The sequence below is a fragment of the Erwinia sp. B116 genome, from assembly GCF_002865965.1.
In the GTDB taxonomy this organism is placed as follows: domain Bacteria; phylum Pseudomonadota; class Gammaproteobacteria; order Enterobacterales; family Enterobacteriaceae; genus Erwinia.
Window position 1 is genome coordinate 1 of record NZ_JRZZ01000031.1, and the last position, 50,369, is coordinate 50,369.

The 50,369-nt window shown below is 60.4% G+C and carries 39 protein-coding genes and 1 pseudogene; 8 read left to right on the top strand and 32 right to left on the bottom strand.

The annotated features are described in order from the left end of the window. A partial coding sequence (locus NV64_RS17485; RefSeq protein WP_101506430.1) for an alpha-2-macroglobulin occupies positions 1–5,598 on the bottom strand: 5,598 nt, incomplete at its 3' end. A gap of 212 nt (positions 5,599–5,810) precedes the next feature. Between NV64_RS17485 and sseA the strand changes: the two genes are divergently transcribed. Continuing rightward, positions 5,811–6,683 (top strand): 3-mercaptopyruvate sulfurtransferase, encoded by an 873-nt coding sequence (sseA, locus tag NV64_RS17490; protein ID WP_056238903.1) that lies wholly within the window; start codon positions 5,811–5,813, stop codon positions 6,681–6,683. A 39-nt stretch (positions 6,684–6,722) separates the two neighbouring features. Here the strand turns inward: sseA and NV64_RS17495 are convergent, their stop codons facing one another. The 9 genes from NV64_RS17495 to trmJ all read right to left on the bottom strand — a co-directional run bounded on the left by NV64_RS17495 (position 6,723) and on the right by trmJ (position 17,347). Then, on the bottom strand, positions 6,723–7,553 hold the full coding sequence (locus NV64_RS17495) for an energy transducer TonB (RefSeq protein ID WP_101506431.1): 831 nt from the start codon (positions 7,551–7,553) through the stop codon (positions 6,723–6,725). 343 nt (positions 7,554–7,896) lie between these two features. Next, complete coding sequence (locus NV64_RS17500) at positions 7,897–8,835, bottom strand: FecR domain-containing protein (protein ID WP_056238898.1); 939 nt, start codon at positions 8,833–8,835, stop codon at positions 7,897–7,899. Next, positions 8,832–9,344, bottom strand: a complete 513-nt coding sequence (locus tag NV64_RS17505; protein ID WP_056238896.1) for a sigma-70 family RNA polymerase sigma factor — start codon at positions 9,342–9,344, stop codon at positions 8,832–8,834. Before NV64_RS17505 ends, NV64_RS17500 begins: the two co-directional genes overlap by 4 nt. Before the next feature lie 249 nt (positions 9,345–9,593). Beyond that, positions 9,594–12,161: a TonB-dependent receptor gene (locus NV64_RS17510; RefSeq protein ID WP_101506432.1), complete on the bottom strand. Its 2,568-nt coding sequence runs from the start codon at positions 12,159–12,161 to the stop codon at positions 9,594–9,596. Positions 12,162–12,293: 132 nt separating this feature from the next. After that, on the bottom strand, positions 12,294–13,070 hold the full coding sequence (gene sseB, locus NV64_RS17515; protein WP_101506447.1) for an enhanced serine sensitivity protein SseB: 777 nt from the start codon (positions 13,068–13,070) through the stop codon (positions 12,294–12,296). A gap of 12 nt (positions 13,071–13,082) precedes the next feature. Next, positions 13,083–14,375: an aminopeptidase PepB gene (gene pepB, locus NV64_RS17520; RefSeq protein WP_101506433.1), complete on the bottom strand. Its 1,293-nt coding sequence runs from the start codon at positions 14,373–14,375 to the stop codon at positions 13,083–13,085. Between the two features lie 188 nt (positions 14,376–14,563). Further along, the gene (locus tag NV64_RS17525) at positions 14,564–15,766 is read right to left on the bottom strand and encodes an IscS subfamily cysteine desulfurase (RefSeq protein WP_101506434.1); all 1,203 of its coding nucleotides are present in this window, start codon (positions 15,764–15,766) and stop codon (positions 14,564–14,566) included. Positions 15,767–15,957: 191 nt separating this feature from the next. Then, positions 15,958–16,455 carry a Fe-S cluster assembly transcriptional regulator IscR gene (gene iscR, locus NV64_RS17530; RefSeq protein WP_056238886.1) on the bottom strand — a complete coding sequence of 166 codons (498 nt, stop codon included), beginning with the start codon at positions 16,453–16,455 and terminating at the stop codon, positions 15,958–15,960. A 163-nt stretch (positions 16,456–16,618) separates the two neighbouring features. Next, the gene (gene trmJ / locus NV64_RS17535) at positions 16,619–17,347 is read right to left on the bottom strand and encodes a tRNA (cytosine(32)/uridine(32)-2'-O)-methyltransferase TrmJ (protein ID WP_101506435.1); all 729 of its coding nucleotides are present in this window, start codon (positions 17,345–17,347) and stop codon (positions 16,619–16,621) included. A 260-nt stretch (positions 17,348–17,607) separates the two neighbouring features. Here trmJ and suhB point away from each other — a divergent pair, with 260 nt between their 5' ends. Beyond that, positions 17,608–18,411 (top strand): inositol-1-monophosphatase, encoded by an 804-nt coding sequence (gene suhB / locus NV64_RS17540; RefSeq protein ID WP_056238881.1) that lies wholly within the window; start codon positions 17,608–17,610, stop codon positions 18,409–18,411. 138 nt (positions 18,412–18,549) lie between these two features. Here the strand turns inward: suhB and NV64_RS17545 are convergent, their stop codons facing one another. Further along, entirely contained in the window at positions 18,550–19,797 is a 1,248-nt protein-coding gene (locus NV64_RS17545) for a nickel/cobalt transporter (protein ID WP_101506436.1), read from the bottom strand. Then, positions 19,788–20,408, bottom strand: a complete 621-nt coding sequence (locus NV64_RS17550; protein ID WP_056239698.1) for a DUF1007 family protein — start codon at positions 20,406–20,408, stop codon at positions 19,788–19,790. Before NV64_RS17550 ends, NV64_RS17545 begins: the two co-directional genes overlap by 10 nt. 154 nt (positions 20,409–20,562) lie before the next feature. On the opposite strand from NV64_RS17550, the gene csiE reads away from it, so the two are divergent. Continuing rightward, positions 20,563–21,834, top strand: a complete 1,272-nt coding sequence (gene csiE / locus NV64_RS17555) for a stationary phase inducible protein CsiE (protein ID WP_072166415.1) — start codon at positions 20,563–20,565, stop codon at positions 21,832–21,834. A gap of 5 nt (positions 21,835–21,839) precedes the next feature. On the opposite strand, the gene NV64_RS17560 is transcribed toward csiE, so the two are convergent. The 7 genes from NV64_RS17560 to purL form a co-directional block, all read right to left on the bottom strand. After that, entirely contained in the window at positions 21,840–22,976 is a 1,137-nt protein-coding gene (locus tag NV64_RS17560; protein ID WP_056238878.1) for a 3-phenylpropionate MFS transporter, read from the bottom strand. A 155-nt stretch (positions 22,977–23,131) separates the two neighbouring features. Next, positions 23,132–24,385, bottom strand: coding sequence for a serine hydroxymethyltransferase (gene glyA / locus NV64_RS17565; protein ID WP_056238875.1), 1,254 nt, complete (start codon positions 24,383–24,385; stop codon positions 23,132–23,134). A 423-nt stretch (positions 24,386–24,808) separates the two neighbouring features. Then, positions 24,809–25,147 (bottom strand): nitrogen regulatory protein P-II, encoded by a 339-nt coding sequence (gene glnB / locus NV64_RS17570; RefSeq protein ID WP_056238873.1) that lies wholly within the window; start codon positions 25,145–25,147, stop codon positions 24,809–24,811. Positions 25,148–25,283: 136 nt separating this feature from the next. Further along, complete coding sequence (gene glrR / locus NV64_RS17575) at positions 25,284–26,618, bottom strand: two-component system response regulator GlrR (RefSeq protein WP_056238869.1); 1,335 nt, start codon at positions 26,616–26,618, stop codon at positions 25,284–25,286. Next, positions 26,615–27,352: a two-component system QseEF-associated lipoprotein QseG gene (gene qseG / locus NV64_RS17580; RefSeq protein ID WP_101506438.1), complete on the bottom strand. Its 738-nt coding sequence runs from the start codon at positions 27,350–27,352 to the stop codon at positions 26,615–26,617. Before qseG ends, glrR begins: the two co-directional genes overlap by 4 nt. Next, positions 27,352–28,782 carry a HAMP domain-containing sensor histidine kinase gene (locus tag NV64_RS17585; protein ID WP_082502372.1) on the bottom strand — a complete coding sequence of 477 codons (1,431 nt, stop codon included), beginning with the start codon at positions 28,780–28,782 and terminating at the stop codon, positions 27,352–27,354. The genes qseG and NV64_RS17585 overlap by 1 nt, the downstream gene beginning before the upstream one ends. 1,614 nt (positions 28,783–30,396) lie before the next feature. Further along, positions 30,397–34,278: a phosphoribosylformylglycinamidine synthase gene (purL, locus tag NV64_RS17595; RefSeq protein ID WP_056238859.1), complete on the bottom strand. Its 3,882-nt coding sequence runs from the start codon at positions 34,276–34,278 to the stop codon at positions 30,397–30,399. Between the two features lie 268 nt (positions 34,279–34,546). On the opposite strand from purL, the gene mltF reads away from it, so the two are divergent. Further along, complete coding sequence (mltF, locus tag NV64_RS17600; protein WP_101506440.1) at positions 34,547–36,004, top strand: membrane-bound lytic murein transglycosylase MltF; 1,458 nt, start codon at positions 34,547–34,549, stop codon at positions 36,002–36,004. Here mltF and tadA read toward each other — a convergent pair whose 3' ends face one another. From tadA to murQ, 3 genes are all read right to left on the bottom strand, one after another. Further along, entirely contained in the window at positions 36,005–36,514 is a 510-nt protein-coding gene (tadA, locus tag NV64_RS17605; RefSeq protein ID WP_101506441.1) for a tRNA adenosine(34) deaminase TadA, read from the bottom strand. It abuts the gene before it with no gap. A gap of 176 nt (positions 36,515–36,690) precedes the next feature. After that, complete coding sequence (gene yfhb / locus NV64_RS17610) at positions 36,691–37,329, bottom strand: phosphatidylglycerophosphatase C (RefSeq protein WP_056238848.1); 639 nt, start codon at positions 37,327–37,329, stop codon at positions 36,691–36,693. 132 nt (positions 37,330–37,461) lie between these two features. Then, a complete protein-coding gene (gene murQ, locus NV64_RS17615; protein WP_056238846.1) occupies positions 37,462–38,355 on the bottom strand; it encodes an N-acetylmuramic acid 6-phosphate etherase in 894 nt (297 codons plus the stop codon). 292 nt (positions 38,356–38,647) lie between these two features. Here murQ and NV64_RS17620 point away from each other — a divergent pair, with 292 nt between their 5' ends. From NV64_RS17620 to NV64_RS17630, 3 genes are all read left to right on the top strand, one after another. Continuing rightward, positions 38,648–39,388, top strand: coding sequence for a pentapeptide repeat-containing protein (locus tag NV64_RS17620; RefSeq protein WP_101506442.1), 741 nt, complete (start codon positions 38,648–38,650; stop codon positions 39,386–39,388). Between the two features lie 151 nt (positions 39,389–39,539). After that, positions 39,540–40,379 carry a MurR/RpiR family transcriptional regulator gene (locus NV64_RS17625; RefSeq protein WP_056238839.1) on the top strand — a complete coding sequence of 280 codons (840 nt, stop codon included), beginning with the start codon at positions 39,540–39,542 and terminating at the stop codon, positions 40,377–40,379. 392 nt (positions 40,380–40,771) lie between these two features. Beyond that, entirely contained in the window at positions 40,772–41,344 is a 573-nt protein-coding gene (locus tag NV64_RS17630; RefSeq protein ID WP_101506443.1) for a colicin-like pore-forming protein, read from the top strand. Positions 41,345–41,356: 12 nt separating this feature from the next. On the opposite strand, the gene cui is transcribed toward NV64_RS17630, so the two are convergent. Continuing rightward, positions 41,357–41,893 (bottom strand): colicin immunity protein Cui, encoded by a 537-nt coding sequence (cui, locus tag NV64_RS17635; protein WP_158239904.1) that lies wholly within the window; start codon positions 41,891–41,893, stop codon positions 41,357–41,359. Between the two features lie 488 nt (positions 41,894–42,381). On the opposite strand from cui, the gene NV64_RS17640 reads away from it, so the two are divergent. After that, complete coding sequence (locus NV64_RS17640) at positions 42,382–42,648, top strand: YfhL family 4Fe-4S dicluster ferredoxin (protein ID WP_056238831.1); 267 nt, start codon at positions 42,382–42,384, stop codon at positions 42,646–42,648. Positions 42,649–42,782: 134 nt separating this feature from the next. Here the strand turns inward: NV64_RS17640 and acpS are convergent, their stop codons facing one another. The 9 genes and pseudogenes from acpS to NV64_RS24170 form a co-directional block, all read right to left on the bottom strand. Beyond that, on the bottom strand, positions 42,783–43,163 hold the full coding sequence (gene acpS / locus NV64_RS17645; protein ID WP_056238828.1) for a holo-ACP synthase: 381 nt from the start codon (positions 43,161–43,163) through the stop codon (positions 42,783–42,785). Then, positions 43,163–43,894: a pyridoxine 5'-phosphate synthase gene (gene pdxJ / locus NV64_RS17650; RefSeq protein WP_056238827.1), complete on the bottom strand. Its 732-nt coding sequence runs from the start codon at positions 43,892–43,894 to the stop codon at positions 43,163–43,165. Before pdxJ ends, acpS begins: the two co-directional genes overlap by 1 nt. 82 nt (positions 43,895–43,976) lie before the next feature. Next, entirely contained in the window at positions 43,977–44,714 is a 738-nt protein-coding gene (gene recO, locus NV64_RS17655; protein ID WP_056238824.1) for a DNA repair protein RecO, read from the bottom strand. A 5-nt stretch (positions 44,715–44,719) separates the two neighbouring features. Continuing rightward, positions 44,720–45,625: a GTPase Era gene (gene era / locus NV64_RS17660; protein ID WP_056238822.1), complete on the bottom strand. Its 906-nt coding sequence runs from the start codon at positions 45,623–45,625 to the stop codon at positions 44,720–44,722. Beyond that, positions 45,622–46,302 (bottom strand): ribonuclease III, encoded by a 681-nt coding sequence (rnc, locus tag NV64_RS17665; protein ID WP_056238818.1) that lies wholly within the window; start codon positions 46,300–46,302, stop codon positions 45,622–45,624. Before rnc ends, era begins: the two co-directional genes overlap by 4 nt. A 147-nt stretch (positions 46,303–46,449) precedes the next feature. Next, on the bottom strand, positions 46,450–47,406 hold the full coding sequence (lepB, locus tag NV64_RS17670) for a signal peptidase I (RefSeq protein WP_056238814.1): 957 nt from the start codon (positions 47,404–47,406) through the stop codon (positions 46,450–46,452). Positions 47,407–47,435: 29 nt separating this feature from the next. Next, on the bottom strand, positions 47,436–49,235 hold the full coding sequence (gene lepA / locus NV64_RS17675) for a translation elongation factor 4 (protein WP_056238811.1): 1,800 nt from the start codon (positions 49,233–49,235) through the stop codon (positions 47,436–47,438). Positions 49,236–49,561: 326 nt separating this feature from the next. Next, positions 49,562–50,026, bottom strand: a complete 465-nt coding sequence (gene rseC, locus NV64_RS17680) for a SoxR-reducing system protein RseC (protein ID WP_056238808.1) — start codon at positions 50,024–50,026, stop codon at positions 49,562–49,564. Beyond that, positions 50,023–50,369: pseudogene (locus tag NV64_RS24170) on the bottom strand (MucB/RseB C-terminal domain-containing protein); the annotation flags it as partial. The pseudogene NV64_RS24170 and the gene rseC, both read right to left, overlap by 4 nt.

Consider the following 50,369-nt stretch of genomic DNA (forward strand, 5'->3'; position numbering starts at 1 on the left):
CAGGTTGCTCAGCGCCGCCTGCGAGTTGGCGCGGATTTTCAGGTGCACGTTCAGCGTCTGGCCGACCGCGACCTGGCTCACCGGCTTGCCGTCCGCGTCGGTGTAGTCACGGGCGATCTCCAGCCCTTTGGCGATCGCCTGCTGTGGCGCGTGCAGGTCATAACCCGCCTGCGTCACCACGTACCAGGCCGGGGCCTTGTCAGGGTTGCTGAACTGCAGCGAGGTGGCCGCTGAAGTGAACGTTCCCTGGGCAAACTGGCCGTTAAGCGAGGAGATCAGCGCTGCCGCCTGGCCGTTGCCCGCCTGCTGGGTAATGGTCAGCCGCTCGGCGCCGCCCGCCTGCTGCGCGTAGCTCTCCAGCGCCAGCACGCTCATCGCCGCCGAGAAGGTGGTGTAACGCTCTTCGCGCAGCGCCTGCAGCATATTCTCCAGCACCTGTGGCGGGATCTCCGCCACTTTTTCCGGGAAGGCGCGGGTAATCAGGTACAGTCGGGTGGCGTCCTGCACCAGTGGATCGTAATAGTTGTTGTTCCACCAGCCCTTATCCCACGCCCTGCTTAATGCCTGCCAGCTCGGCTGCAGCAGGCGATTCGCCTCGTCATCGGACTTCAGCAGCTTCCACGACGCCGCCAGGTAGAGCGCGCTGAGGTCGGTCTGCCACTGCTCAGGATAACGCTGCTGCAGCGCCTGCTGCACCGCCGCCAGCGCGTTAGTGGTCACCTCGCCCTGGCGGGTCAGCAGCCACACCGCCCAGCTGCGCAGGCGCAGCTGATAGAGATCTTCACCGCCGCCGGCCGCCATCACCCGCAGCGCGGCGTTGGCATCGTCGAGCATGCCGGCTGGCAGCGCGTAACCGGCCGCTTTCGCCTCCAGCAGGTACTGCACCACGTATGGCGTAACGAACGGGTCGGCCTGCGGCGAGGCCATCCACAGGCCGATCGCGCCGTCGGCGTTCTGCCGCGCGCGCAGCACGTCCATCACGCTTTTCACCTGCTGACGCACCTTATCGGCCTGCGGCCCGCCGCGCAGCTCCGGGTGCAGGCTCTGCAGCAGCAGCGGGATCGACTGGCTGACGATCTGCTCGGAACAGTAATACGGGTAGTTTGCCAGCCAGCCGGCCAGCCCGCGGGTCAGCACCAGCGGCGAATGTGACACCGCCGCGTCGCGCTGTGCATAAGCGCTGAACATCTGCCGCAGGTTGCCGACCTGCTGCTCGCTGCCGTTCATGCGCCCCATCACCGTCTGGGTGCGGAACGGCATCGCCGGGCGCACCGAGGTGCTGATGGTGCGCTGGCTGCTGCTGCCGTCAGCGTACGTCGCGGTAAAGCGCAACGGCGCATCCCCCGGCTCGCCGCTGACCTTCAGGCGGAAGTTCACCACCCCTTCCCGCTTAGCCGCCAGGCTGAGCGTCTGCGCGGCCGCACCGACCACCGTCAGCTGCGCCGGTGGCGTCAGTTGCACGTTAATCGGCAGCGGCTGGTCGCCCTGGCCCTCAAGGTTGTTGCTGACGCCGACGCTGACGTCGAACTCGTCGCCCGGTGCCACCATCGCCGGCACGTTCGGCGTCAGGATCACGTCATCACGCACCGTGGTGGCGCTCTGCGCTTTGCCAATTTTGTCCGCGGTCACCGCGATCGCCATCACGCGGATTTTGCCGTTAAAGTAGTCCGGCACCGGATAGCTAAACTGCTGCTGCCCGTTAACCTCGGTAATGCCCGACCAGTACGCCACCGGTTTATCGCGTTTGCGCTTGAACGGGTTGAGGTGCAGGTCCATCCCCTCGCCGCCGTCGCCGCCCGGTGCCGAGGTCAGCGCCATCAGCTTGCTGAACGACGGCAGGATCAGATCGAGGATTTGCGAGCTCTCCACGCTCAGCTCGCGCTTGCGGAAGAAGTAGTCCAGCGGATCGGTCAGCCGGTAGCGCGCCACCTGCAGGATCCCCTCGTCCACCGCGAATACCGCCACCTGCTGCGGCCCCTCGGTGGTAACGTCGATCTTCAGGTCCTGACCCGGCTTCATCACCGCCGGGCTGCTGAGGGTAAAGCGGTTCTGCCGGTGCGCGTTGCTGATTTTAAACGGCATCACCCCGTAGCTCAGCGGGCTCATAAAGATCTCGTCGGAGTTGATGTCCCGCACGAACTGCACGTTGATATAGGCGTTGCCCTCCAGTCCGGCGGGGATGCGGATCTTCTGCACCGAGGCGGTGGTTTCAGAATGGAACCACTGCCAGCTGTACACGCGATCCTTCTCGATGGTGATCAAGCCGCTGCCGGTATAAGGCGCGTTGATCGCCACCTCAATCTCACCGCCCGGCGCATACTCCGCCTGGTCCAGCTTCAGCTTCAGTTCGGCGTTACGGTCCAGCGAACGGCTGATATTGCCCTGCCCGGCCACGCTGTAAGCGATGCGGTTCAGCACCTCACCCTTTGCGTTCTCCACCGCCAGCACGAAGTCGCCCGGCTGGTCGGTGGCCAGCGCCAGCGAATGGCCGGCGGCGCTGAGGTCGAGTGGCGCAGAAGAGAGCGGGATCTCCTTCAGCTTCGACTGATACTTATAGACGCCGGACTCCTGACGCGTCAGCACCGACAGGTATTTCTGCTGCAGCAGACGCAGCGTCAGCCCGTTGACCGCGATCTTCTCCAGCGACGGATTAATGGCGATCAGCTCAAGGTTGCGCTGCGCATTCTGATGAATATAGCCGAGGTCGCCGTCGGCCTTCGCGCCGATCAGGTAATCATACGGCGACACCAGGGTACGGGCGGTCGCCGCCACCGAGCGCCCGCCGCCGGCGACAAACGCCTCTGACAGCAGCTGCAGCTGGTACGTTGACTGGCCGAAGCCGCTGAGATCCAGCACGATCGCCGCACGGCCGTCATCGCCGGTGGTACTCTCTTCCAGTTCGGTGTCGTAGCCGTCGCTGGCGGAACGGGCTTCGTAGAAGGCGAAATCCGGGTAGCGGTCAAAGGCCGGCCACACCGGGCGCAGCGTCAGTTTTGAGGTCACCCGCCGCCCCTGCGCCGGGGTGCCAAACAGGTTCTGCACGTCGATGCTGGCCTGCAACTGATCCGGCTTCACCCAGCCCTGCTGGTGATCCGGGGTCAGCGTCAGCTTCACCTTCAGCTGATCAGGCTCAAACTCTTTCACGTTTACCGCCACGCTGCCGAGCAGCCGGGTGCCGTCTTCATCTTTGCCCGGCAGGTAGAGGTACACCGTCCACTCGCCGGTCGGCGAGCTCTCTTCGGTGGTAAAGCTCAGCTCGTTAAAGCCGCTGGCGCTGAGCGTCAGCGGCACGGTGCGCATCAGTTTATCGCGCGGGTCGTGGATCTCGGCCCGCACCGGAATACCGGTGACCGGCACCGCCCAGTCGGCGGCGCGGGTGATCAACCCGATATTAAAGGTGTCGCCGGGGCGATAGACGCCGCGATCGGAGAACAGGTAGCTGCTGAGCGTGCGGGTGTCCTGCGGCGTGGCGTCGCCCCAGACGTCAAAGCGCGAGAAGTCGAGGCCGCGATCGCTGTTGCTGCTGGTCGGCAGGAAGGAGACGTCACCGGCTTTTTCCACGAGGAACATCACCGGCTGGCGCTCGTTGTTATAGACCTCCAGCGACGGGAAGCTGACGTGGCCGTCGCTGCCGGTCTGCCGTTTCAGCAGCGGCTCGCCGTTTTTCGCGATCACCGTCACCGTCGCCCCGTCCACCGGCTGCCCGCTGGCGATTGACTGCACAAACAGGTCGCGCGTCTGGTCCTGGGAGCGTTTAGCGATAATCCCCAGGTCGGTGACCACCACAAAGCGCGAGTCCCCCGCCGGCGGCGCGTCGCTCTGCTCGTCCTGATACTCGTCGCTCTGCGGCGCGTCCTCTTTCTGCCCCGGGGTCCACGGCGACAGGGTCAGCAGGAAGATGCCGCGATGGGAGTCGGCGTTGGTGGAGAGGTAACGCCCGAGATCGACGCCCTGATAGCTCACCTGGCCCGGCCGGGCATTGGCGATCGCCGTCTGATAACGGAAACGCTCGGTAAAGTACTCGTCGTTAAGGCGGTTAAACTCAGTGGAGGCAAACTCACCGCTTTTGAAAGAGACGATATGCTGCAGCTGGCTCGGGATCACCCGGCGAATATCCACCCGCAGCCCCGGCACGTTTCGCGCCGCCACGCTGATGCGCTTATCACCGTTGACCGACAGCAGCGCCCCCTCGGCGGCAAACTGCAGCAGCTGCGGATAGTCCGGCACCTGCACCACCCGCCAGACCTTCTCGGCCATTTTATAACCGCCGGAGGAGGTCAGCGCCGGGTTAATTTCCACCAGCATATAGCGCTGCACCGGAGCGCTGAATTTGAAGCTGAACTGCGGCTGCCAGCTCTCTTCGGCTTCGTTCTGCGTCAGCGCCAGCGGCTCGGCGCGGTCCAGCACCGCCTGGTCGAGGTTATCGAGATCCCAGGCAGCCGGTTCCTGTTCCGCCTGCTTCGGCTGGCGCGGATCGTACTGCGGCAGCAGCCACGCCTGCACCGACCGGCCCAGCTCTTTATCGCGCACGGCATCGCTGAAGCCGATCACCAGCGCGTGCTCGCTCTGGCTGCCGGGCTTATCCACCACTTCGGCGGCCACGTCGCTGACGCCCAGGCTGTAGAGATTCGGTACCGTCACCCAGGCTTCCGCCTTACGATCCGCCACGTTGCCGGGGTGGGATGATTTCAGCCCCTTGCCGACCTGCAGATGCACCACGCCGCCGTGATCCATCGGCTGCAGCGGTTCTGAACGCACCCAGGCATTCAGCTTTTTCTCATCCCAGTTCAGGGTAAATTTAAGCGGCTTTTCGGCCTGGCCTTTGGCGCTGGCCAGCCCGAGCGTCAGCTGCTTCTCCACGCCCTGCACGTCGGCCGGGGCGCTGAAGCGCAGGTTAAAGATGGCGCTGTGCTGGCTGCTCTGCTCGGGGTTCTGATAGTACTCGCCGGAGGCGATCTGCCAGTCAAAGGCCGGTACCCGGAAGGTGTATTTCGTCTGCTGCAGGCGGATCTGGGGTGCCAGCAATACCTCCGGCTGCAGGGTAACCGCATACTCCGCTCCCAGCGGCAGCGGCTGCTTTGGCGTAAACAGCAGCGTGTTGGCGCTCTGCCACTGCCACTCGCCCGCAAGCGCAGGCTTCAGGCTGATGCCCTGCTGTACGGTTTTGCCCACCTGGGTGACCGGCGCGACCGAGCGGTTAAAGCGCAGCGTTAAGGTCTGCAGCGCCGGTTTCGCCTCGCTGTAATCGACCGGCGGCGGATTAATGACGTCCGCGCGGCTGTTCTCAACCGCCAGCGGTGCAACCTCGATCGGTTGCGGCCGGTTCTGCCACGCGTGCCAGCCGTAAACGCCAGCCACCGCCGCCACGCAGAGTAACAGCAGGCCACCCGCCACCTTTTTCGGATGCCGGGCTGTTCCGCGCTCCATGCGCCGTAGCCCTGCCCCCAGCGCGCTGCCCCAGCGCGGCGCACGCCAGTTAACTTCACCGAACAGCGGCCGCAGCAGCCAGGCAAGACCGCGCAGCAGTCCGCTCAGCAGGCGCCACAGCGCAAAAATCAGCATAAAAGGCAGGCGCAGAAACAGTTTAAGCACATCCATCGGCAGGTTCCTTTTGTCCATCAGGGGGCGTGGCGAAACACGCTGTTACAAACGTCTTAAAATAGTAAACGCTCGGCGGCTGTTTATCTATCACTTGCAGGGGGCAATTTGCCAGCGGTTTCGCAACCGGTGCAGCAAACGGCGCATTTAGTCTTGTACCCGCTCACAAAATCGCTGACACTCAGCCCTACTATGCGAATGACGAGGCTGCTATGACCCCTTCTGCCCTTTTTGTTACCGCCGACTGGCTGGCGGAGCATCTTACCGATGACAACCTGCAGGTGATTGACGCGCGAATGCTGCCGCCCGGCCAGGAAAAGACCCGGGATATCCAGGCAGAATACCTGGCCGCTCACCTGCCGGGTGCACCCTTCTTTGATATTGAAGCGCTCAGCGACCATACCAGCCCTTACCCGCATATGATGCCGCGCGCGGAAACCTTCGCGGTGGCAATGCGCGAGCTGGGCGTCAGCGCCGACAAACACCTGGTGGTGTATGACGAAGGCAACCTGTTCTCCGCGCCGCGCGCGTGGTGGATGCTGAGCAACTTTGGTGCCGGGCAGGTATCGATCCTGGCCGGTGGCCTGGCGGGCTGGAAAGCCGCAGGTAAACCGCTGGCCAGCGGTGCGGTCAGCCTGGCCGACGGCGAGTTCGAAGCGCGTCAGCCGGACCCGGCGGTGATCAGCCGCGTTACCGAGGTGCTGCTGGTCAGCCATGAGGGCGGCGCGCAGATCGTTGACGCCCGCGCCGCTAACCGCTTCCACGGCGAGGTGGACGAGCCGCGACCTGGCCTGCACCGTGGCCGCATTCCGGGCAGCCTTAACGTGCCGTGGAATACGCTGGTTGCCGACGGCGCGCTGAAACCGGCCGACGAACTGAAAACGATTTTCAGCCAGCAGGGCGTCGATCTCTCCCGGCCGGTGATCGCCAGCTGCGGTTCCGGCGTGACCGGCGTGGTGGTGGTCCTCGCGCTGACCAGCCTCGGCGTAAGCAACGTTACCCTGTATGACGGCTCCTGGGGCGAATGGGGCAGCCGCAATGATTTGCCGATTGTGAATGACAGCGTGGGTGAGGCAAAGGCGTAGAAAATGCTGTAAACGGCATCGGGATAACTTCTCACCTTTTCACCTCCGCACCTCGCGTAAATCAAACCTCACCGGCAGCGTGATGCTGAACGTCTCCTGCCCTGTCGCCATCTCTGCGGGTGGCGCGGGCACCGGTGAGGCGCGCAGCGGCAGTTCGCTGGCTTCTTTATCCAGCGCGCTTACGCCGCTGGAATTCAGCAGCTTTACCTTCAGCACGCTGCCCTGGCGGTTGAGGGTGATACTTATCTGCGCCACGCCTTCTCGTTTCTGACGTAATGCGATACCCGGATAGCGCTTAAAGCGGCTGAGGTGTGCCAGCAGCGCGCCGCTCCATGCGAAGGTATTACGGCTCGGCTGCGGCGCGGCCTGATTATGCGGTGCAGCGACCCTTTTGCCCGCCACCGGCGGCGGCGCGCTGGTATCCGGCGCAGCGCTGGCCTGAGAAGGCGCGCTATCTGACTGGCCCGGCTGCCGCACCGGCTTTAGCTCTGGCTTCGGCCTGGGTTTTACCCGAGGCCGGTTATCGGGCCGGGGTGAAGCTGCGGCAAGCCGTTCGGTGCCCTGTTCAGCCTCGGGCAGCTCTGGCGCGGCCTGCGGCGGCGGCGTGGCCTGAGTCTGCGCCACCGCCTGCCGTTGACGCACGCCGACCGGCATCTTTTCACTGTCCGGTAGGGATTCAGCCTGCTCTGCCACCGCCAGCATCACCATCGGCTGAGCGGCAGGCAGCGGCGGCGGCACCGCCGCCCGGTAGCAGAGCCAGGCCAGCAGCGCGCCGTGCAACGCCAGCGTCAGCAGGCTGGCGGTGACCAGACGGCATCTTTGCCGGGGTGCAGGGAAGAGGACGGCAGGCAGGACGAGGTGGTTTGACATAAACAGCGTTACCCGGAATAGCGATAAGAGGTGCCCGATAAGCCTGATAAATATCGGGGAATTACTGAGAGGTCACCCACCGGCGCGGAATCGGGTAGTCGGAAGGCAGATTACAGAAGAATACGTGTCATAAACTCATTGGTCCGGAATTAATCGCCAGGCTAAAACCCGTCGAACCCTCTGTGCAGAGTTTCATACCAGACTGAGAGAAAGGTACTGAACCGGAGCGGATGCCATCGCGGCCATCATTTCCGCAGGCCGGCATCAGGCGGTTACGAAACGCTGATCAAGTATGTCGACAGGATATCGATCTGCACCGGTAAAGTGCCGGGCAGCGAAGCGACTATGAAATCATGATCAGGTACGGCGATACGGAGGCGATCCGCACCGGCAGGGTTCCCGGCAGCGAGGCGATAATCGCCCCGGTATCGTTTAGCGGAAACGCCCCCGACAGGCGCAGCCCGGCGACCCGCGAATCACAACGAATAATGCCGTGCCGGTAGCGCCCCACTTCGGCGAGAAAATCATCCAGCCGCATATTGTCCGCCAGAATCATTCCCTGCTGCCAGCCCGGCTCCGCGCTCACCCGGTGCTCGCCGCCGTAACCCGCCGCGCCAAGCCGTCCGCCATAGCCCGCCCGGATCAAAATGCTCTGCGCACTGGCCGGTGAGTGAACGTTTACCTTACCGTGGTATACCGCGATATCGCTGAAGGCATCCCATAACCGCACGCTGAACCGCCCCTGCGCCACCAGTTCACCCTGCGGCAGCACCAGCCCTGGCGGCGGGCTCTCCGGCGCGGTGGTTACCATCATCTCTCCGCTCAGCAGGGTCAGCCGTTGCGGCATAACGCTGACCGCCGTTTGTGTATTGAGCAGCAGCCGCGTGCCGTCATCCAGCATTATCTGACGCTGTTCACCGGTCGCCGTGCGGTAATCGGCCAGCCACGGTCGCCAGGGGAGCGCCCCGGCACCGATGCCGCAGGCACCCACCACGCCCAAACCAGCCAGGCTGCGCAGCAACCGCCGCCGCCCGCGATCGGGCAGATGTGACAGGCTGCGCTGCGCCGCGCTGCCGTTCAGCAGTGAAAAACGCGATGAGAAGGTGGCGATGTGCTGCCAGGCACGCTGGTTTTGTTCGCTGGCCTGCAGCCAGCTCTGCCAGTGGACGTTGTCTTCGGCAGTCGCATCCTCAGACATCAGTTGGGTCAGCCAGCCGACGGCTTCGCGGGCGCTTTGCGGATCGATATCCGCAGCGGCTGACGGCGTTCGGGAACCGATCATGCTGACAGCGCAAAGAAGCAGTGCAGGTTGGCTCGCTGCAGATACTGTTTTACCGAGCTGGCTGATACCCGCAGGCGCTCGGCAATATCGCCGTAACGCATCCCCTGCAGGTGCGCCAGCAGGAAGGCTTCGCGGACATGGGCAGGCAGGCCGTCCAGCGCCTGGTCCAGCTGTTCCAGCATCTCAATCGTCTGCTGGCGCACTTCCGGCGAGGGTACGCTGGCCTCCGGCAGCTCGCTGAGCGCCTGCAGGTAACTCTCCTCGATTTTTTTACGCCGGTAGAAGTTGGCCACCAGCCGCCGCGCCACGGTGGCTAAAAACGGTCGGGGTTCCCGAATCGCCAGCAGCTGCGGGCTGACCAGAATGCTGATAAAGGTGTCCTGCGCCAGATCTTCAGCATGATGCGCACAGCTGACCTTCTGACGTAGCCAGTGGCACAGCCAGCCGTGATGCTCCATATAAAGCTGTTGGGCAAAACCGTGAGAGGTCGCGATCTCTTTGCTCGCCATCGGGAAACACTTGGTCTTAATGAGAGTGAAAATAACAATCATTATTATTTAGAAACTGTTACTCAGGGTCAAGCAGTTGCTGGGTTTTAACGCAGATTGCTGCGCCGGAAGACGATTGACTGGGGGAGATAAAATGCAGATTCGGGTTCGGATTGTGGCTCAGGGCAGAAAGGAGTGACGTTACGCCGCCGGTCACGCTGTGGTAACCGGCGGCGGTTCGAGGCCAGTCGGCCCCTGTTCAGGATGGCGTCAGAAACGCTGGCTGACGCTGAACTTGAAGTTACGCCCAACGCCGGAGACCGACTCACCGAGATACGGGTAGTAGTCGTGATTAGTCAGGTTATCGACGGTGACTCTGGCTTCCAGACCTTTCCAGAAGTTCGGCTCCCAGGAGGCAAACAGCCCGTACAGCGCATAGCCGGACGTTTTAGGCAGCGCCCAGACTGACGCCATCGGATCGCCGTCTGCCGGCGAGCGGTCCTGTTTACGCACAAAGTCGGCGGTCATGCCGAAGGCCAGATTCGCCTGCGGCACCTTCATCCCCAGCATCGCGTGGGCGGTGGTCGGTGGGATCTCGGCGATCCAGGTTTCATTAGCCCAGGGGTCACGCGGTGACGCATCGCGCTTGCCGCGAATGGAGGAGAACGACAGGCTGCCAAACGCCCGCTCGCTGTCGTAGAACGACTCGATCTCAACCCCTTCAATCGTGTAACCCGGCAGGTTGCGGTAGTTGGAGAGCGGCTGCCCGCAGCTGCCGCCCTGGCTGGCCTCGCCACACAGCACGCCACGGCGATAGAAAATTTCGTTCTTGCCGCGATTGCGGAACAGCGTGGTGCGGATCTGCAGGCTGTCCTGTTGGGTCAGTACGTCGTTAAAGTCCAGCACCGCCCCCAGCCGGACGCCGTCGATGCGCTCCACCTGCAGGTTACGGCTGGTGCCCGGCACGCTGGACGCGGCGGACTGCACCTCATACTGCTCGTCAATCACCGGCGCGCGCCAGGTGCGGCTGAGGTCAGCAAACAGCGAGACATTCTTCGTCGCTTTCCAGATGGCGCCGAGGTGCGGCGACCAGCCGGTATAGGTGACGCTGCTGTAGTCATGCCCTGCCAGTGGCGCGCTGTCGTTGTAGCGTGGTGCAGAGTTCGGCCGACCGGTATTGGTGACGTGGTCGTAGCGGACACCCGGGGTAATGGTCAGGTCACCCCAGCTCACCGCATCCTGCAGGTAAACGCTGCGGGTCTCCTGTTCGCCGGCCGGCATATAGTACGGCTGGAAGTACCCGTAGTTGTAGCTGGCGTTACCGGCTCCGGTCGGGTAGTACATCAGCGTATCGCGGTGGTGTTTGTGCACCTGTGCGCCCAGCAGCAATTTGTGTTCCAGCGGGCCGCTGCTGAACAGGCTTTCATTACTGATATCCAGCTGACGATCGGTATAACTGACCCAGCTCTCGTTACCCAGGGTGCCGAGATAGCTCGACTGCGAGGCGGAGTCCGGCCGCTTATCGTGCTGCTCGGTTTTCGAATACGCCAGCGCAATGGTCAGGTTGACCAGCGGCTGCGATTCCGGCATCAGGTTCCATTTTGCCGTGTAGTTGCTGTCTTTCTGGTCGCGGTAGACCAGAATTCGCCGCCAGGCTTCGTCGTAGCCGTAGCGGTCAATATTGGCCTGACTCGGCGCGGCGATATCATCACGCTTGGCGGCAAACGGCTGCCAGCCGTCCGATTCTGAACGCATCGCAGACAGGGTTAAGGTCTGCGAGTCGGTCAGGTAGAGGTTGGTCTTGAGCAGGTATGAGGCCTGATCGCTGCTGGAATAAGCAAAGCGCGTGCCGTCCGGGCGCTTAATGCTGCCGCCGTCACGCCTGCTGGCGTAGATCAGCCCGTCGGCAAACCCCTCTTCCGTGCGGCCATACAGCGCGCCGCTGTAAATGCCCTGGCGATCGTTGGTGTGGTAGCTGTACTTCACCAGGCCACCAAGATCTTCCCCCGGCCGCAGCATATCGCCCGCGTCTTTGGTTTCCATGGTGATGGTGCCGCCAAAACCGCCGTTGCCGTTCTGAATATTGTGCGGGCCCTTATCAACGCTGACGCGCTTTAACAGCTCCGGTTCGATAAACACCGAGCCCTGGCGATACTTTTCGAAGCCCTTTGGCGCGCCGTCCAGCACCACCCTGACGTCCTCCATATCGCCCATGCCCCAGATATTCAGGCTCTGCCCGCCCGGGCGCGGCGAACCGGCCATCGAAACGCCCGGCAGTTTGTCGAGCAGCGCGGCGACGTTGTCGGCCTGCACGCGGTCGATATCCTGCTGATCGAGCGTGGAACGCCCGGCGGCGGTGCTGTCGGACAGGCCGGCCACCACCGACAGCTCCGGAATGGCCATCACCGCGTCTGCCGGGGCGGTGGCCGGGGAAACGCCGATCAGCCGGTAACCGCCGGCGGTCGCTTCGGCCTGCAGCCCGCTGCCCGCCAGCAGGATACTGAACGCCTGGTCAACGCTGTAGTTGCCGTGCAAGCCCGGGGTCGTTTTACCTTCGGCCTGCCCCGGCGTGAAAATGATCATCACACCGGCCTGGCTGGCGACGCTGCGCAGCGCTGACGCGAGTTCACCGGCGGGGATCTGGTAAGCGCGTGCGCCAGGCTGCTGTGCGGCCGCCGCTGCGGCCAGTGCACCCGGCACCATTGCCGAGGCCAGCACGCCCGTCAGGGCAATGCCAGGCCAGACGGCCGCGCGTTTTTTAGCGGATGAGCGGAGGTGTTGCGATGCGCTGGCTGAATGGGACGTGCGCCGCGCGCCGCCCTTGTTTTTTATGGCCATAACGGGTTTCCCTGAGTGTATTGTCTGAAAGCTCACTACAGAGGTCACGCGAGGGGAAAAAACGGGCAGAATAAAAACAAAAAAACCGGCGGCAGCCGGTTTTACATGACAACTCTCCGCGAACTCACGCGCTTAGTCGATATTCTTCACCTTGAAGTCGCGCATGAAGCTGCCCCAGCGGCGCTCGTAGAACGGGGTGATATGGGCGATAAAGAAGTGGCTGATGCCCTTTTCGCCCTCCACCACGTGGCAGATATCTACCGGTTCATCCTCCAGCAGCGTATCCGTCGCGACGCTGCCGGTCGCCTGGATGATCGCCTCAACGTCGCCGTCGGCCTCAATGCCGATCAGCAGGTTGGCCGGCTGGCCGGCGGCTTCTTTGATATGCGCCATCCAGGCGCGGCGCACCGACTTGTGTTTGGCAAACAGCTGGGTCAGCGAGTCGACCATCTGCGCCGGCGGTTCGGCGATCTCGGACAGCAGCAGCGCGCTGCCGCCCTCCAGCACCGTTTTCTCGCTCAGCGCGTTGCCCTCTTCGCCGAGCAGGTGGGCGATCTCACGCGCGGAGAACTCCTTGCCGCTCGGCAGCTTCGGGTTGAGGAACAGCGCCTGGCCGAGGGTCATTTCAAACAGCTGGCGCACCGGCATCACCAGGTAGGCCTGTTCGCCTTCGATCGCCTGCTCCATCGCCTGCGGCGAGGTGAAGAACGGAATAATACGGCTGCCGTCCTCTTTTTCCCAGTGCAGCAGGTCCACCTGCGCGGGCTGGTTGCCGTGCTGCTCGCTGATGCTTTCGCCCGGCACGATCGCGCTGGCCTCTAACAGCAGCGCAAAAAACTCCGGGCGGTGCGCCGGCTCGGTGGCTGCCAGGGTTAACACCTCTTCCAGGCGGGTATTGAGTTGGTTAATTTCCACGGGTGATTACGCCTTCGCCAGCAGCAGGTTAGCAACGGTGCGCACGCCTAAACCGGTGGCACCGGCCGCCCACTGGTCCACCGCACCCTTGCGGTAGGTAGCCGAGCAGTCGATGTGCAGCCAGCCTTTTTTGTAGTCGCTGACGAAGTGCGACAGGAAGGCCGCGGCGGTGCTGGCACCGGCGGAGTGCGCCGGGCTGGCGATGTTGTTCAGGTCGGCGAAATTAGACGGCAGCTGGCTGCGGTGGAACTCGGCCAGCGGCAGGCGCCAGAAGGCTTCGTTTTCACCGGCGGCAGCGGTCAGCAGCTGCTGCGCCAGCGCGTCGTCGAAGCTGAACAGCGCGTGATAGTCGTTGCCCAGCGCGGTTTTCGCCGCGCCGGTAAGGGTAGCCGCGTCAATAATCAGCTCCGGCTTTAAGGCGCTGGCGTCGATCAGACCATCGGCCAGCACCAGCCGCCCTTCGGCGTCGGTGTTCATCACTTCGACACTTTTGCCGTTGCGGTAGCGAATGATGTCGCCAAGGCGGAAGGCGCTACCGCTGACCATATTGTCGGCACAGCACAGAATCAGCTTCACGCGCTTGTTGAGGCCCCGCACGATCGCCAGCGCCAGCGCGCCGGTCAGGGTAGCGGCACCGCCCATATCGGACTTCATCGAGTCCATAAAGCCGCTCTGCTTCAGGCTGTAGCCGCCGGTATCAAAGGTGATGCCTTTGCCGACCAGGCAGGCGTAAACCGGGGTGTCGTCGTTGCCGCCCGGATTGTAGTCCAGCGTCAGCAGCACCGGGCTGCGGGTAGAGCCACGGCCGACGGTGTGCAGGCCGCTGTAGCTCTGGTGGCGCAGATCGTCGCCCTTGATGATGCGGTAGTTAACGCCATCACAGGTCACTTCGCACAGCAGATCGACCGCGCGGGTCGCCAGCTGCTCCGGGCCCAGATCTTCCGCCGGCAGGTTGATGGTGTCGCGCACCCAGTCGATAATTTTCAGCCGATTTTCCAGCTCCTGGCGATCGGCGTCGGCCAGCGTCGGCCACGTCACCTGACGTTCGCCTTTCGGGCCACGAAAGCCCTGCCAGAAGGCCCAGCAGCTCTCCAGATCCCAGCCGTCGCCGCTCAGGCTGACGTGGCGGATGCCCTGGCCGTCGATTTTACGCGCCGCGCGCTGGATAGTGGCCAGCACGTCGCCGCCGTGGGTATGAAGGGTGATCCCGCTGTCGTTGCTGCTGAGGATCGCTTTTTCGCCCCAGCGCGGGTCGGCCTTGGCCGTGGACAGGGTAAGGGTCATCACAGGGGTGGTCATCACAGGCTCCTTGATCGGTTTTATCGTGCGCGCCGGCGCTGTTCAGGGCCGACGGTTCACATCAGTTGTTTGTTGTTTTACATCAGACTATCAGAAAATGGCGGGGAATGTTTTCGGTGGATGCGTTCAGCCGCTTTCACCGTAAAAAAACGGGCGGCATATTTGCCGCCCGTTGGGGTCAACCGCCGTTACAGGGTCGGGGCGCGCTGCCGTTCGGCCTGAAACGCCTGCCATTCCGCTGACAGCTCCCGCAGTCGGGAGACTGATTTACACACCAGCGCAATGCTGTAGTCGATCTCTTCTTCAGTCGTGAAACGCCCAAGGGAGAAGCGGATCGAGCTGTGCGCCAGCGCATCGCTGAGGCCAATCGCCCGCAGCACGTAAGAGGGTTCCATGCTGGCCGAGGTGCAGGCCGATCCGGTCGAGACCGCCAGATCCTTCAGCATCATAATCAGCGACTCGCCGTCAACGTAGCCGAAGCTGACGTTAAGGATGGCCGGCGATCCGCCCGCCAGCTGGCCGTTGACAAATACCTGGTCGAGCTGGCTCAGCCCCTGCCACAGGCGGCTGCGCAGCGTGCCCAGCCGCGCCATTTCTACCTGCATCTCTTCGCGGGCAATACGGTATGCTTCGCCCATACCGACGATCTGGTGCACCGGCAGGGTACCGGAGCGCATACCGCGCTCGTGGCCACCGCCGTGGATCTGCGCGTCCAGCAGCACCCGCGGTTTACGGCTGACGTAAAGTGCACCGATGCCTTTCGGGCCATACAGCTTGTGCGCCGAGAAGGACATCAAATCGACCGGCAGTGCGCCGAGGTCGACAGGCAGCTTGCCGACGCTCTGGGTGGCATCGACGTGGAACAGGATGCCGCGGGCGCGGCACATCTCGCCGATGGCGGCAATATCCTGCACCACGCCGATTTCGTTGTTGACGTGCATGATCGACACCAGCACGGTGTCGTCGCACAGCGCGTCTTTAACCTGCTCCAGCGTCAGCAGGCCGCTGGCGTTTGGGTTCAGATAAGTGACGCTGAACCCCTGCTGCTCCAGCTGCGCGCAGGTGTCCAGCACCGCCTTGTGCTCGGTGGTACAGGTAACGATGTGGCGGCCTTTCTCAGGATTGGCGGTGGCTGCGCCCTTGATCGCCAGGTTATTGGCTTCGGTGGCACCGGAGGTAAAAACGATTTCGCGCGGATCGGCTCCCACCAGTTCAGCAACCTGGTTACGCGCCACGTCCACCGCCTCTTCCGCCTGCCAGCCGTAACGGTGCGAGCGCGAGGCCGGGTTACCAAAAGTCCCGTCCTGGGTCAGGCACTGCATCATTTTTGCGGCAACGCGCGGATCGGCCGGGGTAGTGGCGGAGTAATCGAGGTAGATCGGTAATTTCATTGCGGGAAAGCTCCGTACATGGGTTCATACCTGCACGGCGAAGTCGGTGACCGGTTCAGCGGCTGAACCCCGGCGTGGCTTACCTGGCGGTAAAAACCAAAACCCTTCACCGTTATCACCCCGGCCAGCGGGCCAAAGTGTCAGCGGTAAAGGGTCATTCCGGGGGCGGGAGCACCCCGCCCGGACTGCGATCAGGCGCGCAGGCGAATATCAATCGTATCCTGAATGCGGCCGTTTGGCACGCGACGGATTTCGTTGCTGTTCTGACGGTCGGCCACTTCCAGGATCTCCTGGTTGTTAACCAGCTCAGCCAGCGTAATGTTGTTGAGGAAGTCGCTGATGCGCTCGCTCAGATCGCGCCACAGCACGTGGGTCAGGCACTTTTCGCCGCCCTGGCAGCCTTCTTTACCCTGGCACTTGGTGGCGTCAACCGATTCATCAACGGCGGTGATCACCGCGCCGACCGCAATCGCGTCAGAGTCTTTACCCAGCAGATAACCACCGCCCGGACCACGAACGCTGGCCACCAGACCGTTCTTACGCAGGCGGGAGAACAGCTGCTCCAGGTAAGAGAGGGAGATACCCTGACGCTCTGAGATATCCGCTAACGGCACCGGCCCCTGGTGAGAGTGCAGTGCAACATCAAGCATAGCGGTAACAGCGTAACGGCCTTTGGATGTCAGTCTCATGGTGTATCAACCTCAGTGGTAATCCGGTAGGGATGTTCTCAAAAGATGGTCGAAGTTTTACATTCCCGAGTAAAACAGTCAAGTATTTATCTGACTAAAACACTCAACTATTTAACCTGGTAATCCACTCAACTATTATCCGCCGTTTTTAGGCTCGATACCCCTACTCGCCCTGGCGTTTTTCCAGCGAGGAGAGCATGCCGCGCAGAATCGCCAGCTCGTCACGCTCCGGACGCGCGCGGGTAAACAGGCGACGCATTTTGCTCATTACCTGGCCGGGCGCGTTTTCGCGGATAAAGCCGCTGGCCAGCATCATCTTCTCCATATGCTGGTAGAAACGCTCCAGGTCATCAACCAGCGGGTACGGGGATTCTTCTGCCGCCGCCACCTGCTCGCCTTCCTGCGCCTGCAGCCACGCCATGCGCACTTCATAGGCGATAATCTGCACCGCCATTGCCAGGTTCAGCGAGCTGTACTCCGGGTTAGCGGCGATCGCTACGTGGTAGTGGCACTTCTGCAGTTCGTCGTTGGTCAGCCCGGTACGTTCGCGGCCAAACACCAGCGCCACCGGCGCCTGCTGCCCCTCTGCCACGCTTTTCAGTCCGCATTCGCGCGGGTCGAGCATCGGCCACGGCAGCGAACGCGAGCGGGCGCTGGTGCCGACCACCAGCGAACAGCCGGCGATGGCGTCATCCAGCGTATCGACAATTTTCGCGTCGCCGATCACGTCGCTGGCACCGGCGGCCAGCGCGATCGCCTGCGAGTCCGGTTTCACCAGCGGGTTGACGAGGTAAAGGTTGGTTAAGCCCATGGTTTTCATCGCGCGCGCGACGGAACCCATGTTGCCGGTGTGGGAGGTTTCTACCAGTACGATTCGGATATTTTGCAGCATGAGAGAGTCAGGTTGAGGAATAATTTGGCGATGCTAACATATTTCCGGGACTTTTTCTTTTTTGTCCTGCTATACTACGCGCCGCTTTATAATCAAATCGCAAATTTTGACCAAAACAGCTGATGCTGCAACAAGGCGGCAAGAGCGCGAATCCCGTGAGCTTACTCCAGTAAGCGACTCGGGTGAGTAAACGCAGCCAACGCAGTGGCAGCACCAGATGTGCCGGTCAAAATGTTCTTTAACATCCAGTGAGACGATACATGCATCCGATGCTCAACATCGCCGTGCGCGCTGCGCGCAAGGCCGGTAACGTAATTGCCAAGAACTATGAAACCCCGGACGCAGTCGAAGCCAGCCAGAAAGGCAGCAACGACTTTGTTACTAATGTTGATCGCGAAGCCGAACGCCAGATTATTGAGGTGATTCGCAAGTCATACCCAAAACACACCATCATTACCGAAGAGAGTGGTGAGTTAGCCGGTGAAGACCAGGATGTGCAGTGGATTATCGACCCTCTGGATGGCACCACCAACTTCATCAAACGCCTGCCTCACTTCTCTGTTTCTATCGCCGTGCGCATCAAAGGCCGCACCGAAGTGGCGGTGGTTTACGATCCAATGCGTAACGAACTGTACAGCGCCGTTCGCGGCCAGGGTGCACAGCTGAACGGCTATCGTCTGCGCGGCGGCACCGCCCGTGACCTGGATGGCACCATTCTGGCCACCGGCTTCCCGTTCAAACTGAAGCAGCACGCCACACCGTACATCAACATCGTCGGTAAACTGTTCACCCAGTGCGCGGACTTCCGCCGCACCGGCTCTGCCGCGCTGGATCTGGCCTATGTGGCCGCCGGCCGCGTCGATGGTTACTTTGAAATCGGCCTGAAGCCGTGGGATTTCGCGGCAGGTGAACTGCTGGTGCGTGAAGCCGGCGGCCTGGTGACCGACTTCGTTGGTGCACACGGTTATATGCATTCCGGTAACATCGTCGCCGGTAACCCGCGCGTGGTGAAATCCCTGCTCGCAGCTATGCGTGACGAACTGAGCGAAGCGCTGAAGCGCTAAGCCGGCCGGGCGTCGCAGCGTGGAGAAACCTTCCAGCGCTGCGACGCTACTCTGGTTGCGAGTTGATGCCAGGCCCCTTCAGATCTGCCCCCCTCTGAGTCAATCCTGACCTGCCTTCTCACTCTGATACCGTGTTTTTCAGCGAAACAGCGGACGAATGCCGCCTGAGATCGCCGGCTGGGCGCTGAGCCACAGCATCACCCCGATCGCCACCAGCAGTATTCCGCCGCTTAGCGCCAGGCAGCTTAACGCCACCTGATGCCAGGCCGCCGCCGGTCGGTTACGGCTGAGGCGCAGCGCCAGCACCCGCGACACCTGCACCAGCAGCGCCATTGCCGAGACGGTCAGCGCGGTACCCGCCGCCATCACCAGCGCCGAGAGTACGCCCCACAGATACACGCCGATCACCTTCGAGAACAGTAGCATCATGATCGCGCCCGAGCAGGGCCGCAGCCCCATTGACAGCACCACCATCAGCTTCGTTTTCCAGCCCACGGCGGCGGCCAGCTGCCGCGCGTCCGGCAGATGCTGATGGCCGCAGCCGCAATGGGCTGAATGCTGATGGCCAGGCAGCGCCCTCGCGCCATTAGCCGTTGGCTCTGCATTTCCTGCGCGCTGTAGCAGCGTGGCTGAGGTGATCTTTCCGTTCTGCGACCTGCCGGTCGACACAGCAGCAACGGCGGCGATCCCTACCGCCTGCCCCGCAGCCGCCATCGGCTCAGGCCTGGCAAGGGCAGCAGCAGGTTCATTCACCTGCGGTGTGCCATCAGCAGGCCTGCCGGACGTCGGAATGGCATTAACAGATGCGTTGCCCACCGGGACGACCTCAGCCAGTGCGCCAGCGGCCCCCTCATCAACGGGCCGCAGCGCCAGCCGCAGCCGGCCCAGCGCACGCCAGCACAGCCAGACGCCCAGCGCGGCCACCAGCAGATAGCTGCTTTTCTCCAGCCACCAGCTGCTGAGGTGCAGCTGCCGGGAGGAGAGCTGCAACGCCACCAGCATCACCGTAACCAGCGCAATCGCCACCCCGCCCTGCACGATGGCGGCGGCCAGCGTCAGCTGCAGGCTGGTTTTGATGCGGGTGGGATGGGTGGCGAGAAAGGTGGCGATCACCACTTTACCGTGCCCGGGGCCGAGCGCATGCAGCACGCCGTACAGCAGGCTGAAGCCCATCAGCGTCAGCCCGGCCTGATGCGGGTTGGCGGCGACCTGCTGCAGCAGCGCGGTCATCTGCTGGTGCAGCGCCTTCTGCCACAGCACGCTTTGCAGCAGGATCTGCGGCCACGCCTGCCAGGCGAACAGCGCCACCCCGGCGAAGAGTATCACCAGCAGCCACAGCGGCCAGGCCTGCCGCCAGCGCGGTGCCGTAACCGGCATCACTGACATGTCAGCGTCACCGTCTGGGCAAACTGGCGGCCGAGATCCATCTCTTCCGCCGGGGCATCGGCTTTATCCAGCGACAGGGCATACGCCTGCATTGAGGCATCCGGTTTAGGGGTGTGCAGCGCCAGGCTGCACTGCGGCAGATCGGCGGGGACGGTCAGCGATTTTTCAGAGTCGTAATACATATCCACAAAGTAGGTCGGGTCAAAGGTGGTAAAGGTGTAGCGCTGGCCGCGCAGCGGCTGCGGGTGGGCCAGCGGCAGAATAAACTCCAGCACCGCCTGGTGCCCCTGGCGCGACAGATGGTACTCCGGCGGCAGGTTGTCGAACTTCACCGGCTGCTTCTGCTGATAAAACTCGCTGAAGTAGTGCTGGCCGAGCACGTTGGCCATGACCTCCGCCGCCAGTTTTTTCCACACTTCAGAACCAGGTTTCGCCTCACCGGCGTCGTACAGCAGGTCGGCTGAGGTGATTTCATCCATCACCCAGCGCATTTTCAGCCCGGTCAGGTTGTCTCCCTGGTGGACCAGCGTGGTCTGCATATCGATAAAGCTGTGCGGATGCGACCAGGCCAGCGGCGACAGCAGTACCGTGGTCAGCGCCAGTCGCTTAATGTAACTGTTATAACGTAACAATATCAACCTCTCGACGGTTTTCGACTCTTTTTTGTGACCTGACTTGAAAAGCGCTGAATAAACTCCGCCAGTTCCGGCCGGATGCGCGCGCTAACGCTATTCTTAGAGGAATAGTTAATTTCAGGGAGCGCCGATGATGAGTGAATGGCACCCCGCCGCCGCTATCCTGTCGAGCCCGCAGCGCCGCAGTCAGCTGATCCTGATGCTGTGCCTGCCTGGCCTTCCGGTCACGCTGGCGTCCGTCTGCCGGAATAACGGCGTCGATGACGCGCTGGCCCGGCAAGATATAGCGGAGGTGGCGCAGGAAATCCAGCGTTATCACCGCCTTGCTATCGCAGAGAATGCCGAGGGCCAGCTGGCGCTGAGCGGCACGCCGCTCGACCAGCGCTTATGCCTGTTGCACGGGCTGCGCCGCGCGCTGCGCCTGTCACCGGACTTTGTGCAGGGCTGGTTTGCGCAGCAGTTAAGGCAGCATCTGCTGAGCGGTCTGCCGGACAAGGCGCTGTACGACGAACGTAACCTGGGTGCGCTGATCGCCCACGCGGCGAAAACGCTGACCCGCCAGTTTAGCGAGCGTGACGGCCAGCTGATGCTGCTGTACCTGCAGTACGCGCTGGTGCACCGCAGCCCGCTGCAGTTAACCCCGGCGCAGCAGCGGTGGCTGGCGGCGAAAAACGAGTATACGCTGGCGCTGCAGATCGTCGCCTGCTGGCAAAAACGCGGCTGGCAGGCAACGGGAGAGTCGGACGCCGCACAGCTGGCGCTGCTGTTCAGCCAGCTGCATATGCCCAGCGCGGCCGCGCTGCTGGGGGATCACGAACGGCAGCTGCACGCGGCGGTGGAGCAGTTGATCGCGAACTTTGAACAGCTGGCCGGCATGCGTTTTCACCATCCGGCGGGGCTGAGCGAAAAACTCTACAGCCACCTGGCGCAGGCGCTGGAGCGCGGCCTGTTCGGCATCGGCATCGACGGCGACCTGACGGAAGATATCGCCAGCCACTATCCGCGCCTGATGCGTACCACCCGTGCGGCGCTGGCCGGCGTGGAACAGCAGTACGGGTTGCAGTTTTCGTCGGAGGAGCTGGGGCTGGTGGCGGTGATATTTGGTGCCTGGCTGATGCAGGACGGCGCATTACAGGAGAAGCAGGTGCTGCTGCTGACCGGCGACAACCCGCAGCTGGAGCAGCAGATCGAGCGCCAGCTGCGCGAGCTGACCCTGCTGCCAATCGCTATCCGCTATCTGGACGTCGTCGACTTTCAGCGCAGCAGCGCGCCAAAAGGCATCGCGCTGGTGATCACCCCCTACGCCACGCCGCTGCCGCTCTACTCACCGCCGCTGATCCACGCCGAGCTGCCGCTGGGCGAACACCAGCAGCTGAGCATCCGCGCGCTGCTGGAGTCCTGACGGGGCTACGCCACCTTCGGCCGCAGAAAAAGCGCCGGCACGACCAGCAGCGCCATCACCCAGAACATGCCCGCCTGCAGGTGCTGGAACAGCACGCCGCAGACCATGGTCATCAGCGCGATCCCGCCGCCCATTGCCAGCGCAGAATAGAGCGACTGCAGGCGGATCACCTCCGCCCCCTGCCGGGCGGCGATAAAGCGCATCGCTGCCAGGTGGCAGACGGTGAAGCTGCCGCAGTGCAGGATCTGCGCCGCGATCAGCCAGCCGAGATCGGTGGTGCTGGCCATAATGCTCCAGCGTACGATGCCGCTTACCGCCGACAGCAGCAGCAGATCGCGCGCCGACCAGCGGCGGAACAGGCGATGGCTGGCGGCGAAAATCACGATCTCCGCCACCACCCCCAGCGACCACAGATAGCCAACCACGCTGGCCGGGTAGCCCGCCTCCTGCCACCAGATTGCGCTGAAGCCGTAATAGGCGGCGTGCGCCCCCTGCATCAGCGTCACGCACAGCATAAAGCGCCAGACGGCGCTCTCCGTCAGCAGCGCCGTCCAGCGGGTCTGCCCCGCCGGGCCGCCCTGCTTCGCCTCGCCCTGCGGCATCACCGCCGGCTGCAGCAGCATGCCGAGGATCATCGCCCCGCTGCCGGCACAGAGCAGCACCAGAATCGCCTGGTACGAGAAGTGGCTGACCAGCACCCCGGTCAGCGCCGAGCTGATCACAAACGCCAGCGATCCCCACAGCCGCACCGGCCCGTAAGGCAGCGCGATCTGCCGCTGCCAGGTGGCGGCCAGCGCATCGCTGAGCGGCACCAGCGGCGAAAAGAACAGGTTAAAGCCGATCATCACCAGCAGCAGCCACAGCCACTGGCTGCCGAGCCAGAAGCCGGCGGCAAACAGCAGCGTCAATACCGCCAGCAGGCGCAGCGCGCCGACCAGCTTCGCCGGATCGTTAACGCGGGAGGCAATCAGCAGGCTGCCGGCGAAGCGGGCAACCAGGCCGCTGCCCAGCAGCAGGCCAATCTGCTCCGGCGACAGGCCGCGGCCTTTTAGCCACACCGCCCAGAACGGCAGGTAAACCCCATAGGCGAAGAAATAGGTGAAGTAGCTCAGCCCGAGCCAGTAGGTGGATCGTATCGTCATTTTCCCTCCGACAAAGTGCGGCTACTCTACACGCTGGCGGCGGATAAAAAAATAGCGGGACACTGGCGTGTCCCGCTATCTGTGGGGCAGCTTCCATAACGGAACCGCCCTGCCTCACCGGAGGCCTTATGCGTCCGGCCGGTGGGTTATCTCACTTACGCGTAAACCGGGAAGCGTGCGCAGATTTCCAGCACCTGCTTCTTGACGCGCTCGCTGACCGCTTCATCGCTGATATTGTCGAGAATATCGCTGATCCAGCCAGCCAGTTCACGCACTTCAGCTTCTTTGAAGCCGCGACGGGTCACCGCAGGAGAACCGATGCGGATACCGGAGGTGACAAACGGGCTCTTCGGATCGTTAGGCACGCTGTTTTTGTTGACGGTGATGTTGGCGCGGCCCAGGGCGGCGTCAGCTTCTTTACCGGTCAGGTTCTTGTCCACCAGGTCCAGCAGGAACAGGTGGTTATGCGTGCCGCCGGATACCACGTTGTAACCACGGGACAGGAACACCTCAACCATCGCTTTGGCGTTTTTTGCCACCTGCTGCTGGTAGGTTTTGAACTCCGGCTCCATCGCTTCTTTGAACGCCACCGCTTTACCAGCGATTACGTGCATCAGCGGGCCGCCCTGGCCGCCAGGGAAGACGGCTGAGTTCAGCTTTTTGTAGAAATCTTCGTCACCGCCTTTCGCCAGGATGATGCCGCCGCGCGGACCTGCCAGGGTTTTGTGGGTGGTAGAGGTGACGATATGGGCATGCGGTACCGGGTTCGGGTAGACGTCTGCGGCGATCAGGCCCGCCACGTGCGCCATATCCACGAACAGGTAAGCGCCAACCGAGTCTGCGATTTCACGCATTTTGGCCCAGTCGCACACGCCGGAGTAAGCAGAGAAGCCGCCAACGATCATTTTCGGCTGGTGCTGTTTCGCCAGCTCGGCCAGTTCGTTGTAGTCGATCTGACCGGTCTCATCGATGCCGTAAGGAATGACCTTATACAGTTTACCGGACAGGTTAACCGGGGAACCGTGGGTCAGGTGACCACCGTGCGCCAGGTTCATACCCAGAATGGTGTCGCCCGGCTGCAGCAGCGCGGTGTAAACCGCGAAATTAGCCTGAGAACCGGAGTGCGGCTGCACGTTAGCGTAGTCGGCACCGAACAGCTCTTTGGCACGGTCGATAGCCAGCTGCTCAACGATATCCACGTACTCACAGCCACCGTAGTAGCGCTTGCCCGGGTAACCTTCGGCGTATTTGTTGGTCAGCTGTGAGCCCTGAGCCTGCATCACGCGTGGGCTGGTGTAGTTTTCTGAAGCAATCAGCTCGATGTGCTCTTCCTGACGCACTTTCTCCTGCTCCATCGCCTGCCATAACTCGGCGTCGTAATCGGCAATGTTCATTTCACGCTTTAACATCTGCATCTCCTGACTCAACTGACTTTAAATAAGAAATGACCCCCTGAGGGGTGATGGGCAACAGTGTAAACTGTTTACCTACCCGTTGAATAGCATCAAAACTGCCTTTTTACGCAAACGATTGGCTCCAGTACTGGCAAGGGTTAGTTACGCTTTTTGCAACCCCTGATTTACGGATTTTTATTCATCTGCAGGATGCGGTTTTCCTATCCGCCGGGTGCGGCCTGCCGCTGAAAAAACAGTCATCACGCCAGAAAATGAGCGGGAAACTCAGCTCAGCCGCGTGAAATCAGCTTCGGTGGGTGAAGTGGAGTCTGGAGTCTGGGAGGATACAACAGAGAGTGGTCAGCAACGGCTTGCTAATCAGGCAACCGGCAAATCCAGCCCGGTGACCCGGGCTGACGCACTGGCGAGATTCAGCGATCAGATCGCCTCTTCGTCTTCCTCACCGGTACGAATGCGCACCACGCGCGCCACGTCGAAGACGAAGATTTTACCGTCGCCGATTTTGCCGGTCTGCGCGGTGTTCATGATGGTGTCGACGCAGGTGTCGACGATGTCGTCCGCCACCACGATCTCAATTTTCACCTTCGGCAGAAAATCGACCATGTACTCGGCGCCGCGGTACAGCTCGGTATGGCCCTTCTGGCGGCCAAAGCCCTTCACTTCGGTTACCGTCATCCCGGTGATGCCGACTTCCGCCAGCGCTTCGCGCACGTCATCCAGTTTGAACGGCTTGATAATTGCGTCAATCTTTTTCATGGCAGACCTTTTTCTTCCCGCCGCGTCCGGACGGGTATTCATATGAGTATTCACCGGACAGGTCACGCTTCGCGGTCTGTCTCTGCTCTGAGGCAGCTAAACTACCATATCCAGGGCGACTAACGGCACTGAAAAATTACTCTTTAAAGTCGGCGGCATCCAGTTCATGTCGCGAGAGCAGCTTATAGAACTCGGTGCGGTTGCGCCCGGCCAGCCGCGCGGCGTTAGTGACGTTGCCGCGGGTCATCTGCAGCAGCTTGCGCAGGTAGTTCAGCTCGAACTGGTTGCGCGCTTCGGCAAAGGTCGGCAGCGCGGTGTTCTCACCGGCCAGCGCCTGCTCCACCAGCGCGTCGCTGATGACCGGCGCGGAGGTCAGCGCCACGCACTGTTCGATCACGTTGACCAGCTGGCGCACGTTGCCCGGCCAGCTGGCGGCCATCAGCCGGCGCAGGGCGTCGGTGGAGAAGCTGCGCACAAAGGGTTTATGGCGTTCGGCGGCCTGCTTGAGCAGGTGGCCGGCCAGCAGCGGGATATCCTCCGCGCGCTCGTGCAGCGCCGGCAGCTTGAGGCTGACCACGTTAAGGCGGTAGTAGAGATCCTCACGAAACTCCTTCTTTTCCATCGCCTTCGGCAGGTCGCGGTGGGTGGCGGAGATAATGCGCACGTTGATATCCAGATCGCGGTTGCTGCCCAGCGGCCGCACTTTACGCTCCTGCAGCACGCGCAGCAGCTTGACCTGCAGCGCCTGCGGCATATCGCCTATCTCATCAAGAAACAGCGTGCCGCCCTCCGCGGCCTGGAACAGCCCTTCACGGCTGCTGACCGCGCCGGTAAACGCCCCTTTGGCGTGGCCGAACAGTTCGGACTCCAGCAGCTGTTCCGGCAGCGCGCCGCAGTTGATGGCGATAAAGGCGTTACCGGCGCGCGGGCTGGCGGCGTGGATCGCCTGCGCCAGCACCTCTTTGCCGGTACCGCTCTGGCCGTTGATCAGCACGCTGACGTCAGACTGCGCCACCATGCGCGCCTGCTCCAGCAGCCGCAGCATCAGCGGGCTGCGGGTGACAATCGCCTCGCTCCAGGCGTTATCGCTGCCCGGGGCGCGCTGCGCCAGCGCCTCATCAATCGCCTTGTACAGCGCATCGCGGTCGACCGGCTTGGTCAGGAAGCTGAACACCCCCTGACGGGTGGCGGCAACCGCGTCCGGGATTGAGCCGTGGGCGGTGAGAATAATCACCGGCATGCCCGGCTTCAGCCGCTGGATTTCGGTGAACAGCGCCATGCCGTCCATCTCATCCATCCGCAGATCGCTAATCACCAGGTCGAAGGTTTCCCGGTTCAGCAGCTTCAGCGCCTCCGGGCCGCTGGCGGCGGTGGTGACTAAAAAGCCTTCACTGCTCAGGCGCATCCCCAGCAGTTTCAGCAGCGAGGGGTCGTCGTCGACCAGCAACAGGCGGGCGGCGTGTTTGATCATGGGTTAGCATCCTCCCCGGTGGGGTTGCCCGGACGCGGGCTGCCTGCCGGCTCCGCGCGGTCGTCGGCGTGGCTGGTATCGCCGGCATCCGGCGCGCGGCGGGATGAGAGCTGACGTTCAATGTCGGTCAGGCTGTCGAGCTTGCGGCGGGTGTCCGCCAGCTGCTGGCTCTGGCTGCTGGCCTGCTGGCGCAGCGCGTCCAGCTGGGCGTCGCTGCTCTGCTGCAGATGGGCGTAACGCGTGCGCTCCGCAGAAAGCTGCAGCAGCGAGCCCTGCCCTTCCCGCCACAGCGTCAGCAGCGGACGCACGGCGGCCGGGTAATCGCTGCCGTAGCCGTCCAGCCGGTCAAGATACTGACGGCGCTCCACCGGCGTGACATTACCGTTATCCAGCAGTACCGCCTGTTTAAAGGTGCTCTGCCAGTTCTCAGCCGACCAGCGGTGCGCTTCGGCCCGGGCAGCAGCCGGTGACAGGCGCTCTGCGCAGTCCATCGCCCGCAGCCAGTAGAGCGGATTATGCATCGCAGCCGTATCGTTAAATGACCAGATCGACGCACAGCCGACCTGGTGATAATCCACCAGGGTGCTTTCCGGTGGCGATCCGGTATGAATAGCGTCAGCGCCGCTGCGCGAGGGGGTGTTGCAGCCGGCCAGCAGGCCGCTAAGCAGCGCCACGGCGCAGACCGCGCCGTGGCGCAGGCTCGGTAGTTGAAAAAGAGAAAGTGTCAGTCGCATTAAGATCCGTTCCCGGCGGTGCTATTCAGTTCGATACGAAAGCAGACGTCTGCCTTAGCGTGCTCTGCCAGCTGCAGGTCGCCCTGCAGGCGGTGCAGGCAATCCCTGGCAATACTCAGGCCCAGCCCGCTGCCCTTCACAGCGCCTTTGCGCTGCAGGTTGCCCTGGAAGAAGGGTTCAAAGATCATCGCCCGCTCGCCATAGGGAATCGGCGTGCCGCTGTTGGCCACGTCGATAATCACCCGATCGCCCTGCTGGCGGCTGCTGATCCAGATGGTGCCGGACTCTGCGCCGTAGTGTAGCGCATTGGAGTAAAGATTATCGATGGCGCGCAGTAACAAAGTCGGTTCGGCCATGCAGGCGGCGGCCTGCAGGTCTGTTTCGGTGCGCATCGATTTGGCGCGGGCGGTCAGGCTGTGGGTGGTGATAAGCTGCTCAATCATCGGCGCCAGCGTCACCGGCTCCAGCACCGCCGGGCCGTCGGCCAGCTTGCGGTTGTAGTCGAGCAGCTGTTCAATCAGCCGCTGCAGATGGCGGCTGCTGTCGTCGAGAATGCTGACCACCTCACGCTGGTCAGCGGTCAGCGGCCCGGCCACGCCGTCGGCCAGCAGTTCGGTGCCTTCGCGCATGCTGGCCAGCGGCGTTTTCAGCTCGTGGGAGATATGCCGCAGGAACTCGTGGCGCTGCGCCTCCAGCCAGGCGAGGCGCTCGCTCAGCCACAGGATGCGCTGCGCCAGCGAACGGATCTCACGCGGCCCTTTAAAGGCGAAGCTCTGGCCGAGAGGCTTCCCCTCCCCCAGCCGGTTAATCATCCGCTCCACCGCCTTCACCGGCCCGATAATCATCCGCGTGCAGAGCAGCACCAGCCCGAGGCTGAGCAGAAACAGCGTCAGCGCCTGCCAGCCGAAGAACTGGCCGCGATCGGCAATTTCGCGCTGTAACTGCAGTCCACGGGCAAACACCACTTCGCGGGTAGTCTGCACCAGCTGTACGTTAGCCTGCGAGAACGCCTCCAGCGCGTCGCCCGCTTCCCTGACCGGGCCGCTGGTGGTGCAGTGCAGCTGGCTGAGCAGGGTCAGGTTCTGCCGCAGGCTCTGGTAGGTCGACATATCCGGCAGCACCTGGGCGTGGGCGTCCAGCATCTGTGAGTAGCGACTGCGCTGGGTCTGATAGAGGCGCGCCAGCATCGGGTCATCCAGCACGCAGTACTGGCGGTAGCTGCGTTCCAGCTCCAGCGCGGTGCGCGCCATCGCCTCGCTACGGCGCACGTCGGTCAGCGTGGTGCGGTTGGTGTCCGCCGCCCGCTCGCTCAGCGCGGAGAGGCTCTCCCACGCCTGCCAGGCCAGCACCAGCAGCGGCAGCAGCACCAATAAGAACGCCATCAGCACCAGCTGACGCAGGGAACGCGGGAACAGACGCCAACTTTTCACGGGGAGATCTCGTCGTCAACAAAACAGCGATGCTAACGGAGAGCGGCGGCGGAGGGAAGTGCGCTGGCCGGAGAGCGGAGAATAAATATCTACCCGTTTAGCAAATGATGAAGAGTGTAGATTAACCAGGTCGTATGGCCCGGATTCCCTGAAGATAATTTCCCCCTCAACACAGCCCTGTCAGGACTCTGTCCTGATAAACACCCTCATCTTTTTCGTATTATAGCTATTGCACAAAGCCATCACTCACCTTAAATTCGAGTTCCTGCCAGCAGGCAGGGTGAACTTAAAAAAATATAAGGATATTAATATGAGAAATTTAGACACTAAAAAATTAAAGCGGTCTCAGGTGCGCGTGCAAACCCTACCTACCCACGAAACCCAAACGATCCTAACGTGATTAATTGCAATAATGGCATCATCGGAGGGATAATTGCAGGCTCAGTGGGTGGCCTGCCTGGTATGGCGCTTGGGTTGGTAGGTGGCGCACTGGCTGGCGGTTGTTTCACTCACTGATATGGTTATCTGATAATGCAGTTTCAATGATTAAAATTCTCTTCTGGTGCACCAGGAGGGAATATGAGGTCGAAATATGGGAACATTAATTAAAACTCTCAGTATTTTTATCGGTATCCTGGTTGGTTCCTGTTTGCTTAGTGGTGCTGGCATAATATTTGAAAGCTGGTACAAATTCCCAGCAAATTTCTCCCGCTTCGTTATCATGCTAATAATTTATTATTTTTTTGCCCAATCAGGGGTATACATTTATAAAAAAATATTTCAGTCAAAAGAAAACGTATGTGATAGTAAAAAATAAAAAAACTAAACATCATTTTATCTTTCCAGATCCAGAATTACCCCCACAGATGAACTGACTCGCCTCTTCACGTGGTGTTTATTTAGTCGGTACCACATCATTTTGCGCTGATGATCTTGAGTAAACATCTTATGTAATGTCGGTCATTGCACCGCAATAAAAAAATGGCCGGTTCAGTGAACCGGCCATCGGTGCCGCGACGGCTTACCATCGCGGCGGAAGAGGTGGTGCCTAACTCAACGTTTCGTCCGATGCTTGATAACGTCACAGAGTGAACGATTATCGGTGGGGTGGACGGCAGGCACCGTTTTGTGCGTCATTCGGGATGTTATGAGCTACTAGTCCGCTTGCGCAGGGCTGTCATAACCAGGTGAATGAGCCACTGAAGGTATTATAGCAATTGGCGTGCCAGTTTTGCAATAAGTGTAGTAACACCCTGTTAAACGGTGACTTATGTCATTTCAGCTGCTCATCACCCTGCTCATTGCCTTCTGATTTCGGTGACGACTGTCGCTGCAAAGCAACGCATTGCCAACCAGGAAAAACTCCGCCATTAAATTCAACAGGTTAAATGTCACCATATGACGACACTCCGGTTAACAGAGTGTCGCTAAAGAGTAACATGGCTTAATCAACCGTCCGCGCGTCAACATCGATCCGCAGCACTGCGATTCACCCGCTTATCTTCAGCACTATCAGAATCAACGCATGCTGAGGGAGCGGGACCCGCCGGGCGATGCTGAAACCGAAACCAATAAAAAGGCCGGGTTTCCCCGGCCTTCCTGTTAGCGGGTTAATTAACCCAGCTGTTTACGCGCATTGCGGAAAATGCGCATCCACGGGCTGTCCTCGCCCCACTCGGTTGGGTGCCAGGAGTTGCTGACGGTACGGAACACGCGCTCCGGGTGTGGCATCATAATGGTCACGCGGCCGCTTTCGTTGGTGACAGCGGTAATGCCGTTCGGGGAGCCGTTCGGGTTGGCCGGATACTGCTGGGTGACCTTACCGAAGTTGTCCACGAAGCGCAGCGCCACCAGGCCTTTAGCTTCCAGCTGTGCCAGGTGCGCATCGCTGCGCACTTCCACAAAGCCTTCACCGTGGGAAACGGCGATCGGCATACGGGAACCGGCCATGCCGTCCAGCAGCAGTGACGGGCTGGCCGCCACTTCCACCAGGCTGAAGCGGGCTTCAAAACGCTCGGACTGGTTACGCACAAAGCGCGGCCACTCTTCGCTGCCCGGGATCAGCTCGCGCAGGTTAGACATCATCTGGCAGCCGTTACAGACGCCCAGCGCCAGCGTCTGCGGGCGGTGGAAGAAGGTTTCGAACTCGTCGCGCACGCGGGCGTTGAACAGGATCGATTTCGCCCAGCCTTCACCGGCACCCAGCACGTCACCGTAGGAGAAGCCGCCACAGGCGACCAGCGCCTGCATATCGGCCAGGCCACGACGGCCGGCCAGCAGGTCGCTCATATGCACGTCAACCGCGTCAAAACCGGCGCGGTGGAAGGCGGCCGCCATCTCCACGTGGGAGTTAACGCCCTGCTCACGCAGCACCGCCACTTTCGGACGGGCACCGGTAGCGATAAACGGCGCGGCGATATCTTCCTGCGGTGCGAAGCTCAGGGAAACGTTCAGGCCCGGATCGTTATCATCCAGCTTGGCGGCGTGTTCCTGATCGGCACATTCCGGGTTGTCGCGCAGGCGCTGCATCTGCCAGGTGGTCTCGGCCCACCAGGTACGCAGGGTGGTACGGCTTTCGCTGTACACCGCAGAGTCACCGGAGGCGATCACAAAGCGGTCGCCCTGCGTCGCCTGGCCCAGCACGTGGACGCAGTCCGCGAGGCCGTGTTCAGCAAACACCGCCAGCACCGCGTCGCGGTCGGCGGCGGCAACCTGAATCACCGCGCCCAGCTCTTCGTTAAACAGCGCAGCCAGGCTGTCGCTGCCCAGCGCGGCGATATCCACGTTGATGCCGCAGTGGCCGGTAAAGGCCATCTCGGCCAGCGTCACCAGCAGGCCGCCGTCGGAGCGGTCATGGTAGGCCAGCAGTTTGCCGTCGGCTACCAGCGCCTGGATAGCGTGCCAGAAACCGGCCAGCTGCTGCACGTCGCGCACGTCGGCCGGCTTATCGCCCAGCTGGCGGTAAACCTGCGACAACGCGGTAGCGCCCAGCGCGTTGACGCCGCGGCCGAGGTCGATCAGCAGCAGGCTGTTATCTACGGTCTGCAGCTGCGGGGTCACGGTTTTGCGCACGTCTTCCACACGGGCAAAGGCGGTGATCACCAGCGACAGCGGCGAGGTCATCTCGCGCTGCTCGGTGCCCTGCTGCCAGCGGGTTTTCATCGACATCGAGTCTTTGCCCACCGGAATGGTGATGCCCAGCGCCGGGCAGAGCTCTTCGCCCACCGCTTTCACCGCTTCGTACAGGCCAGCGTCTTCACCCGGGTGGCCGGCAGCGGCCATCCAGTTTGCCGACAGCTTAACGCGGGTCAGCGGGCCAATTTCGGTGGCGGCGATGTTGGTCAGCGCTTCACCGACGGCCAGGCGGCCGGAGGCGGCGAAGTCAAGCAGCGCTACCGGGGCACGTTCGCCCAGCGCCATCGCTTCACCGTGGTAGCTGTCGAGGCTGGCGGTGGTGACCGCACAGTTGGCCACCGGGATCTGCCACGGGCCGACCATCTGGTCGCGGGCGACCATACCGGTTACCGAGCGGTCGCCGATCGAGATCAGGAAGGTCTTCTCGGCCACGGTCGGCAGGTGCAGCACGCGGTTAACCGCATCGGCAATCGAGATGCCGTTACGCACCAGCGGTTGCCCCTGAACCTGCAGCGTGGAGACGTCGCGGGTCATTTTTGGCGTTTTGCCCAGCAGCACGTCGAGCGGCATATCGATCGGCGTGTTGTCGAAATGGCTGTCGGCCAGCGACAGGTGCATCTCTTCGGTGGCTTCACCGATCACCGCGTACGGCGCGCGCTCGCGCTGGCACAGCTCGTCGAACAGCGCCAGGCTCTCCGGCGCAACCGCCAGCACGTAGCGCTCCTGCGATTCGTTACACCACACTTCCAGCGGGCTCATGCCCGGCTCGTCGTTGAGGATATCACGCAGGTTGAAACGGCCACCGCGCTCGCCGTCGCTGACCAGCTCCGGCATGGCGTTAGACAGGCCGCCCGCTCCAACGTCGTGGATAAACAGAATCGGGTTGGCTTCGCCCAGCTGCCAGCAGCGGTCGATCACTTCCTGGCACCGACGCTCCATTTCCGGGTTGTCGCGTTGCACCGAGGCGAAGTCGAGGTCGGCGTCAGACTGGCCGGAGGCCATAGAGGAGGCCGCGCCGCCGCCGAGGCCGATATTCATCGCCGGGCCACCCAGCACGATCAGCTTCGCGCCGACGGTGATTTCGCCCTTCTGCACGTGGTCGGCACGGATATTACCGATACCGCCCGCCAGCATGATCGGCTTATGGTAGCCGCGCAGCTCTTCGCCGTTGTGGCTGGTGACGCGCTCTTCGTAGGTACGGAAGTAGCCGTTCAGCGCCGGGCGACCGAATTCGTTGTTAAACGCGGCACCGCCCAGCGGCCCTTCAGTCATGATGTCCAGCGCGGTGACGATGCGGTCCGGTTTGCCAAAATCCTCTTCCCACGGCTGTTCAAAGCCAGGGATACGCAGGTTCGACACCGAGAAACCGACCAGGCCGGCTTTCGGTTTGGCACCGCGCCCGGTGGCGCCTTCGTCACGAATTTCGCCACCGGAACCGGTGGCAGCACCCGGCCACGGCGAAATCGCGGTCGGGTGGTTGTGGGTTTCCACCTTCATCAGGATATGGGTCTCTTCCTGGTGGAAGTCATACCCGCCCTGCGGATCGGCGTAGAAACGGCCGACCTTCGAGCCTTCCATTACCGCGGCGTTGTCTTTATAGGCCGACAGCACGTGGTCCGGGGTTTTCTCGAAGGTGTTTTTGATCATCTTAAACAGCGACTTCGGCTGCACCTGACCGTCAATCACCCAGTCGGCGTTGAAGATCTTATGGCGGCAGTGCTCAGAGTTGGCCTGAGCAAACATATACAGCTCGATGTCGTTCGGGTTGCGCCCCAGTTTTTCAAACGCCGCCAGCAGGTAGTCGATCTCGTCGTCCGCCAGCGCCAGGCCCAGTTTGATGTTCGCCTGTACCAGCGCGTCGCGGCCGGCACCCAGCACGTCAACGCTCTGTACCGGCGCCGGCTGATGCTGAGCAAACAGCTGCTCAGCGTCGCTCAGCTCGCTGAACACGGTTTCCATCATGCGGTCGTGCAGCGCCGCGGACAGCTGCGCCCACTGCGCGTCGGTCAGCTCGGCCTTCACGTAGAACGCCAGGCCGCGCTCCAGGCGCAGCACCTGCGGCAGGTCACAGTTATGGGCGATATCGGTGGCTTTGGACGACCACGGAGAGATGGTGCCTGGACGCGGGGTCACCAGCAGCAGGCGGCCTTCCGGGGTATGCTCAGCGAGAGAGGGACCGTACTTCAGCAGGCGCTGCAGGCGCGCCTTTTCATCCGCACTCAGCGGTGCGCTGACGTCAGCGAAATGGACATACTCGGCGTAAATATCACTCACCGGCAGGTGAGCGTCCTGAAAGCGGGTCAGCAGTTTGTTAATACGAAATGCCGACAGAGCGGGCGAACCACGCAGAATTTCCATCATTAAGATCTCTCGTCTCGAAGCGCCGGGCGACGCTTCATTGGGCGCAACAGGGAAAACGGGCGCTATTATAGAGAATTCCCCGCCGTTACGAAACCGTTTGCGCAGAATTTCATGCCGTGCAGAATTGACTGAAAATTACACAATCCAGGTGGATTTCTGTTGCGCCCCGCCGCCGAGTTGAGCAGAATGCCCCACGCTCAGGCCGAATTTCGACCCCATAAAACTGCTAAATAAGACAGATACCTGAGAACCATCGAGAGATAACTATTTGAAACGCCTAAAATTTAACTATCTTCTGATCGGGCTGATCACCGTGCTGCTCGCGCTGGCGCTGTGGCCGGCGATCCCCTGGTATGGCGGTGCCACCGACCGTATCGGGCAGATCAAATCGCGGGGCGTGCTGCGCGTCAGCACCATAAATTCTCCGCTTACCTGGTACACCGTCAACAAATCACCGGCCGGTATGGATTACGAGCTGGCAAAACGCTTTGCCGATTACCTCGGCGTGAAGCTGGAAGTGACCGTCCGTCCGAACCTGAGCGATCTGTTTGACGATCTGGAAGATGACAAAGCTGACGTGCTGGCGGCCGGTCTGATTTACAACCACGACCGGCTGACGCGCTTCCAGACCGGTCCCTCCTACTATTCGGTGTCGCAGCAGCTGGTGTACCGCATGGGCGCTGCGCGGCCTAAGAACCCGGGGGATCTTAAAGGCCGGCTGGTCGCCGCCTCCGGCTCGGCCTACCTGTCAACGCTGCGCGATATGAAGAGCAATCAGTACCCGGATCTCGACTGGGCGATCGCCACCGACCGCACCCCGCAGCAGCTGCTGGAGGCGGTGGCAGACGGCAAGCTGGATTACACCGTGGCGGATTCGGTGACCATCGCGCTGATGCAGCGTATCCATCCGCAGCTGGCCGTCGCCTTTGATATCACCGACGAAGAGCCGGTCACCTGGTATGTGCAGGATGAGAAAGACGACAGCCTCAACGCCGCGATGCTCGACTTCTTTAATATGATGGGCGAAGAGGGATCGATGGCGCGGCTGGATGAGAAGTATCTCGGCCACGTTGGCACCTTTGACTACGTCGACACCCGTACCTTCCTGCGGGCGATTGACGGCACCCTGCCGGACATTAAACCGCTGTTCGAGAAGTATGCGCAGAATATTGACTGGAAACTGCTGGCGGCGATCGCCTACCAGGAGTCGCACTGGAACCCGCAGGCCACCTCACCGACCGGGGTGCGCGGCATGATGATGCTGACGCGTAACACCGCCGACAGCGTCAGCGTGAAGGACCGCACCGACCCGGAGCAGAGCATCCGCGGCGGCAGCGTCTACCTGCAGCGGCTGATGGAGAAGGTGCCGGACAGCATCCCTGAAGATGAGCGCATCTGGTTTGCGCTGGCCGCCTACAATATGGGCTTCGCGCATATGCTCGACGCACGTAAACTGACGGATAAGCAGAACGGCAACCCGGACAGCTGGGCCGATGTCAAACTGCGCCTGCCGATGCTCAGCCAGAAACGCTACTACAGCCAGACCGCCTACGGCTTTGCGCGCGGCCACGAAGCCTATGCCTATGTGGAGAATATCCGCAAATATCAGCTGAGCCTGGTGGGTTATCTGGACGACCAGGAGCGCAAGCTGGCACAGAAGGCGGCTACCGAAGCCGAACTCGGCAGCGGTTACCCGGCGGTCGCACCGCAGCTGGCGATGAACTGATCAGTCCGCTGACGACGTGCCCTGCTGCTGCTGCTGGCGCAGCGCCTTTTTCTCGGCGCGACGCTGGCGGAAAAAGTCGCTGAGCATTGCGGCACACTCCTCTGCCAGCACCCCTTCATCGACCTGCACCTGGTGGTTCATACCCGGATGACTGAGCACGTCGATCAGCGAGCCGGCCGCGCCGGTTTTAGCATCGCGCGCGCCAAATACCAGCCGCCCTACCCGGCCGTGCACCATCGCCCCGGCGCACATCACGCAGGGCTCGAGGGTGACGTAGAGGGTAGTATCCAGCAGGCGGTAGTTTTCAATCACCTTCCCGCCCTGGCGCAGCGCCATAATCTCGGCGTGGGCGGTCGGATCGTGGTGGCCAATCGGCCGGTTCCAGCCCTCACCTATCACCCGCCCTTCATGCACCAGCACCGCACCGACCGGCACCTCGCCCTCCTGCCAGGCACGGCGGGCCAGCGTCAGCGCATGACGCATCCAGAATTCATCGTTATTGTCGCTCACCCGCGTCTCCAGCAAAAAAAAGCGCGACAGTATACCTTAAATAGTAAGGGTACTGCCCCGCCGTCAGCCGGATAATTTTGTCTGCCAGCGCACCGGCAGTGCCAGGCTGTAACAAACGTAAGGGCAGCTAAGATGCAGCTGACGCAGGGCAGGTCATAAAGAAGCTGCCGTAGCCTTTACTCCAGCTGCTGTAGCTGACCGGTCGGCGTTACGCGGAAGCGGTGCTGGCAGAAGAACAGCAGCGGGTTATCCTGCTTGCTGTCGCTGTAGCCGCTGTAAAGCTGCAGCGGCGTGCCGATCTGTTCCTCAAGCTGTGCCACCTTCTCATGGCCGAGGCAGCGCATCGCCAGTACGCGGCCACCGCGGGCGGCCACCATCTGGCTGGCGATCAGCTTTACTTTGGGCAGAAACGCCGAGTCAAAATAGACCTGTTCCACCAGCGTCTGCGGTGAGCCGGTAATTAACCAGACGTCGGCATCGTCGCTGTTAAGGTAGTCGGTCAGGCGCTGCTGCACCACCGGAAAGGCGGTCACCCGCTGGCGGAACCAGGCGGCAAACTGCTTTTCACGCTGCAGCAGCCGGGATTCGCTGTGGCCAAAGGTGATCGCCCACAGCAGCAGGCTCATCGGCCAGCGCGCCGCACGGCCTTTCAGCAGCAGCGCCGCGCCAGTCACCGGCAGCAGCGGCAGTACCAGCAGCAGGTTAAGCGGCTGACGCCACAGCAGCCAGCGCATGTACGTGCCAAACATATCCTGCTGGTGCAGGGTACCGTCTAAATCAAAAAAAATTACGCGTCGTTCCCGACCAGTCGTCAAACCATGCTCCTCAGGGGTTAAGTCCCTTCCGCTGCGCGAACCAACGCCGCTACCGATGATATTCAGCCACGCAGCAGGCGGTGAAAATACTGAACGGCAACATTAGCATAGCCAATCAGCACGCGGTCTGCTTTATGCCTGCAGCGCCGCCCGCAGAAAACCGTGATGCTGAGCCAGCCGGCGTTCAGCTTCCCCGGCGCTGATATCTGCGAGGATCATCAGGATCGCAGTCTTCACCTGGCTGCCGGCCTGCTGTAAGGCCGCCCGCGCCTGTTCAGCGTCACAGCCGGTGGCTTCGATCACCATGCGCTGCGCGCGATCCACCAGCTTGACGTTGGTGGCCTGCATATCCACCATCAGGTTCTGATAGACCTTGCCAACCCTGACCATCGCGCCGGTGGAGATCATATTCAGCACCAGCTTCTGCGCGGTGCCGGACTTCAGCCGCGTCGAACCGGTCAGCGCTTCAGGGCCGACCACCGGCGAGATGGCGATGGCGGCTTCGCGGGCAATTGGCGAGTCCGGGTTACAGGAGACGGCGGCGGTGGCGCAGCCGAGCTGGCGGGCGTAGCGCAGCGCGCCGATCACATAAGGGGTACGCCCCGAGGCGGCGAGGCCGACCACCATATCCTGCGGCGTCAGGTTTAACGCCTGCAGGTCGCTGGCCCCCAGCTGCGGGTCATCTTCTGCCCCTTCCACCGCTTTCAGTAGCGCGCCGGGGCCACCGGCGATCAGTCCAATCACCAGGCCGTGCGGCACGCCGAAGGTTGGCGGGCATTCGGAGGCATCCAGCACGCCCAGCCGGCCGCTGGTGCCCGCGCCGGTATAGATCAGACGTCCGCCCGACGCCAGCGCCGCCGCCGCCGCATCCACCGCCTCGGCCACCTGCGGCAGCGTAATACCCACCGCCGCGGCCACCGTAGCGTCCTGCTGATTAAATTTGGTCACCATTGCCAGCGTCGACAGACTGTCGAGATCGAGCGTGTCCGGGTTTCGCGTTTCTGAGACCAGCGCACCGAGATTCATTGTTTCCCCTTACTGAGCTTTTTCGATTCTTTCAGGAATAATATTATGGAATATTTAATTCCCTGAGACGAGGACTTTCTGCGCGGCGGTGGAAAAAATGCAGTTGAGGGAAGGCAAAGACGGGGAAGAGCCGGGTAGCGGGCGGACTGGCATAAACGGCGCGGGTATAACGGCGAACTCTGCATAAAAGTGTCCAGAATCGCTGTTGTTTGCGATCGGCCCTTTTCGTATAACCGCTTTTCACTCCTTCGGGCAACCCTGCCCACGCGCCATACTATAGCGGAAATCCTTCATGTTTATGAACTCTGTTCACCAGGGGGCGAATGCATTCGCCTTCAGCAACCGTATTATCACCGCAGAAAGCCACCGTCTGAGCCGTGCCAGCGGAACCTCACGCATTGAACACTGCACCCTGACCCAGGTTCACCTCGACTGCACTAATGCGGTCAACGCCGGTTCGCTGATTACGGTCGATAGCAGCCGCCTCAGCGACTGTACGCTGCAAACCACCGGTGCACTGGCAATCGCTCACGGCCATATGCAGCGCTGCCGGCTGAGCGTAGAGGGGCTACTGCGCATCACGGCCAGCCACCTGCGCTGCTGCTACCTGCGGCTGCAGCCTGGTAGCGGGCTGATCGTTGAGGATAATGACTGCGACGTGCTGAACATCGACGGTACCGGTGGTTTTAGCCACACCTTTACTCTGCAGGGGCTGTTTACCCGCAGCCGCTTTAAGGGCCTGCTGATCGCCGGGGGCCAGTTGCAGGCGATCTTTTACCGCACGCTGTGGCGGGACACGCTGGTGCGCCACAGCGTGCTGAACCACTCGCTGTTTAACCGCTGCGTGCTCGACGACCTGCGTTTTCACGACTGCAGCTTTAGCGGCAGTACTTTTTCCCACTGTGAAACCGGGCAGAAACCGCTGGTGTTTGAGCGCTGCGATCTGCGCGGCTGCCGCTTTATTCAGATCCACCCGCGCCAGTGCCGTTTTATCGATTGCCGTGGAATCAGCGCTGCTTCCTTTACCCTGTAAACGGCTTCCGGCGCTGACCGCCGCCATGAAATGAGAAATTTCACGTGTTTAATCATGGAATCTGTCAAACAGGGGGTTAGACTTAGGGTGCCGCCTGTTATCATTACAGATAATTCAATACGATGGACCCGCGTTCGCGAGAGGAAATGAGATGAGTTCACTGCTGCGTATTCGTCAGCTGTATCCCAGCCTGGCTTTGAATGAGCGTCGCCTGGCGGATTATCTGCTGTCGCAGCCGGACCGTGCCCGCCACCTGAGTTCGCAGAAGCTGGCCGATGAGTCGGGCGTCAGCCAGTCCAGCGTGGTTAAGTTCGCGCAGAAGCTGGGTTATAAGGGCTTTCCGGCGCTGAAGATGGCGCTGAGCGAGTCGCTGTCAGACAAAGAGGCGATCACCGTACATAACCACATCCTCAGCGACGATTCGCTGAAGGTGGTCGGTGAAAAACTCTTTACCGAGAAACAGTCGGCGATCCGCGCCACGCTGGATATCAACAGCGAGGAGATGCTACTGGAGACGCTGCGCCTGCTGAAGAACGCCAACCGTATCGTGCTGGTCGGCATTGGTGCCTCGGGGCTGGTGGCGAAGGACTTCTCGTGGAAGCTGATGAAGATCGGCATCAGCGCGGTGGCCGAGCAGGATATGCACGCGCTGCTGGCCAGCGTGCAGGCGCTGGCGCCGGGCGACGTGCTGCTGGCGATCTCCTACACCGGTGAGCGGCGCGAGATCAATCTGGCGGCGCAGGAAGCCCAGCGCATCGGAGCCACGGTGCTGGCCTTTACCGGCTTTACCCCTAACACCCTGCAGCAGTCGGCGAGCCACTGCCTTTACACGGTGGCCGAAGAGCAGACCACGCGCAGCGCGGCGATCTCCTCCACTACCGCTCAGCTGGCGCTGACCGACCTGCTGTTTATGGCGCTGGTACAGCGCGATCCGGAACGCGCCTCCAGCCATATTCGCCACAGCGAAGCGCTGGTGAAGAAGCTGATTTAACTAACTTAAATACTTTAGCCTACTATTTATACAACTCAACTTACCAGACCGTCGCTATACGGATAGCGCGGTCTGCAGCGAAGAGACCAACAGCCAGGCCTCACATTAAACGGTACAGTTGATTCCGCATAATTGTGTCCTTAGCACCTGCAACAGGCGTGCTCCCGCGTCACTACCCCGTCTGCACCGACTTGCTGATTGAGACCGATATCCACATCGTCATGTTCAAAGACAGGATATGTCTGAATGAACGATGCATGGCCCGTAGGCCCTTAGCCCAGTATCTGCAGGACTCTCCCGACTCATGAAAACTGTGATGATACACTTTGTAAAAAACAGGTGAACTTATTAAATAGAAAAAATGCCGCCCTGCCAGGGGCTCATAAAGTAAGTTGATTATTAAAAGTAAGAGCACGGGTAAAGATATCAGCAAAACCATTGTGAAAAAATACAATGAAATTGTAAAAGAAATAGCAGAAGACATTCGTAACTTTCAAGGAAAAACCATAAGGAGTTATGATGATGCCATGAAATCCCTGCAGAAAATCATTGAAAACCCGTCAATGAAAATAAAATCATCTGACAAGGATGCGATTGTTAATGCTTTAAAAGGTTTCGATGCTAAAGATATGGCAGATAAGGTAGGTAAGCTTGGCAGATCATTTAATGTTGCCGGACTCATTTTAAAAGTAGATACAGTACGCCAGAAGTTTATCGAGGGTATTAAAACAGGTAACTGGGGGCCATTAGTACTGGAAGTAGAATCCTGGGTACTTAGCGGTATTGCGAGTACTATAGCATTAGGTGTTTTTTCTGCAGCTTTGGCTCCCTGGTTACTTGCGGCAGGGATGACAACTACAGCTTTAACTGTAGCAGGCATAATAGTTGTGGCTTTTCTGGCATCACTTATCGATGCTAAAGTAGCAGAGAAAATAAACAATGAATTGTTAAAACCTGCTTTTTGAAACCAAGAGGGCTCATCGCCCTCTCTTACTCATTTTGTACGTCATGAAAGGGATAAGAAACAGAGAATAAGTTAGAAATGATATAATAAAATGAACCACTGAAAAAAACAACAACAAAAAAAAGTCATTCACTGTGAATATTCTAATAAATCTTCCTGATGTCGAAATTTCATGATTGCAAAACAATGTTATATAAATATAGATAAAATAAAAAAAAGGATATAGGAAATTAGATAAAAAAATCGTTTTTCTTTCGACTTTAAATACCGGTGATATTTTGTTAAATGAAATTAAAAACCATGCAATACCAAAAAATGGCGCAGTTTTGCTAAATGCACTCATTAAAATACTAAAAGGAATATTTTTAAGAGATATTATCGATGGTACGCCACCCATCATATTAAACACAATCTTAATAATTGAAGATTCTGAAAAAAAGTAGTAATAAAAATAAATTATAACTGAAAAAGCAAAAGAAAGAAAAACAAAAATCAAAAACATCATGTTGATTTCTCTAAATCCTTTTTTATCAACATTAACTACTTTCATAAAAAACGACCTCATGTATTATTAATAACAATCTAAATTATGCCACTTCGCACAGAAAGGATCTATTCAATTTAAAAAAATGGACAAACCAACCATTGGTGGAAAATTACATGCACCATTTCATCTCAAAAATCATATGGGGTAGTTCACTAAATTTGTGCCACATGACAGGAGGTAATATGAACACGAGATCGGTAAGAGATCTGTGGTACCCAATGAATCAGAAAAACTCCTTTTGGAAAAATGCTAAAACTGTCACCAGTTTTAGCTGACCACGAAAATAATCCGGCACAAACGGAACTGATAAGTACTTCACACATGCGGCAGATCAAAGGAGCATTTTCTTACTGTGTTACTGTTTTGTGTTGCTGCAAAGGTTTTTTCAAACGAACGATACTGTACATAATCACACCTTAGTATTCAGCGTGCGTTTTAGGGACAGATAGTAACTTATTTATTTTAATGTATTTTTTGGATAACTCATCACTATGTCTTTACTGATCACCCACCGCTGCATCAACTGCGATATGTGCGAACCCGAATGCCCGAACGCGGCAATTAGCTTTGGCGCGGAGTTCTACGAAATTGACGGCGATCGCTGTACCGAGTGCGTCGGCCACTACGAGGTGCCGACCTGCCAGCAGGTCTGCCCGATCGATAACACCATTATCAGCGATCCGCAGCGCGTGGAGGATAATGCACAGCTGTGGGAGAAATTCGTGATGCTGCATCATTCAACGGAGCTGGCCCGCTAAAGCAGTCAGCTTCGTCACAACAAAACGGCTGAACCTGCCGGCCAGCAGGCCAGCAGGTCAGCGAGTCAGCGAGTCAGCGAGTCAGCGAGTCAGCCAGCCTGCAAGATAAGCAGGCACGTTAACGTACGGCGTCCTTAACTTTCAATAATCACCGTGGCACAGGCGTAGTGCCGCTCGTCGGCGAGCGTAACGTGGACGTGCGCCACGCCGAGCTTCTGCGCCAGCTCCTGCGCATGCAGGAAAAAGCGCAGCCCGGGTTTACCCAGTTCATCGTTATAGACTTCGAACTGGTTAAACGCCAGGCCACCGCGAATGCCGGTGCCGAAGGCTTTTGCCGCCGCCTCTTTGACCGCAAAGCGCTTAGCGAGAAAGCGCACCGGCTGCTGATGGGCCTGATACTGCGCCCACTCATTGGCGCTGAGCACCCGCTTTGCCAGCCGGTCGCCGGAGCGGGAGATCACCCCTTCAATGCGGGCGATCTCCACGATATCGGTGCCGAGGCCGAGGATCGCCATTAGCGACGCGCTTCGCGCAGCAGCTGTTTCATCTCCTGCACCGCCGCGGCCAGCCCGCTGAACACCGCGCGACCGATAATCGCGTGGCCGATATTCAGCTCAAAGATCTCCGGCAGCAGCGCGATGGCCTGCACGTTGTGGTAGGTCAGGCCGTGGCCGGCGTTAACCTTCAGCCCTTTGCCGGCCGCGTAGGTGGCCGCTTCGGCGATACGCGCCAGCTCCGCGTCACGCTGCGGTCCTTCCGGCGCTTCGGCGTAGGCACCGGTATGAATTTCAATATAAGGCGCACCGGCCGCCACCGCCGCGTCAATCTGCAGGCGATCGGCATCAATAAACAGCGACACCAGGATACCGGCGGCGCTGAGACGCGCGACCGCCGCCGTCACTTTTTCCTGCTGACCGGCGACGTCGAGGCCGCCTTCGGTGGTTACCTCTTCGCGTTTCTCCGGCACCAGGCAGCAGAACTGCGGCTGTACCTCAAGGGCGATCGCCACCATCTCATCGGTGACCGCCATTTCAAGGTTCATCCGCGTCTGAATAGTCTCACGCAGGATGCGCACGTCGCGATCGGTAATATGGCGGCGATCTTCGCGCAGGTGCACGGTAATCCCGTCCGCGCCCGCCTGCTCGGAGACAAATGCCGCCTGCACCGGGTCAGGATAATTTGTGCCGCGCGCGTTACGCACCGTGGCAACGTGATCGATATTAACGCCTAACAACAGTTCAGCCATGACGGTCCTCGGATGATCTTAGTGACTTCGGATTCTTGCAGCAGTGTACAACGTTCAGCGCGGTCAGGGGTATGACCTGCGCCTATTCGTCGCCGGATGGTGCAGCGGCCGCGCGTTTTTTCGGCACAAACTGGCGGAACAGTTCGGTACTTTTCAGCGGCCGCCCGCCCAGGTAAGGTTTCAGCGCCATGCGGGTGAAGCGTTTGGCGGCGCGCAGGGTATCGGCGTCAGGAAATTCGCGCTGCCACAGCGCGCGCAGCTGCCGGCCGGTAAAGCTGCGGTGGCCGGTTACCAGGCTGGCGATGAAGCCCTTCTCTTCGCGGTAGCTGTAGGTCATACCGTCGGCCACTTCCTCGCCGCTACCGGCGCAGTGCAGAAAGTCGACGCCGTAGCCAAGGTGGCCAAGCATCGCCAGTTCAAAACGGCGTAAAGCGGGTTCGGGCGAATCGGCCGTGGCGGCCAGCGCCTGGATGCAGTGCAGGTAGTCGAAGAACAGTTCGCTGAAGGCGGTTTCGTGCTCCAGCACGCGGGAGAGCAGCTCGTTAACGTAGAGGCCGCAGTAGAGCGTGGTGCCGCTGAGCGGCAGCGCCAGCGATACCGGTTCGGCACCGCGCAGCGTTTTGACTTCACCGCGGCCGCCCCAGCGGACCAGCAGCGGCGTAAACGGCTGTAACGCCCCTTTCAGGCTGGAGCGTTTGGATCGGGCGCCTTTCGCCAGCACCCGTACCCGGCCATGCTGCTCAGAGAACAGATCGAGCAGCAGGCTGGTTTCGCTCCATGGCCGCGAGTGCAGGACAAAGGCGCGTTGCCAGCCGTCCATCAGGCTCAGAGGTCGTCGGTGTAGCCCAGGCTGCGTAAGGCGCGTTCATCATCCGCCCAGCCCGACTTCACTTTCACCCACAGCTCAAGGTGCACTTTCGCCTCGAACATCTCTTCCATATCGCGACGGGCTTCAATCCCGATGGTTTTGATTTTGGCCCCTTTGTTGCCAATCACCATCTTCTTCTGACCTTCGCGCTCCACGAGGATCAGGCCGTTGATATCGTAGCCGCCGCGCTCGTTGCTGACGAACTGCTCGATCTCAACCGTCACCGAATACGGCAGCTCGGCACCGAGGAAGCGCATCAGTTTCTCGCGGATGATCTCCGAGGCCATAAAGCGCTGCGAACGGTCGGTCACGTACTCTTCCGGGAAGTGGTGCTCCGCGGCCGGCAGCAGCTTGCGCACAATGCTGGCGATGGTATCGACGTTGTTGCCCTTCTCGGCAGAGATCGGCACCACGTCCATAAAGTTCATCTGCTCGCTGAGGAACTGCAGGTGCGGCAGCAGAATGCTTTTATCAGTGATGTTGTCGACCTTGTTGATCGCCAGCAGCACCGGCACTTTGCCATCTTTCAGCTTGTTCAGCACCATCTCGTCGTCCGGAGTCCAGCGGGTGCCTTCAACCACGAAGATCACCAGCTCGACGTCGCCGATCGAGCTGCTGGCGGCGCGGTTCATCAGGCGGTTGATCGCCCTTTTTTCTTCCATATGCAGGCCGGGGGTATCGACGTAGATCGCCTGATACGCCCCTTCCGTATGGATGCCCATAATGCGGTGACGCGTGGTCTGCGGCTTGCGCGAGGTAATAGAAATCTTCTGACCCAGTAACTGGTTCAGTAAGGTCGATTTACCGACGTTCGGGCGGCCGACGATAGCAATAAAGCCGCAATGGGTAGTTTGTTCGTTCATTCAATTCCCAGCTTAATCAGCGCCTGTTCGGCCGCTGCCTGCTCAGCTTTGCGACGGCTGGATCCGGTGCCCACCACCGGATCTGCCATACCGCTCACCTGGCAGTGAATAGTAAATTCCTGATCGTGCGCTTCGCCACGCACCTGCACCACCAGATAGGAGGGCAGCGGCAGATGGCGACCCTGCAGAAACTCCTGCAGACGCGTTTTTGGATCCTTTTGCTTATCTCCCGGGCTGATCTGCTCCAGACGGCTGGCGTACCAGCTGAGGATCAGTTGCTCGATGGTCTGGATGTCACTGTCGAGGAAGACGCCACCGATCAGCGCCTCCACGGTGTCAGCCAGAATCGATTCACGACGGTAGCCGCCGCTTTTCAGCTCGCCCGGTCCCAGGCGCAGACACTCGCCAAGGTCAAATTCCCGTGCCATCTCAGCCAGCGTGTTACCACGCACCAGCGTGGCACGCATGCGGCTCATATCGCCTTCATCCACGCGGGGAAAACGGTGATAGAGCGCGTTAGCAATGACGTAACTCAAAATCGAATCGCCGAGGAATTCCAGTCTTTCGTTATGCTTACTGCTGGCGCTGCGGTGGGTGAGCGCCTGCTGTAACAGGTCCTGATGAGTAAAAGTGTAGCCCAGCTTACGCTGGAGCTTGTTAATTACGATGGGGTTCATGCGTTACCAATTTCTGAATGCGTCAATTATGCTGCACACGGAACAGGGCTGAGCGTCGGGACCAACACAATCTGTTTCGTGTGCAGTGGCTCCCCGTTCGGGAAGCCAACCGTTAAATATCGTTTGCAGCCCGCAGGCGGCAGGCGGTTAGTGAATACCACCAATCCGGCTGAGACGGACGCCGGTCGGCCATTCACCTTCCTGTTTTTCGAAACTCATCCAGATCGCGGTAGCCTTACCGACCAGATTACGCTCCGGCACAAAGCCCCAGTAACGGCTGTCCGCGCTGTTATCGCGGTTGTCACCCATCATGAAGTACATGCCTTCGGGCACCACCCAGCTCGACTGCGGCTGTCCCGGCTGCTGGTAATAAGCACCCGGCTGGCTTGGCGCCTGGGTGACCAGCAGAATACGGTGCGTCACGTCGCCCAGGGTTTCATTGCGGGTGGCTAAACGCAGGCCGCCCTGCAGGGTTTCACCCTGTGGCTTCTGGAAGAACCCGTTGCCGGATTCATTGCCGCCGTAACCGTTGAAGGTCTGGATAAAGTCGCTCGGCTCAACGTCTGAGTAAGTGACCGCAAGTGCGCTGGTGCAGCTGGCGCTTGTGGTACAACCCGGAGCGATTGACACCGTTTTGCTCAGCGGATCGTAAGTCACCCGGTCGCCCGGCAGGCCGATCACCCGCTTAATGTAGTCCACGCTTGGGTCTTTCGGGTATTTAAATACCGCGATATCGCCGCGCTTAGGATGCCCGGTTGGGATCAGCGTGGTCTGGGTAATTGGATCTTTAATGCCGTAAGCGTACTTCTCCACCAGGATAAAGTCGCCGATCAGCAGCGTCGGCATCATCGAACCGGACGGGATCTGGAAAGGCTCATAAGCAAAAGAGCGCACGATAAACACAAAGAACAGCACCGGGAAAACCGACGCGGCGGTTTCCACCCAGCCCGGCTGTTTATCAGCCTTGCTCTGCTCTTCGCCGGCAGTCTGCGCCGCCGCGCGTTTCGCGCGACGAGCCGGTGCCCATTTGAACTTATCCACGCACCAGATAATACCGGTGATCAACGTCGCTATCGCCAGAATCAGGGCGAACATATTAGCCATTCCAGTTCCCTCACGGCCCCAAACGGGCCTTATTTACTCTCTTTACCCACGTGCAGAATGGCAAGGAACGCTTCCTGCGGCAGCTCAACGTTACCCACCTGCTTCATGCGCTTCTTACCGTCTTTCTGCTTCTGCAGCAGCTTTTTCTTACGGCTGACGTCGCCGCCGTAGCACTTGGCCAGCACGTTTTTACGCAGCTGTTTTACGGTAGAACGGGCAATGATGTGTGCGCCGATCGCTGCCTGAATTGCAATATCAAACTGCTGGCGTGGGATCAGCTCTTTCATCTTCTCTACCAGTTCACGGCCACGGTACTGCGAGTTGTCACGGTGGGTGATCAGCGCCAGCGCATCCACGCGCTCGCTGTTGATCAGCACGTCGACGCGCACCATATCAGAGGCCTGGAAGCGTTTGAAATTGTAGTCCAGCGACGCGTAACCGCGTGAGGTGGACTTCAGACGGTCAAAGAAGTCGAGCACCACTTCGGCCATCGGGATTTCATAGGTCAGCGCCACCTGGTTACCGTGGTAAACCATGTTGGTCTGCACGCCGCGTTTTTCGATACACAGGGTGATCACGTTGCCGAGGAACTCCTGCGGCAGCAGCATATGACACTCGGCGATCGGCTCGCGCAGCTCAAGGATGCTGTTCAGCGCCGGCAGTTTGCCCGGGCTGTCAACGTAGACCACGGCACCGTCGGTGGTTTCAACTTCGTAGACCACGGTCGGTGCGGTGGTGATCAGCTCCAGGTCGTACTCGCGCTCCAGACGCTCCTGGATGATCTCCATGTGCAGCAGGCCGAGGAAGCCACAGCGGAAGCCGAAGCCCAGCGCGGTGGAGCTTTCCGGCTCGTAGAACAGTGAGGCGTCGTTGAGGCTCAGCTTGCCGAGCGCGTCGCGGAAGGCTTCGTAATCGTCAGAGCTGATCGGGAACAGGCCGGCGTAAACCTGCGGCTTCACTTTTTTGAAGCCTGGCAGCGCTTTTTCCGCCGGGTTACGTGCCAGGGTCAGCGTATCACCGACCGGCGCGCCGAGGATGTCTTTGATCGCACAGACCAGCCAGCCCACTTCGCCGCAGTTCAGCACGTCGGTATCAACGCGCTTCGGCGTGAAGATGCCCAGACGGTCAGCGTTATAGGTCTGACCGGTACTCATTACCTTAATTTTTTCGCCCTTGCGCAGGGTACCGTTCTTTATACGCACCAGCGACACTACGCCCAGGTAGTTATCGAACCAGGAGTCGATAATCAGCGCCTGCAGCGGGCCTTCAGGATCGCCTTCCGGCGGCGGGATGTCGCGCACCAGGCGCTCCAGCACGTCAGGCACGCCAACGCCGGTTTTCGCCGAGCAACGCACCGCGTCGGTAGCATCAATGCCGACAATATCTTCAATTTCCTGCGCCGCACGATCGGGATCGGCCGCCGGCAGGTCAATTTTGTTCAGAACCGGCACCACTTCCAGATCCATTTCCATCGCGGTGTAGCAGTTTGCCAGGGTCTGCGCTTCCACGCCCTGCCCGGCATCCACCACCAGCAGCGCGCCTTCGCAGGCCGCCAGCGAACGGGACACTTCATAGGAGAAGTCCACGTGGCCTGGGGTGTCGATAAAATTGAGCTGGTAAGTTTCACCGTTCTGCGCGTGATAATCGAGGGTCACGCTTTGCGCTTTGATGGTGATGCCGCGCTCGCGTTCTAAATCCATTGAATCCAGAACCTGTGCAGCCATTTCACGTTCGCTCAGGCCACCGCAAATCTGAATCAGACGGTCGGAGAGCGTGGATTTACCGTGGTCGATGTGCGCGATGATTGAAAAGTTTCTTATGTGCTTCATTTATATGGATTTTTTCGCATCAGGAAATGTTGAAATTCGCATGGTGGGTAGCGCTATGGGCTCATACCGCGATCGATTACGATGACCCCACCAATAATATGTGTCGCATCTTACACTGTTAGCCACCCAGGCGAAAGAATACAAGGTAACTTCTCCACGACATATCAACGGGGTGGAAACAGTACGGCAAACGAGAGTATCGCGATGCGTCGCTGTGGGATCGGTTCAGGAAGCCGTGATGCAGCGGTGTAAATGACTGGAGCGAAATGTCTGACCTGGGTGCGGTGTCTGCGGCAGCGATGAGCAACCGGAGACACCGCGCGAACTCAGGCATCGGTGATGACGCTAATCGCATCCGGCGGCAGCGCGACGCTGAGGATCACCGGCTGGTAAGCGGCGGCCCGGCCAAGCAGGCCGGAGATACCTCTGGCGACGATAAAGCCGCCCGTGCCACCCAGCAGCGCGCCGCTGGCCGCCGCCAGATCGCTGTGAAACAGCAGCTGGAACAGGCCGGCGACGATAAACAGCCCCAGCAGAGGCGTCATATAGACCAGCAGCGCGGAGCTGAGCAGGCTGGCTTCGGCAATGCCCAGTTCGATTCGCTGGCCAGGGATCAGCGGCTCGGCGCTGGCCACGGTCATCACGTGGGCGTTTTTCGGCCCCAGCTTGTTGAGCATATGGCTACCGCAACCTTTACGGGCAGAGCAGCTGCTGCAGGAGGTTTTTATTTCGGAGTGCAACGTGGCGACGCCGTTTTGCCACGAAACCACCGTGGCCCATTCTCTCATCATGGTGCGGTACCTAAAGTAATGCTGTCAGCGATGCGTTTGGCCGTGGCCGGCGGCAGTTCGCCGACCACGGTGATCTCCGCATTATTACGCACAACCGTCTGCACCGTACGACGCCCGGTGCGCAATTGCTGCGGTGCGCTGTTTTTATCGGCCATGGTGACGTTCACCGAGAAGCTGAACAGGCCGTCAGAGTAGAGACGCGACTCCACCGGACGGTTCAGCGACGGCAGCTGGCGGCGGTTCTGCGCCACCTGTTTCATGCCGGCGGGCAGCCAGCCGGTCTGCCAGTTGAACTTCACCTGGCTGCCGGCCGGTACCGCCAGCACCGGCGGCATCTGCGCGG

What these genes read in the sequence shown, in the direction of transcription:
- sseA (WP_056238903.1), top strand. Translation starts at nt 5,811, where the DNA reads ATGACCCCTTCTGCCCTTTTTGTTACCGCCGACTGGCTGGCGGAGCAT.
- NV64_RS17495 (WP_101506431.1), bottom strand. Translation starts at nt 7,553, where the DNA reads ATGTCAAACCACCTCGTCCTGCCTGCCGTCCTCTTCCCTGCACCCCGG.
- NV64_RS17500 (WP_056238898.1), bottom strand. Translation starts at nt 8,835, where the DNA reads ATGATCGGTTCCCGAACGCCGTCAGCCGCTGCGGATATCGATCCGCAA.
- NV64_RS17505 (WP_056238896.1), bottom strand. Translation starts at nt 9,344, where the DNA reads ATGGCGAGCAAAGAGATCGCGACCTCTCACGGTTTTGCCCAACAGCTT.
- NV64_RS17510 (WP_101506432.1), bottom strand. Translation starts at nt 12,161, where the DNA reads ATGGCCATAAAAAACAAGGGCGGCGCGCGGCGCACGTCCCATTCAGCC.
- pepB (WP_101506433.1), bottom strand. Translation starts at nt 14,375, where the DNA reads ATGACCACCCCTGTGATGACCCTTACCCTGTCCACGGCCAAGGCCGAC.
- NV64_RS17525 (WP_101506434.1), bottom strand. Translation starts at nt 15,766, where the DNA reads ATGAAATTACCGATCTACCTCGATTACTCCGCCACTACCCCGGCCGAT.
- iscR (WP_056238886.1), bottom strand. Translation starts at nt 16,455, where the DNA reads ATGAGACTGACATCCAAAGGCCGTTACGCTGTTACCGCTATGCTTGAT.
- trmJ (WP_101506435.1), bottom strand. Translation starts at nt 17,347, where the DNA reads ATGCTGCAAAATATCCGAATCGTACTGGTAGAAACCTCCCACACCGGC.
- suhB (WP_056238881.1), top strand. Translation starts at nt 17,608, where the DNA reads ATGCATCCGATGCTCAACATCGCCGTGCGCGCTGCGCGCAAGGCCGGT.
- NV64_RS17545 (WP_101506436.1), bottom strand. Translation starts at nt 19,797, where the DNA reads ATGTCAGTGATGCCGGTTACGGCACCGCGCTGGCGGCAGGCCTGGCCG.
- csiE (WP_072166415.1), top strand. Translation starts at nt 20,563, where the DNA reads ATGATGAGTGAATGGCACCCCGCCGCCGCTATCCTGTCGAGCCCGCAG.
- NV64_RS17560 (WP_056238878.1), bottom strand. Translation starts at nt 22,976, where the DNA reads ATGACGATACGATCCACCTACTGGCTCGGGCTGAGCTACTTCACCTAT.
- glyA (WP_056238875.1), bottom strand. Translation starts at nt 24,385, where the DNA reads ATGTTAAAGCGTGAAATGAACATTGCCGATTACGACGCCGAGTTATGG.
- glnB (WP_056238873.1), bottom strand. Translation starts at nt 25,147, where the DNA reads ATGAAAAAGATTGACGCAATTATCAAGCCGTTCAAACTGGATGACGTG.
- glrR (WP_056238869.1), bottom strand. Translation starts at nt 26,618, where the DNA reads ATGATCAAACACGCCGCCCGCCTGTTGCTGGTCGACGACGACCCCTCG.
- qseG (WP_101506438.1), bottom strand. Translation starts at nt 27,352, where the DNA reads ATGCGACTGACACTTTCTCTTTTTCAACTACCGAGCCTGCGCCACGGC.
- purL (WP_056238859.1), bottom strand. Translation starts at nt 34,278, where the DNA reads ATGATGGAAATTCTGCGTGGTTCGCCCGCTCTGTCGGCATTTCGTATT.
- murQ (WP_056238846.1), bottom strand. Translation starts at nt 38,355, where the DNA reads ATGAATCTCGGTGCGCTGGTCTCAGAAACGCGAAACCCGGACACGCTC.
- NV64_RS17620 (WP_101506442.1), top strand. Translation starts at nt 38,648, where the DNA reads ATGTTTATGAACTCTGTTCACCAGGGGGCGAATGCATTCGCCTTCAGC.
- NV64_RS17625 (WP_056238839.1), top strand. Translation starts at nt 39,540, where the DNA reads ATGAGTTCACTGCTGCGTATTCGTCAGCTGTATCCCAGCCTGGCTTTG.
- cui (WP_158239904.1), bottom strand. Translation starts at nt 41,893, where the DNA reads ATGAAAGTAGTTAATGTTGATAAAAAAGGATTTAGAGAAATCAACATG.
- NV64_RS17640 (WP_056238831.1), top strand. Translation starts at nt 42,382, where the DNA reads ATGTCTTTACTGATCACCCACCGCTGCATCAACTGCGATATGTGCGAA.
- acpS (WP_056238828.1), bottom strand. Translation starts at nt 43,163, where the DNA reads ATGGCGATCCTCGGCCTCGGCACCGATATCGTGGAGATCGCCCGCATT.
- pdxJ (WP_056238827.1), bottom strand. Translation starts at nt 43,894, where the DNA reads ATGGCTGAACTGTTGTTAGGCGTTAATATCGATCACGTTGCCACGGTG.
- recO (WP_056238824.1), bottom strand. Translation starts at nt 44,714, where the DNA reads ATGGACGGCTGGCAACGCGCCTTTGTCCTGCACTCGCGGCCATGGAGC.
- era (WP_056238822.1), bottom strand. Translation starts at nt 45,625, where the DNA reads ATGAACGAACAAACTACCCATTGCGGCTTTATTGCTATCGTCGGCCGC.
- rnc (WP_056238818.1), bottom strand. Translation starts at nt 46,302, where the DNA reads ATGAACCCCATCGTAATTAACAAGCTCCAGCGTAAGCTGGGCTACACT.
- lepB (WP_056238814.1), bottom strand. Translation starts at nt 47,406, where the DNA reads ATGGCTAATATGTTCGCCCTGATTCTGGCGATAGCGACGTTGATCACC.
- lepA (WP_056238811.1), bottom strand. Translation starts at nt 49,235, where the DNA reads ATGAAGCACATAAGAAACTTTTCAATCATCGCGCACATCGACCACGGT.
- rseC (WP_056238808.1), bottom strand. Translation starts at nt 50,026, where the DNA reads ATGATGAGAGAATGGGCCACGGTGGTTTCGTGGCAAAACGGCGTCGCC.